This is a genomic window from Streptomyces sp. NPDC002032 (assembly GCF_042890765.1).
Classification (GTDB): Bacteria; Actinomycetota; Actinomycetes; order Streptomycetales; family Streptomycetaceae; genus Streptomyces.
In genome coordinates this window covers 1-56,667 of sequence record NZ_JBIASM010000005.1, presented here as the reverse complement: position 1 = coordinate 56,667, position 56,667 = coordinate 1, and the positions used below count along the sequence as shown (strand labels likewise).

The 56,667-nt window shown below is 74.0% G+C and carries 49 protein-coding genes, 1 tRNA gene and 2 pseudogenes (1 of these 52 only partly in view); 25 read left to right on the top strand and 27 right to left on the bottom strand.

The window, feature by feature from the left end:
• The 4 genes and pseudogenes from ACFYYT_RS14350 to ACFYYT_RS14335 all read right to left on the bottom strand — a co-directional run.
• Positions 1-699 carry the 5' portion of a DUF692 domain-containing protein gene (locus ACFYYT_RS14350; RefSeq protein WP_351826456.1) on the bottom strand. 639 nt of this gene lie to the left of the window's left edge, so only the first 699 of its 1,338 coding nucleotides appear in the window; it begins with the start codon at positions 697-699; its stop codon lies beyond the left edge, outside the window.
• A 175-nt stretch (positions 700-874) separates the two neighbouring features.
• Complete coding sequence (locus tag ACFYYT_RS14345; RefSeq protein WP_351826455.1) at positions 875-1,627, bottom strand: aminoacyl-tRNA hydrolase; 753 nt, start codon at positions 1,625-1,627, stop codon at positions 875-877.
• A gap of 152 nt (positions 1,628-1,779) precedes the next feature.
• Positions 1,780-2,649: a glycosyltransferase family 2 protein gene (locus ACFYYT_RS14340; RefSeq protein WP_351826454.1), complete on the bottom strand. Its 870-nt coding sequence runs from the start codon at positions 2,647-2,649 to the stop codon at positions 1,780-1,782.
• Between the two features lie 17 nt (positions 2,650-2,666).
• Positions 2,667-4,045 (bottom strand): annotated as a pseudogene (locus ACFYYT_RS14335) (tetratricopeptide repeat protein).
• 242 nt (positions 4,046-4,287) lie between these two features.
• Here ACFYYT_RS14335 and ACFYYT_RS14330 point away from each other — a divergent pair.
• The 5 genes from ACFYYT_RS14330 to ACFYYT_RS14310 all read left to right on the top strand — a co-directional run bounded on the left by ACFYYT_RS14330 (position 4,288) and on the right by ACFYYT_RS14310 (position 8,528).
• Positions 4,288-5,340, top strand: coding sequence for an NAD-dependent epimerase/dehydratase family protein (locus tag ACFYYT_RS14330; protein ID WP_351826453.1), 1,053 nt, complete (start codon positions 4,288-4,290; stop codon positions 5,338-5,340).
• A gap of 35 nt (positions 5,341-5,375) precedes the next feature.
• Entirely contained in the window at positions 5,376-6,068 is a 693-nt protein-coding gene (locus tag ACFYYT_RS14325; protein ID WP_351826452.1) for a transferase, read from the top strand.
• A gap of 386 nt (positions 6,069-6,454) precedes the next feature.
• Entirely contained in the window at positions 6,455-7,072 is a 618-nt protein-coding gene (locus tag ACFYYT_RS14320; protein WP_388608159.1) for an AIM24 family protein, read from the top strand.
• Entirely contained in the window at positions 7,069-7,881 is an 813-nt protein-coding gene (locus tag ACFYYT_RS14315; RefSeq protein ID WP_351826465.1) for an ATP-binding cassette domain-containing protein, read from the top strand. Before ACFYYT_RS14320 ends, ACFYYT_RS14315 begins: the two co-directional genes overlap by 4 nt.
• Positions 7,878-8,528, top strand: coding sequence for an ABC transporter (locus ACFYYT_RS14310; RefSeq protein WP_351826450.1), 651 nt, complete (start codon positions 7,878-7,880; stop codon positions 8,526-8,528). The genes ACFYYT_RS14315 and ACFYYT_RS14310 overlap by 4 nt, the downstream gene beginning before the upstream one ends.
• A 269-nt stretch (positions 8,529-8,797) precedes the next feature.
• Here the strand turns inward: ACFYYT_RS14310 and ACFYYT_RS14305 are convergent, their stop codons facing one another.
• Positions 8,798-10,204, bottom strand: a complete 1,407-nt coding sequence (locus tag ACFYYT_RS14305) for a DUF2252 domain-containing protein (RefSeq protein WP_351826449.1) — start codon at positions 10,202-10,204, stop codon at positions 8,798-8,800.
• A gap of 519 nt (positions 10,205-10,723) precedes the next feature.
• Between ACFYYT_RS14305 and ACFYYT_RS14300 the strand changes: the two genes are divergently transcribed.
• Both ACFYYT_RS14300 and ACFYYT_RS14295 read left to right on the top strand, forming a co-directional pair.
• Positions 10,724-11,071 carry an amphi-Trp domain-containing protein gene (locus ACFYYT_RS14300; RefSeq protein WP_351826448.1) on the top strand — a complete coding sequence of 116 codons (348 nt, stop codon included), beginning with the start codon at positions 10,724-10,726 and terminating at the stop codon, positions 11,069-11,071.
• A 213-nt stretch (positions 11,072-11,284) separates the two neighbouring features.
• Entirely contained in the window at positions 11,285-11,476 is a 192-nt protein-coding gene (locus tag ACFYYT_RS14295) for a hypothetical protein (protein ID WP_351826447.1), read from the top strand.
• A gap of 111 nt (positions 11,477-11,587) precedes the next feature.
• On the opposite strand, the gene ACFYYT_RS14290 is transcribed toward ACFYYT_RS14295, so the two are convergent.
• The 4 genes from ACFYYT_RS14290 to zapE all read right to left on the bottom strand — a co-directional run bounded on the left by ACFYYT_RS14290 (position 11,588) and on the right by zapE (position 15,215).
• Positions 11,588-12,490, bottom strand: coding sequence for a polysaccharide deacetylase family protein (locus ACFYYT_RS14290; RefSeq protein WP_351826446.1), 903 nt, complete (start codon positions 12,488-12,490; stop codon positions 11,588-11,590).
• Positions 12,491-12,507: 17 nt separating this feature from the next.
• A complete protein-coding gene (locus ACFYYT_RS14285; protein WP_388607976.1) occupies positions 12,508-13,419 on the bottom strand; it encodes a PPK2 family polyphosphate kinase in 912 nt (303 codons plus the stop codon).
• A 199-nt stretch (positions 13,420-13,618) separates the two neighbouring features.
• Complete coding sequence (locus ACFYYT_RS14280; RefSeq protein WP_351826445.1) at positions 13,619-14,044, bottom strand: OsmC family peroxiredoxin; 426 nt, start codon at positions 14,042-14,044, stop codon at positions 13,619-13,621.
• A gap of 61 nt (positions 14,045-14,105) precedes the next feature.
• A complete protein-coding gene (zapE, locus tag ACFYYT_RS14275) occupies positions 14,106-15,215 on the bottom strand; it encodes a cell division protein ZapE (RefSeq protein WP_351826444.1) in 1,110 nt (369 codons plus the stop codon).
• 36 nt (positions 15,216-15,251) lie between these two features.
• Here zapE and ACFYYT_RS14270 point away from each other — a divergent pair, with 36 nt between their 5' ends.
• The 4 genes from ACFYYT_RS14270 (at position 15,252) to msrB (ending at position 18,522) form a co-directional block, all read left to right on the top strand.
• Complete coding sequence (locus ACFYYT_RS14270) at positions 15,252-16,034, top strand: pyrimidine reductase family protein (RefSeq protein WP_351826443.1); 783 nt, start codon at positions 15,252-15,254, stop codon at positions 16,032-16,034.
• Between the two features lie 149 nt (positions 16,035-16,183).
• The gene (locus ACFYYT_RS14265) at positions 16,184-16,651 is read left to right on the top strand and encodes an indole-3-glycerol phosphate synthase (protein ID WP_351826442.1); all 468 of its coding nucleotides are present in this window, start codon (positions 16,184-16,186) and stop codon (positions 16,649-16,651) included.
• A 53-nt stretch (positions 16,652-16,704) separates the two neighbouring features.
• Complete coding sequence (gene murC, locus ACFYYT_RS14260) at positions 16,705-18,099, top strand: UDP-N-acetylmuramate--L-alanine ligase (RefSeq protein ID WP_351826441.1); 1,395 nt, start codon at positions 16,705-16,707, stop codon at positions 18,097-18,099.
• Positions 18,100-18,114: 15 nt separating this feature from the next.
• Positions 18,115-18,522: a peptide-methionine (R)-S-oxide reductase MsrB gene (msrB, locus tag ACFYYT_RS14255; protein WP_351826440.1), complete on the top strand. Its 408-nt coding sequence runs from the start codon at positions 18,115-18,117 to the stop codon at positions 18,520-18,522.
• A 336-nt stretch (positions 18,523-18,858) separates the two neighbouring features.
• Here msrB and ACFYYT_RS14250 read toward each other — a convergent pair whose 3' ends face one another.
• A complete protein-coding gene (locus ACFYYT_RS14250; RefSeq protein WP_351826439.1) occupies positions 18,859-19,287 on the bottom strand; it encodes a GTPase-associated protein 1-related protein in 429 nt (142 codons plus the stop codon).
• On the bottom strand, positions 19,173-22,178 hold the full coding sequence (locus tag ACFYYT_RS14245) for a GTPase-associated protein 1-related protein (RefSeq protein ID WP_351826438.1): 3,006 nt from the start codon (positions 22,176-22,178) through the stop codon (positions 19,173-19,175). The genes ACFYYT_RS14250 and ACFYYT_RS14245 overlap by 115 nt, the downstream gene beginning before the upstream one ends.
• 432 nt (positions 22,179-22,610) lie before the next feature.
• Here ACFYYT_RS14245 and ACFYYT_RS14240 point away from each other — a divergent pair, with 432 nt between their 5' ends.
• The gene (locus ACFYYT_RS14240; protein WP_351826437.1) at positions 22,611-24,671 is read left to right on the top strand and encodes a phosphocholine-specific phospholipase C; all 2,061 of its coding nucleotides are present in this window, start codon (positions 22,611-22,613) and stop codon (positions 24,669-24,671) included.
• Here ACFYYT_RS14240 and ACFYYT_RS14235 read toward each other — a convergent pair.
• Positions 24,658-25,386 (bottom strand): hypothetical protein, encoded by a 729-nt coding sequence (locus tag ACFYYT_RS14235; protein ID WP_351826436.1) that lies wholly within the window; start codon positions 25,384-25,386, stop codon positions 24,658-24,660. The genes ACFYYT_RS14240 and ACFYYT_RS14235 overlap by 14 nt on opposite strands.
• Positions 25,387-25,457: 71 nt before the next feature.
• Between ACFYYT_RS14235 and ACFYYT_RS14230 the strand changes: the two genes are divergently transcribed.
• Entirely contained in the window at positions 25,458-26,213 is a 756-nt protein-coding gene (locus tag ACFYYT_RS14230) for an alpha/beta hydrolase (protein ID WP_351826435.1), read from the top strand.
• Positions 26,214-26,364: 151 nt separating this feature from the next.
• Here the strand turns inward: ACFYYT_RS14230 and ACFYYT_RS14225 are convergent.
• Both ACFYYT_RS14225 and ACFYYT_RS14220 read right to left on the bottom strand, forming a co-directional pair.
• Positions 26,365-26,437: transfer RNA gene (locus ACFYYT_RS14225), tRNA-His, on the bottom strand.
• 73 nt (positions 26,438-26,510) lie between these two features.
• The gene (locus ACFYYT_RS14220; protein WP_351826434.1) at positions 26,511-27,365 is read right to left on the bottom strand and encodes a hypothetical protein; all 855 of its coding nucleotides are present in this window, start codon (positions 27,363-27,365) and stop codon (positions 26,511-26,513) included.
• A gap of 87 nt (positions 27,366-27,452) precedes the next feature.
• Here ACFYYT_RS14220 and ACFYYT_RS14215 point away from each other — a divergent pair, with 87 nt between their 5' ends.
• Positions 27,453-28,304 carry a LysR family transcriptional regulator gene (locus tag ACFYYT_RS14215; protein WP_351826433.1) on the top strand — a complete coding sequence of 284 codons (852 nt, stop codon included), beginning with the start codon at positions 27,453-27,455 and terminating at the stop codon, positions 28,302-28,304.
• On the top strand, positions 28,294-29,430 hold the full coding sequence (locus tag ACFYYT_RS14210) for an aminopeptidase P family protein (RefSeq protein ID WP_351826432.1): 1,137 nt from the start codon (positions 28,294-28,296) through the stop codon (positions 29,428-29,430). Before ACFYYT_RS14215 ends, ACFYYT_RS14210 begins: the two co-directional genes overlap by 11 nt.
• Before the next feature lie 91 nt (positions 29,431-29,521).
• On the opposite strand, the gene treZ is transcribed toward ACFYYT_RS14210, so the two are convergent.
• Positions 29,522-31,273, bottom strand: a complete 1,752-nt coding sequence (treZ, locus tag ACFYYT_RS14205; RefSeq protein WP_388607965.1) for a malto-oligosyltrehalose trehalohydrolase — start codon at positions 31,271-31,273, stop codon at positions 29,522-29,524.
• Between the two features lie 110 nt (positions 31,274-31,383).
• Between treZ and ACFYYT_RS14200 the strand changes: the two genes are divergently transcribed.
• On the top strand, positions 31,384-31,947 hold the full coding sequence (locus tag ACFYYT_RS14200) for a DUF1707 and FHA domain-containing protein (protein ID WP_351826430.1): 564 nt from the start codon (positions 31,384-31,386) through the stop codon (positions 31,945-31,947).
• 272 nt (positions 31,948-32,219) lie between these two features.
• Positions 32,220-32,663 (top strand): GNAT family N-acetyltransferase, encoded by a 444-nt coding sequence (locus ACFYYT_RS14195; protein ID WP_351826429.1) that lies wholly within the window; start codon positions 32,220-32,222, stop codon positions 32,661-32,663.
• 28 nt (positions 32,664-32,691) lie between these two features.
• Here ACFYYT_RS14195 and ACFYYT_RS14190 read toward each other — a convergent pair whose 3' ends face one another.
• A complete protein-coding gene (locus ACFYYT_RS14190) occupies positions 32,692-33,924 on the bottom strand; it encodes a M14 family zinc carboxypeptidase (protein ID WP_351826463.1) in 1,233 nt (410 codons plus the stop codon).
• Positions 33,925-34,671: 747 nt separating this feature from the next.
• Between ACFYYT_RS14190 and ACFYYT_RS14185 the strand changes: the two genes are divergently transcribed.
• Both ACFYYT_RS14185 and ACFYYT_RS14180 read left to right on the top strand, forming a co-directional pair.
• A complete protein-coding gene (locus ACFYYT_RS14185) occupies positions 34,672-35,442 on the top strand; it encodes a class I SAM-dependent methyltransferase (RefSeq protein ID WP_351831867.1) in 771 nt (256 codons plus the stop codon).
• On the top strand, positions 35,439-36,011 hold the full coding sequence (locus tag ACFYYT_RS14180) for a hypothetical protein (RefSeq protein ID WP_388607960.1): 573 nt from the start codon (positions 35,439-35,441) through the stop codon (positions 36,009-36,011). Before ACFYYT_RS14185 ends, ACFYYT_RS14180 begins: the two co-directional genes overlap by 4 nt.
• Before the next feature lie 395 nt (positions 36,012-36,406).
• Here the strand turns inward: ACFYYT_RS14180 and treY are convergent, their stop codons facing one another.
• Positions 36,407-38,662, bottom strand: a complete 2,256-nt coding sequence (gene treY, locus ACFYYT_RS14175) for a malto-oligosyltrehalose synthase (RefSeq protein WP_351831288.1) — start codon at positions 38,660-38,662, stop codon at positions 36,407-36,409.
• Between the two features lie 82 nt (positions 38,663-38,744).
• Between treY and ACFYYT_RS14170 the strand changes: the two genes are divergently transcribed.
• Positions 38,745-40,052, top strand: a complete 1,308-nt coding sequence (locus ACFYYT_RS14170; RefSeq protein ID WP_351831291.1) for an MFS transporter — start codon at positions 38,745-38,747, stop codon at positions 40,050-40,052.
• Here ACFYYT_RS14170 and glgX read toward each other — a convergent pair.
• Complete coding sequence (gene glgX, locus ACFYYT_RS14165; protein ID WP_351831294.1) at positions 40,037-42,151, bottom strand: glycogen debranching protein GlgX; 2,115 nt, start codon at positions 42,149-42,151, stop codon at positions 40,037-40,039. The genes ACFYYT_RS14170 and glgX overlap by 16 nt on opposite strands.
• A gap of 296 nt (positions 42,152-42,447) precedes the next feature.
• Between glgX and ACFYYT_RS14160 the strand changes: the two genes are divergently transcribed.
• Positions 42,448-43,707, top strand: coding sequence for an SAV2148 family HEPN domain-containing protein (locus tag ACFYYT_RS14160; RefSeq protein WP_351831297.1), 1,260 nt, complete (start codon positions 42,448-42,450; stop codon positions 43,705-43,707).
• 199 nt (positions 43,708-43,906) lie between these two features.
• Complete coding sequence (locus ACFYYT_RS14155) at positions 43,907-44,620, top strand: 3'-5' exonuclease (RefSeq protein ID WP_351831580.1); 714 nt, start codon at positions 43,907-43,909, stop codon at positions 44,618-44,620.
• Positions 44,621-44,651: 31 nt separating this feature from the next.
• Here the strand turns inward: ACFYYT_RS14155 and ACFYYT_RS14150 are convergent, their stop codons facing one another.
• Positions 44,652-45,503, bottom strand: a complete 852-nt coding sequence (locus tag ACFYYT_RS14150; RefSeq protein ID WP_351831582.1) for an aminoglycoside phosphotransferase family protein — start codon at positions 45,501-45,503, stop codon at positions 44,652-44,654.
• Between the two features lie 116 nt (positions 45,504-45,619).
• Between ACFYYT_RS14150 and mgt the strand changes: the two are divergent.
• Both mgt and ACFYYT_RS14140 read left to right on the top strand, forming a co-directional pair.
• Positions 45,620-46,884 (top strand): annotated as a pseudogene (mgt, locus tag ACFYYT_RS14145) (macrolide-inactivating glycosyltransferase).
• Positions 46,881-47,447, top strand: a complete 567-nt coding sequence (locus ACFYYT_RS14140) for a DUF1697 domain-containing protein (protein ID WP_351831588.1) — start codon at positions 46,881-46,883, stop codon at positions 47,445-47,447. The pseudogene mgt and the gene ACFYYT_RS14140 overlap by 4 nt, the downstream one beginning before the upstream one ends.
• A gap of 8 nt (positions 47,448-47,455) precedes the next feature.
• On the opposite strand, the gene ACFYYT_RS14135 is transcribed toward ACFYYT_RS14140, so the two are convergent.
• Complete coding sequence (locus ACFYYT_RS14135) at positions 47,456-49,114, bottom strand: amidohydrolase family protein (protein WP_388607953.1); 1,659 nt, start codon at positions 49,112-49,114, stop codon at positions 47,456-47,458.
• Between the two features lie 60 nt (positions 49,115-49,174).
• On the bottom strand, positions 49,175-50,023 hold the full coding sequence (locus ACFYYT_RS14130; RefSeq protein ID WP_351831367.1) for an aldo/keto reductase: 849 nt from the start codon (positions 50,021-50,023) through the stop codon (positions 49,175-49,177).
• A 44-nt stretch (positions 50,024-50,067) separates the two neighbouring features.
• On the opposite strand from ACFYYT_RS14130, the gene ACFYYT_RS14125 reads away from it, so the two are divergent.
• A complete protein-coding gene (locus ACFYYT_RS14125; protein WP_351831369.1) occupies positions 50,068-51,069 on the top strand; it encodes a 2-dehydropantoate 2-reductase N-terminal domain-containing protein in 1,002 nt (333 codons plus the stop codon).
• Positions 51,070-51,105: 36 nt separating this feature from the next.
• Here the strand turns inward: ACFYYT_RS14125 and ACFYYT_RS14120 are convergent, their stop codons facing one another.
• The 6 genes from ACFYYT_RS14120 to ACFYYT_RS14095 all read right to left on the bottom strand — a co-directional run.
• Positions 51,106-51,879, bottom strand: coding sequence for a sirohydrochlorin chelatase (locus tag ACFYYT_RS14120; RefSeq protein ID WP_351831371.1), 774 nt, complete (start codon positions 51,877-51,879; stop codon positions 51,106-51,108).
• A gap of 9 nt (positions 51,880-51,888) precedes the next feature.
• The gene (locus tag ACFYYT_RS14115; protein WP_351831374.1) at positions 51,889-52,785 is read right to left on the bottom strand and encodes an ABC transporter permease; all 897 of its coding nucleotides are present in this window, start codon (positions 52,783-52,785) and stop codon (positions 51,889-51,891) included.
• On the bottom strand, positions 52,772-53,566 hold the full coding sequence (locus ACFYYT_RS14110) for an ABC transporter ATP-binding protein (RefSeq protein WP_351831377.1): 795 nt from the start codon (positions 53,564-53,566) through the stop codon (positions 52,772-52,774). Before ACFYYT_RS14110 ends, ACFYYT_RS14115 begins: the two co-directional genes overlap by 14 nt.
• A gap of 34 nt (positions 53,567-53,600) precedes the next feature.
• Positions 53,601-54,734 carry an aliphatic sulfonate ABC transporter substrate-binding protein gene (locus ACFYYT_RS14105; protein ID WP_351831379.1) on the bottom strand — a complete coding sequence of 378 codons (1,134 nt, stop codon included), beginning with the start codon at positions 54,732-54,734 and terminating at the stop codon, positions 53,601-53,603.
• 215 nt (positions 54,735-54,949) lie between these two features.
• Positions 54,950-56,299, bottom strand: a complete 1,350-nt coding sequence (locus ACFYYT_RS14100; RefSeq protein WP_388607948.1) for a sulfate adenylyltransferase subunit 1 — start codon at positions 56,297-56,299, stop codon at positions 54,950-54,952.
• Positions 56,300-56,301: 2 nt separating this feature from the next.
• Positions 56,302-56,667: phosphoadenosine phosphosulfate reductase family protein (locus ACFYYT_RS14095; protein ID WP_388607945.1), on the bottom strand; the 366-nt coding region annotated here is incomplete at its 5' end.

Here is a 56,667-nt window from a genome sequence, read left to right as displayed (position 1 = left end):
CGCCAGCACGTCGAGCACGACCGGCGGCACCGGGTGCGCGTGCGTGTCGTGCCAGACACCGTCGCGCTCCACGCCCCCGGCCACGTGCACGTACGCGAGGGCCTCCAGCGGGATCGCCTCCAGCACCGCGACCGGGTCCTCGCCCCGGTTCACCCGGTTCGTGTGCAGGTTGGCCACGTCGATGAGCAGCCGTACGCCCGTCCGCTCCACCAGCTCGGTCAGGAACCGGGCCTCCGTCAGCTCCTCGCCGGGCCAGGAGACCAGCGCGGCGATGTTCTCCAGGGCCAGCGGCACCGGCAGCGCGTCCTGCGCGATCCGCACGTTCTCGCACAGCACGTCCAGCGCGTCCCGGGTCCGGGGCACCGGCAGCAGGTGACCGGCCTCCAGCGCGGGCGAGGAGGTGCGTACGAAGGCGATGTGCTCGGTGACCAGCGGCGCCCCCAGCGCCACCGCCCGCTCCCCGAGCGCGGCCAGCTTCTCCGGGGCGGGACGGTCCGCGCCGCCGAGGCCCAGCGAGACGCCGTGCGGGACGACCCGCACCCCGCGCTCGCGCAGCCGCACCAGGGAAGCGGGCAGGTGCCCGGGGCAGACGTTCTCCGCGACCACCTCGACCCAGTCCAGGCGCTCCAGGCGCTCGACGGCGTCCGCGATCTCCGGCCGCCAGCCGATGCCCACCCCCAGGCGTGCCATGGGCTTCATGTCCCCCCGCCCCCCTTCCACCGGCCCCCGCCGGTGCTCGCTCCGGGCCGCGTGCGTGCGCATCGGTCCGTATGCCGATGTGATGGCCCCGGCGCCACCGGGTCAACCGCGAGGGGGAGACGTTCAGAGCAACATTTGAGGTTCCCGCCGGGGCCCGGCCCTCAGCGCCGGGTCCTCAGAGCCGGGCCCTCAGCGCCGGGTGGTCCGCGACGACCGTGCAGGAGCCGGGGGCGATCTCCGTGAACCCCGCGTCCCGCACCACCGGCAGCCCGCTCCCGCTGAGCCGCTCCCACCGCTCGCGCGGCGCGGTCCGCACCGACAGCCGGAATCCGGACTCCCGCCACTGCGCGCGCTCCGCCGGGTCCAGCTCCCACCAGGCCAGCTGCGCCGCGTGCCCGGCCTGGGCCATCGCCTTGCCCGCCGACATGTCCAGGTCCGGGTTCAGCCACAGCACGGGCGCCGCGGCCCCGGCCGGAGCCGCCGGCGGCTCCGGATCATCCAGATCGGTGCCCGACACCTGGAGCTTGGCCAGCTCCTTGGGCCAGCCGTCGAGCGGCACCGGCGGGAAGACCCGCACCTCGGCGCGCTCGCCGTGCACCGTGATCCCCGGCAGGGTCCCCGCCTTGCGCCATTCCGCCCCGCGGGCCCGCCGGACCACCTTGCGGATCCGGGCGTCCTGCCAGTCGCGCACGGCCCCGGCCCATTCGCCCTCGCCGTCCGAGCGCTCGTCCGTCAGCAGCACCAGGACCGCGCGGGCCGCCGTCTCCAGCGCGTCGGTCCGGGCCGGCGGGTCCGTCTTCTCGATCCGCACGACCAGCGGCAGCACGAACTGCGGTGCCTCGTCGCGCGGTGCGTGCCCCTCCCGGAACGGGCTCTCCGAGCCGACGGCGGGTACGGCTGGGGTATCGGTCGTGTCCTCGGTGCTCATCCGCCCAAGGATGCCAGCCTCCGCCTTCAGGATGATGTCCCGGGTACGCGCTCCGGGTGAGGATCGAGCCCATGCAGAGTGAGCTTGTCGACGCACTCGCCGTGTCCCCCGCAAGTGGTGGCGTACCAGATCCCGGCCGTCGTCGGCGGTGATCAGATGACCGGGGGCCGGCCCAGCTGGGCCATCCGCCACACGGTCCGCCAGCGCATGGGTCGCCTTGGCGGGCAGGGCACCCGAACGCCTTCGAAGAATCCGGCCCACCAGGCGGCCAGGCCGGACAGCGGGGGTCGCTGCGCGAGCGTGTACGCGGCCCAGGTCGCGAGGTAGACCGGGATCAGGGCGGCGGGCAGGTGCCGCTTGGCCAGCCAGACGCGGTTCCGGCCGGTGTTGCGGTAGTAGACCGCGTGCCGGGACGCCTCGGTGCGGGGGTGCTGGAGCACCATGTCCGCCCGGTAGTCGATATCCCAGCCGGCGTCGAGCGCCCGCCAGGCGAAATCGGTCTCCTCGTGGGCGTAGAAGAACTGGGTGGGGAAGTCGCCTGTTTGGTCGATCACGGTCATGCGGATGGCGTGGCCGCCGCCGAGGAACGTGGTCACCGGCCCGGACACCATGGGGTTCTTGCCGCCCAGACGGGGGACGTGCCTGCGCTGGCTTGCCCCGGTCTCGTCCGCGATGCGGAAGCCCGCGATGCCCAGGCGTGGCCTGCTGGCGAACGCTTCCCGGACCAGGCGGAAGGTGTCGGTGCGGGGCAACAGGCCGTCGTCGTCCAGGACCACGACGACGTCCACGCCGCCGCGCTCGCGCAGCCAGGCCACCCCGGCGTTCCGGCCGCCGGGGATGCCCAGGTTGTGCGGCAGTTCCACGCCGTCCACGCCGTCCGGGAGGGGTGGGAGTTTCACGCCCTGGCCGAGGACGACAATGGTTGCCGGATCGCCTTCCTGGGCGCCCACGGAGGCCAGCAGGGCCCCCAGTTCTGCGGGCCGGTCGCCCATGGTCAGGACCACAACCCCGATCTTCGGCATTCTGGTGTTCGTTCCTTTCACGCCTGGTTGTTGAGCAGTTCGGTGGCGCGCTGGTTCAGGCCGGCCGCGCCGGCCACACCGCGCTTGCGGTACCGGGTCGCCGCCGCCTGGATCTCCCTGACCGCCTGCCTGTTGCGGTCGGAGACCACGCCGCCCATGAAGTCCAGGGACCTGGTCCACAGGCCCACGGCTTCCTCGTGCCGGTGCTGCCCGGCCACCGATCGCCCCAGGTTGGCCATGGTCAGCCCGTGCTTGAGCTGGTAGGTGCCCGGGGTTCGGCCCGCCAGGGCCCGCCGGTAGTGCCGTTCGGCTGCGGTGTGGTCCTTCATCGCGGTCAGGGTCCTTCCCATGTGGGAGGCGACCGTGGCCGCCACCGGGCCCGAGGCGGCGGCGTAGGCGGTGACTGGGTCGCGGGTGTCCGTCACGGCGTCCTCGGCGGCCAGAAGCGCCCGTGCCGCCCTGGCGCTCTGGCCGCCGGCCCCGTACGCGCGGGCGCACGTGACCAGGAGCAGGGCCTCGGTCTGCCGGTCGACCTTCCCCGCCGCCCTGCCCAGGGCGGCTTCGGCCAGCTCGGGACATGAGCGGGGGTGGCCCAGGTCAAGGGCCTGATGGGTCAGGGCCCGCATCATCCACGCGGCGTGATCATCCACGCGGCGTGGCCGTTCGGGTCGGCCTCGCAGGCGAGCTGGTAGCCCAGCAGGTAGTACTGCTGGGCGGCGCCCTCCCGGCCGAGGTCGTGGTGTTTCCAGCCGACCAGGCAAGCCAGCTGGGCCGCCGCCGCGAACGCTTCGGAGCGGACCGTGGCGGAGGGGAACCGGGCGGTGAGCATCGGGGCGACGGTGTCGGTGAGGTAGGCGGTAACGGTGGTCAGGCCGTGGCCGCCGCCCATGCGTTCGTCCACGCTGCGGAACGTCTCGGTCAGCTGCCGGACCGCGGTCACCTCGGTCGGGCCGACGCTGCCGCCGGTCCCGGCCGCTCGGAGCGTCGCGGCGACCGCTTCGTGGTCGTAGGCCAGAGGCAGGCCGACGGCGGCGGCGGTGAACGCGGCGCCGAGGAAGTCGCGGCGACGTTGCATGACGGACCTCCCGAGATCGGCGATGGCGGCCAGTGGATCGGCTTCCAGGACGCCACCGATGACAGCGGAGCCTAGACCGATCTCGGCGACCGTCACCCGCCGCTTCGTCCGTCTCGTCAGGGCCTCGGCCATGTAGAACGGCGTCTGGCCGGAGGGCGTACCCCCTGCAACCCAATAGGCGACGGCCGACGGCCCGGTACTCAACCGTTGGCCGGCCTCGGCCGCCACAGAGCGGATCTCCCTGGCCAGCGCGTAGTACGTGGCCCCGGACTCGGCGATCACGTCCGCTAACGCGTTGTTCGGTGTCCGGTCGCCTGCCAATGTCGGCCCCCTCGGAAGCGATCTTGAACGAGTTGAACGGGTTGCCACTTCGCCCACGGTACTCACTTTCCGTGCTGGGGCGTTCACTGTTCATCAGCCCGCCCGGGGCTGCACCACCGCTCCTTCCGGTGGAGCCCACCCCTGCCCCGGGCGGTGCTCGCCGGGGTGGTGGGGAGGCGGTCCCAAGCCGGCCGGTCGCAACCTCCCCGTCGCTCCCTTCCGCTGAATCCGAGGAGATCACCGTGACGTTGACCGACGCCGACCTGTCCGCCGCCCTCGCCGGCTCAACCGTGATGGTCACCGGGGGCGGGGGCCTGGTCGGCTCCCGCATCACCGCCCGACTTCGCGCGGCCGGGGCCCGCGTGATCGCCGTGGGCAAGCTCGACGCCTACCCCGCCGCCGTCTACGCCGACCTGTTCGGCGTGCACGCCACCGACCGGGACACCATCGTGGGCGACGTCGCGGACGCGACCCTGATGGACCACGTCGTCCGGGAAGCGGACTACGTGATCCATGCCGCGGCCGTCGCCGATGTGGCCGCCTGCACCCGCAATCCCATGGCCGCGATCCAGACCAACGTCACCGGCACGCAGGTCCTCCTGGACGCGGTCCGCCGCTGCAACGCCCGCGTACGCCGTTTCGTGTTCGTCTCCTCCGCGGCCGTCTACGGCAACGGCGACCCCAAGCGCCACGACGTGCAGACCTGGCACGAGGACCAGCCCCTGGCCCCGCTCTCCGTCTACGCGAACACGAAGGCCTGGGGTGAGGCGCAGACCGCGCTGGTGCTGGGCAAGGCCAACGTCTCCCACACCTCGGTCCGGTACTTCTCCGTCTACGGCGAGCCCCAGACCGTCAAGGAGGGATCGCACTCCTGGGTGGTCGCCTGGATGGCGATGCGCGCGAAGCTCGGCCTCCCTCTGCACCTGAACGGCGGCGGCCGGCAGGTCCGCGACTTCGTCCACGTCGAAGACATCGCCGAAGCCACCATCAGGGCCATGCTCGCCCCCGGCGCCGACCGGCAGATCCTGAACGTCGGCACCGGCCAGGCCACGTCCATCGCCGACGTGGCCCACCTCATCCGCCGCCACTACCCCGAAGCCGAGTTCCAGGACCGGCCGCTGCCCGAGGGCGACCCGCTCGGCGGGACGGCCGGCACGGCCCGCGTGACCGCCGCCCTGGACTGGGAGCCCCGGATCGCGGTGGCCGAGGGCGTGGCCCGCTACGTCGCCTGGCTCGACAACACCCCCGCCGCCCTGCCCGACTTCCTGCGCCGTGAGGCCGCCGAAGCCGCCTGAACCTCCCGCCCCGACGACGACCAGGAGCAAGCCAGGTGCCCGAGTCCATCCGTATCGGTGACTACGTCCGCCCCCCGGCCGTGTCCGGCCTGGACGCCACCGGATACGCCAAGATCGGCGAGTTCGAGCTGTCCGGCTTCCTCACCCGCTGGGACGCCCTCCACGACGACGCCTTACAGGTTGTGCCCGAGCGGATCCACCCCACCGCGCAGATCCACCCCACCGCGATCATCGGCGAAGACGTCATCATCGGGCCGGGGGTCCGCGTCCACGAGTTCTCGACCGTCCGCAAGCGGTCCGTCCTCGCCGCCGGTGTGTCGGTGGGCTTCGGGTGCGAAGTGACCCACTCCTTCGTGGGGGAGAACACCGTTCTCGGCCACCAGGTGGGCGTCGGGCACTCCATCATCGGGACGGACGCCCACCTGTCCGCGAACCTCGTGATCGCGGCGATCAGCTTGTGGAACTACGACATGCGCGTACCCCTCAAGGAGATCGCCCTGCACGGCCCCGGCGACGAACCGCCCTACCGGTGCACCACGTCCCGGTTCGGCGGCCTGATCGGCGACCACGTCCAGACCGGCAGCATGATCACCCTCGGCCCCGGCATCGCCGTGGGCCGGCACTCGACCATCGCCGCGAGCGTCTGCGTGGGCAGCACCATCGTTCCCCCGGCCAGCGTCGTACGGTCGTCTTCACCCGAAGTGATCATCGAGCCCCGCCGGATCTGACCGCCGTCCCCTCCGACTCCCGCCCCGAGCTCCCGCGCGGCGGCGGGCCCGCCTGTGGGCCTCGATCCAGCGGGGCCGTGCCCACTCTGCCCGCACCGCGGCGAAGGATCCCGAGACCGGCGCCCGGGTCCGGGAGATCCTCGCGCAGCAGCCCGGCGCGGCCTGACCGCCCGCGTACGCGCCTCCCTGCTGTAGCGACTCCCAGCCGTCCCGGGTGAAGCAGGTCGGCAGCACGCCGACACCATGGGCAATGAGACGCACTCAAGTAGAGTGAACAGAAAGCTAGTTGCCCTCCTTTTCCGTCTAAAGAGAGACAAGGTTGAAACGCATTGATAAGTGAGCTTTTCGCGTCCGAGAACCTGGCCAAGCCGTCATCCGCGGCGGGCATGACCCTCCAGAACGCCAAGTCCGTCAAATACACCGTCAACGGGGAGATGCTGGCCCGCCAGGGCGCGATGGTCGCCTTCCGCGGCAACCTCCAGTTCGAGCGCAAGGGCCAGGGCATAGGCGGCATGCTCAAGCGGGCCGTCACCGGCGAGGGGCTCGCGCTGATGTCCGTACGCGGGCAGGGCGAGGCCTGGTTCGCCCACCAGGGCGGCAACTGCTTCATCGTCGACTTCGAGCCGGGCGACGCCCTGACCATCAACGGGCGCAACGTCCTGTGCTTCGACCCGACCCTGTCCTACGAGATCAAGATGGTGAAGGGCGCCGGGATGACCGGCGGCGGCCTCTTCAACAGCCTCTTCACCGGCACCGGCAAGCTCGCCGTCGTCTGCGACGGCAACCCGATCGTCATCCCCGTCACCGCGCAGGCGCCGGTGTACGTGGACACGGACGCGGTCGTCGGCTGGAGCGCCGCGCTGGAGACCGGGCTGCACCGCTCCCAGTCGGTCGGCTCGATGATCCGCGGCGGCTCCGGCGAGGCCGTCCAGCTCAAGCTGAGCGGCGAGGGCTTCGTCATCGTCCGGCCCAGCGAGGTCACCGAAACGGCGGCCGCGCACTGAACCTCACCGCCGTGGGCCGCCGTTACGGCCGGCGGCGGCCCTGGGTGCTGCGCGGCGTCGGCCTGGAGCTGCCCGCGGGGGCCCTGGTACGGATCGAGGGCGGCAACGGCGGCGGGAAGTCCACCCTGCTGCGGATCCTCGCCGGGATCGACCTGCCGACCGAGGGCCGGGTCGTGGGCCGCCCGCCCCGCACCGCCTACGTACCCGAACGCTTCCCGGCGGCCCTGCCCCTGACGGCCGGCGCCTACCTGACCCACCTCGGCCGGGTGCAGGGACTCCCGGGCGCGCGGGCGGCCCGCCGGGCGGCCGAGGAGCTCGAACGGTTCGGCGCCGCCGCGTACGCCCGCACCCCGATGGCCGAACTGTCCAAGGGAACCGCCCAGAAGGTGGCCGTCGCCCAGGCCCTGCTCGCCCGGCCCGGGCTGCTCGTCCTCGACGAGGCGTGGACCGGGCTGGACGGCCCGGCCCGCGCCGAACTGGACCGGGCCGTCACCGAACGCACCGCCGCCGGGGGCACGGTGGTCTTCGTCGATCACGACCCGGACCGCCTCGCCGGACTCCCCGACGCCCACCACCGCGTCGAGGACGGCACGCTGGTGCCCGCGGGGGCCCGGACGCCCGCGCGGTCCGTACGGATCCACGCGGTGGGACCGCCCGGCGCGGCCCCGCCCCCGGGCGCCTCCGCCGCGCCCGGCCCCGGCGGCGGGGTGCTGCTGACCGTGGACGCCGCCCGCTCCGACGCCCTGCTGCGCGCACTGCTCACCGCCCGGCCGCCCTGGCACATCCGGGCCGTCGAGGAGGCGACGTGAGGGCCCTGCTGCGCTACCGGGCGGCGCTGCTGCTGCGCTCCCAGCGCTGGATCGCCCCGTTGCTCCTCTACGCCGCCTTCGTGGCCGTCGGGGTCCGGCCGGGCGACCCGGCGCTGGACTCCCTCGGCTACGCCGCCGCCGGGCTGGTCCCGTCGACGGCCTGGCTGGTCCGCGTCTGCGTCACCGCCGAGCCCCCGGCCGCCCGCGCCGTCACCGCCGCCGCGGCGGGCTCCTCCCGGGTGCACGCGGCGGCCCTGCTGACCGCCCTGGCCGGCGCCCTGACGGCGGGCGCCGGGGGAGCCGCGTACGCCCTGCTCGGCGGGGACCTCGCCGGCCGGTCCCCGGCCCGCGCCGCCCTGGCCGGGGCGGTGGCCGTCCTGGTGTGCGCGCTCACGGGGGCGGCCGTCGGCGCTGTGTGCGGCCCCCCGCTGGTGCGCGGGCGGGGGCTCGCGCCGGTGGCGGCCGGGCTGGGCTCCCTGCTGGCCTGGACCGCGGCGCCCTCCCCGGCCCGCCGCGCGGTGACCGCCCTGGTCGAGGCCGCCCGCTCCGGCCCCGTACCGCTCCCGCTGGGCGCCCTGGCCGGGGCGGCCCTGCTCGCGGCGGCGGCGGGCGGAGCCGCCTGCCTGCTCAGCGCGCGGCGCGGCTAGGCCGTCTCTTTCGGATCTTGCCGGGCCCGCGCTGCCCGGCACCGCACCTCGCCGCGTTGTCGGGGCACCCGAGTACGTCCAGTACCCGGGCGCCCCTCCGCCTTGCGACGCGCGGCACCGGACAACGCGGGCCGGCCGACAAGATCCGAAAGAGACGTCCTGGCCCGACGACTCCGCTGGTCCTGGTCACGCCCGCCAGCCGAGGGGACGGCGGTCGCCCCACTCCGCCGTTCGGCGCGCCCGGCACCGAGGCGGGCGCCCGCTCGCGGTCAGGCCGCCGGCAGTTCCCGAGCCGGCAACCGGCCCGACCGCACCGCCTCGACGAGGGCCTGGTAGTCGCGTTCGTTCTGGTCGGCATAGGCCTCCGCGAAGCCGACCAGCGCCCGGTCGAAGGCTTCACCACGGCCCAGGTAGGAGGCGATCGCGATCCGGTCGCCCGACCGCGCGTGGGCACGGGCAAGGGTGATGCCGCACACCTCCCCGAAGGCCCTCAGCTGCCCCGGCGGCATCGTTTCCGGCATGGCGATCCCCTTCCAGTCGCGCAACTGGCGGATGTAGAAGTCGCGCTGCTTGCCGTCCATGCCCTCCAGCTTCTCCCAGCCGAGGAAGGTGTCGCTGGTCGCCTGCATCAGCCGCTGTCCCGCCACCACCCGCTCGCCCTGGTTGCGGTACCGGCTCGCCCCGACGTGCTCGGCGAGGACGGACGCATCGGCCTCCTTGGCCTGGAGGAAGAGCGGATCGCGACTGTCGCGGCCGAGCAGCAGCAGGATCCAGCAGCGGGTACCGACACTGCCGACACCGACCACCTTGCGGGCCGTGTCCGCCAGCCGGTAGTCCTCCAGGAGGGCCCGCCGGTCGCTTGACATCGTCTGCCCGTAGCGGGACAGCAGTCCGCGCAGGTGCTCCTCCAGCGTGCTGCGCTCGACATCGGGCAGGAGGTCCGCGATCGGCACCAGCAGCGGGGGGTCCGCCTTGATCTTCGGCTGTCCGTCAACCAGCTCCGTGAGTTTCCCGAAGGCCTGCAAGGTGTCACGCGAGCGCGCCCTCGCCATCGCGCCGGCCAGCTTCTGCCGTCCGCGCTGATTGAGCTGACTCGAAGTCAGGTTCTGTAGGGCCTCCGCGTCGATCCTCGCGTACCAGACGTCGAGGTTGCCCATGCCGGCGAAGCCGCGCATCGCCTCGCGGTAGGCGCGCACGCCGGAACCCACGATGCGTGCCCGTTCGGAGTCGTCGAAGCCGTTCGCCCGCCCGGCGATGACCAGGCTTGCCGCGAGCCGTTTGACATCCCACTCCCAGGGACCGGGCAGGGTCTCGTCGAAGTCGTTGATGTCGAACATCAGCCGCCGTTCAGGAGAGGCCAGCAGTCGGAAGTTCAGCAGGTGCGCGTCCCCGCACAACTGGGCCGTGATCCCCGAGTCGGGGGTGCCGGCCAGGTCGGACGCCATGATCGCGGCGGCTCCCCGGTAGAACCGGAAGGGAGACTCCGACATCCTGCTGTAGCGGATCGGCACCAGCTCGGCCACCCGCGCCGAGGACTGCGCCTCAAGGATCGTCAGGGGGTCCGGCCTGTCCGGGGGCGGCTGGTACGCGGCGTGCTGCGACCGCGGCGCACGACGCCGGGCCCGCCTGCCCTGGGCCGCGCGCTCCTCGGGCGTGCTGTCGGGTACTGCGCGCATCGCAGTGGTGGAGATGTGGGACACCGGTGCACTCCTGCCTGGCCGCACGGTCCCGAGACAAGAACGGCGCCCTGCTCTGCCTCCACGGGCCGGGAGCGGTACGAGGCCGGGGGACGAACCGCCGGGGCGGTCGCGCTCGGAAGGACGCCCCTCCCGAGCACCGGAGGGCGGAGCACGGGGAGCCAGGGCCCGTGATTGCTGCGCCGGCCTGCCGTCGCTCCCACCCTAGAACCGCATCGGGCGCCGCGCACGGGGGGTTGCCGGCCCGTCGGTGACGTCCCGTGCGGACGAGGCCGGCCACTGGCCCGCGGCGGCCCTCGCCGTGCTCCTCCGGCCCCGGGGCATGTGGCTCGCCGGCAGGAGCCTCCACCAGCTCACCGGCCGGCCCGGCCCGGCGCGCACCGCGCTCCACGCCGAACACCGGCGCCGCCGGACGGCCCCGGCCGTGAAGATGTCCCATCCCGTGTTTGGCCTCAGAATTGATCGTGCTGCGCTGTATACGCCAGATCGGAGACCCGCATGAGGGACCTCAAGTTCGAGCAGAAGCGGTCGCTGTCACGCCTTGAAGCGGCCGACCAGCTCACGGCGATCGCCAACGCGCTGAGGGAGGGCGGCGACACCGAACTGAAACTCGGCGCCGGGACGCTGAGCGTGCGGATCCCCGACAGCCTCCGCAGCGAGGTGGAGATCGAGATCGGCGACGGGCAGATCGAACTGGAAATCGAGTTCAAGTGGCCGACTTCCGCAAGCCGGAAAGCACCCCCGCGGACGGACGCGGGCACAGCGACTGCCGCGACGCGAAAGAGCGTGGCGTCCAAACCCAGCCGGAAGACCGCCGCCAAGAAGACGGCCGCCCGTGGGAGCTGAGCGACCCGCCGCACAAGGGACGTGAGCCGGCCGGCAGCAGAGTTCCGGGCCGGCCACCACGCCTCCTCCGGCGCGCGGATGCGGTACTGCGCGAGGAACCGGCGCCAGGCCGGGGTCCGCTGCTTCGGATCTTGCCGAGCCTGGCCCGCCCGGCACGGCACCTCCAAGATCCGAAAGAGACGACCCCAAGGGGGGCCGGGTAGGCTCATACGCATGGACCAGCCGCAGGAGTCCCCGTCCTACTGCCCCGCACCGGCCGCGCCCGCCGGGCGGGTGCCCGGGCCGCCGTACGCGGACTGCCTGGAGTGCGGCAAGCCCACCGAGTACGGGGTCGCGACCCCGGGCGTGGTGCTGTGCCCGGTGTGCGAGTGGCAGGACGCGCAGCGCAGCGCCTGCTCCGGCTGAAACGTTTCCGCCGCGCCGCGCCGCGCCGCGCCGCGCCGCCGCCCCGCCCCGCCGCCCCGCCGCGCCCCGCCGCCCCGCCGCGCCGCGCCGCGCCGCCGCCCCGCCCCGCCGCTACTTCCCCATCAGCTCCGACACCTTGACGAAGCGGTAACCGCGCTTGCGCAGCTCCGGGACGATCTTCAAGACCGCCTCCTCGGTGACCGGGGCCGCGCTGCGCGTGCAGTGCATGACCACCACCGAGCCGGGCTTGACCCCGTTCAGGACGTCCTCCGCCACCGGGCCGGGGTCCTTGGCGAAGGCGTCCCCGCTGACCACGTCCCACTGCACCGCGGTCACCTTGGCGGGGGCCAGCGCCCGCAGCGCCTGGTCGTCGTAGCAGCCGCCGGGGAAGCGGAAGTAGGGCACGGTGTTGACCGCGCCCGCCTTCCTGAACGCCGCGAAGGCCCGCTCCACGTCCGCCCGGGCGGCTTCGCCGTCGAGGGCGGGGAGCCCGTAGCAGGGCGACTTGAAGGCGTGGTGGCTGTAGGAGTGGTTCGCGATCTCGAAGTTCGGATCGCTGCCGATGGCCTTCGCCTGATCGGGGTACTCCTCCGCCCAGCGGCCCGTCATGAAGACCGTGGACGGGACCTGGAGCCGGCGCAGCGTGGCGATGAGCCCGGGGTTGTCGAACTCCTCCCCGGACGCCGCGCGCGGGCCCTGGTCCGAGGTCATGTCGGCGTCGAAGGTGAGGGCCACCGTCTTGTCGGCCCGCTGGCGCGTGCGTTCGAAGACGGGGGTCAGGCCGTTCGGGCCGGGGGCCAGGACGGGCACCTTGTTCGGCGCACCGGGCAGCGGGGAGGCGGCCGGGGACGCGGGGGCGGAGGGGGACGAGGTGGAGGCCGGGCCGGAGGCCGCGGGGGTGCCCATGCGGGCCTGTCCGCCGCCCTGCGGAGTGCCGGAGCCGCCGCCCCCGCATCCCACCAGGACGGTACCGAGCGCGGCCAGGGCCGCCACTTTGCGTACAGATAGGGTCACGTACGCAAAATATATGACTATGTGGCCATCAGACGTTCACGGCACTCCTGGACGTCGAAGTCGGCCGGCGGATAGGCCGGAGCCATCTCCTCCAGATGCTCCAGCAGCAGCTTGCCGACCGCCCAGTTCCGGTACCACTTGCGGTCGGCGGGGACCACGTACCAGGGCGCCGGCCCGGTGGAGCAGCGCTCCAGCGCCAGCTCGTAGGCCCTCTGGTACGCGGGCCACGCGGCGCGCTCGGTGATGTCCCCGGGATTGAACTTCCAGTGCTTGTCCGGGTTGTCGAGCCGCGCCAGGAGCCGCTCGCGCTGCTCCTCGTAGCTGATGTGGAGGAAGACCTTGACGATCGTGACGCCCTGGTCCGCGAGGGACCTCTCGAACCGGTTGATCTGGTCGTAGCGGCGCCCGAGCTGACTGCGCGGCACCAGCTTGCGGACCCGGGCGATGAGGACGTCCTCGTAGTGCGAGCGGTCGAAGATGCCGATCTCGCCCGGCCGGGGGAGCGCCTTGACGATCCGCCAGAGGAAGGGGTGGTTCAGCTCCTCCGGAGTGGGCGCCTTGAAGGCCTGGATCCGGCAGCCCGCAGGGTTGAACAGACCGATCACGTGCTTGACGGTGCCGCCCTTGCCGCTGGTGTCCATGCCCTGGAGCACGAGCAGCAGCCGGCGCCGGTCCCCGGCCGTGCTGGCGGCGTACAGCCGCTCTTGGAGGGAGGCCAGCGGCTCGGCCATCCGCGCCATGGCCGCGACCCCGGCCGCCTTGTCGCGGGGACCGGCCGGGATGGCGGCGGGGTGGATGGCGGCGAGGTCGACCCGCTCGCCGGGCGGTACGCGCAGCACCGGCCCGAGCGGGGCGTCCCGCCCGCCCTTGCCCGCCTTGCCGCCCTTGGCCGCCTTGCCTGCCTTGCCGCGCTTGTCCCTGTCGGCCACCGCTGCCCACCTCGCTCCCGTCGCCCCCGTCCGATCTTCCGGCACACCGGACGCGGTCGCGACGCGGCGGAGGGGCGCAGGGGCGCAGGGGAGGAGGGGCGGAGGGGCGGAGGGTACGGGCAGCAGGGCCGGGCGCCGCCGCGGCCGGCCGCACCACAGGGCCCCCGCGCCGTGTGCGTGGGGGCCTCGCGGGTGCGGATCAGACGAGCTCGGCGCTCAGGGTGATCGTCGTGCCGGTCAGCGCCTGGCTGACGGGGCAGTTCTTCTTCGCGTCCTCGGCCGCCGCGGCGAAGGCCTCGGCGTCCAGGCCGGGGACCTCGGCACGCACGGTCAGGTGGATGCCGGTGATGCCCTCACCGGGCTGGAACGTCACATCGGCCTTGGTCTCCACCCGGGTGGGAGGCGTACCGGCGCCGTCGAGGCCGTGCGAGAGCGCCATCGAGTAGCAGCTGGAGTGCGCGGCGGCGATCAGCTCTTCGGGGCTGGTCTTGCCGTTCGCGGCCTCGGCGCGCGAGGGCCAGGAGACGTCGAAGGAGCCCTGCCCCGAGGAGTCGAGGGAGACGACGCCGGAACCCTTGAGGAGGTTGCCTTCCCAGACGGTGTGGGACGAGCGCGTGGTGGCCATGGTGGATCCCTTCGCAGAAGTGGTAACGGCCGGGTCGCAGAAGCGCCCGGCCGTGCCAAACCTACTGCGACACCAGGGGTTTCGCGTCGCGGGCGAGCGCGGTGAGCCGCGATATGGCCCGGAAGTACTTCTTCCGATATCCCCCGTTGAGCATTTCTTCACTGAACAGCCGGTCGAAGGGGACCCCGGAGGCCAGGACCGGCACTTCCCGGTCGTACAGCCGGTCGGCGAGGACCACCAGCCGCAGGGCGGTGGACTGGTCGGGGACCGGGACGACGTCGGTGAGGCAGACGGCCGCTATGCCGTCGGTGAGCGCCCCGTACCGGCTCGGGTGGACCTTCGCCAGGTGCTCCAGCAGGTTCGGGAAGTCGTCGAGGCTCGCGCCCGGGGTCCCGTACGCGGCCTTCGCGACCTGTTCGTCGGTGAAGGGCGCCGGGGCCTCGGGCAGGCCGCGGTGGCGGTAGTCCTGGCCGTCGATGCGCAGCGGCCGGAAGTGCGCCGACAGCCCCTGGATCTCCCGCAGGAAGTCGGCGGCGGCGAAGCGGCCCTCGCCGAGCTTGCCGGGCAGCGTGTTGGAGGTGGCGGCCAGCGCCACGCCCTGCTCGACGAGCCGGCTGAGCAGGGAGGAGACGAGCACGGTGTCGCCCGGGTCGTCGAGCTCGAACTCGTCGATGCACAGCAGCCGGTGGCCGCCCAGGGTCTGGACGGTCTGCTGGAAGCCCAGCGCGCCGACCAGGTTGGTCAGTTCCACGAAGGTGCCGAACGCCTTGAGCGCGGGCTCGGCGGGCGTGGCGTGCCACAGGGAGGCCAGCAGGTGGGTCTTGCCGACGCCGTAGCCGCCGTCGAGGTAGACCCCGCGCGGTCCGGCGGCCGGCGCGGCGGGCTTCTTCGCGAACCAGCGCCGCTTGCCGGAGCCGCTGGCGTGCGCGCCGCCCAGGCCGGCGGCGAAGCCGCTGAGCACGGCGACGGCCTCGGTCTGGCTGGGCTGGGCCGGGTCCGGGTCGTAGGTGTCGAAGCGCACCGAGTCGAAACGCGGGGGCGGCACCATCTCGGCCACGAGCCGTTCGGCGGCCACGCGGGGTTCGCGGGCGCACAGGGCCAGCGGGCCCGCATCGGCTATCGGGGGCTGCCCGGAGGGGGCAGGACCGGAGGTCGAGAGTGAAGTTGACACAGCCCTTAACTCTACGCGGCGTGTCAGACTGCACCGATGCGACGCCTGCTCCCTGTGACCGATCAGACATCCCCCCCGCCGCCCGGTCCGGCCGACCGCGAGTGGACGCTGGACGAGCTGGCGGACGCCTACGCCTACCCGGCGCTCGCCCCCGGCGCGCACTGGCTGCGGGCCAACATGGTGTCCACCCTGGACGGGGCCGCCCAGCACGACGGGCGTTCGCAGCCGATCTCCGGCGAGACCGACATGCGGATCTTCGGCACCCTGCGGGCCCTGGCCGATGTGGTGGTCGTGGGCGCGGAAACGGTTCGCCAGGAGGGCTACCGCCCGGCCCGCGCCCGGGAGGCCTTCGCGGCCCGCCGCGCGGCCGCCGGCCAGGGCCCCGCCCCCGCCGTCGCGGTGGTCACGGCGAGCCTGGACCTGGACTTCACGCTGCCGCTCTTCACCTCGCCCCTCGTGCCCACCCTGGTGGTCACCGGGGCCGCCGCTCCGGTCGACCGGGTGGCGGCCGCCACCGCCGCCGGGGCCGAGGTCGTGGTGGCGGGCGAGGGCGCGGGCGCCGACCCGGCCCGGACCGTACGGGAGCTGGCCGCGCGCGGTCTGTGCCGCCAGCTGACCGAGGGCGGGCCCCGGCTGCTGGGCCAGTTCGTGGCCGCCGACGTACTGGACGAGCTGTGCCTGACGATCTCCCCGACGCTCACCGCCGGTGACGCCCAGCGGATCGCCGGCGGGCCTTCCGTCACCGTTCCGCACCGGCTCGCGGCGGCGTGCGTACTGGAAGAGGCCGGGTTCCTCTTCACGAGCTACCGTCGGATCTGAACAAGAAGCGGAATTTGGCGTTCCGCTTTGCTTCCTCTGGGCACATAACTGGGCACATATATCTGCGCAACGCTCCGCGTGACAGCGGGGCAGGATGGTTTCCGCGGGGGTCGGCCGACCGGCCCCCGCGAACGAAGGAGAGGGCGTCCGTGTTCACGAGCGTATTGATGATCGAGCAGCCGCTGACCACGGTGGACGTGGACTTCGTCACCACCCTCCACGGAGACGACCAGGTCTCCTTCGTCGTCCTGATGCAACCCAGGGGTGACCAGGACCGACTGCTCCGCGCCATCGACGACGTCGCGCTCGGCGAGCTCCCCGAAGCCCTCCACGAGTCCGACGAACCCGAGGGCGACGCCGCCCGCGGCCCCGCCGCACTGGCACTCGAACACTCCCTGGCCGCCCTGCGGCACAAGGGGGCCAAGGCGGTCGGGCAGATCGTCGAGGACCACCCCCTCGACAAGCTCAAGGCCGTCGTCGACGAAACCGGCGCCGACGAGGTGATCGTCCTGACCGCCCCGCACTTCGTGGAGGAGTTCTTCCACCGGGACTGGGCCTCCCGGGCGCGGCACAAGGTCGGGGTTCCGGTGCTCAAGCTCTTCGCCCACAACGAATAGGCTGGGGCGGCACAGCCCCCCGCACCCGCACCCTCGATCCTGGAGCGACCTGAATGAAGCCCGGCCTGCCGACCGCGATGGAACGGCCCCACTTCATCGGCATCGGCGGCGCCGGCATGTCCGGCATCGCGAAGATCCTCGCGCAGCGCGGCGCGCAGGTGGCCGGCAGCGACTCCCGTGACTCCGAGACCGCCCAGGCGCTGCGCGCCCACGGCGCCACGGTGCACATCGGGCACGCCGCCGGCCACCTCGCGGACGACACCACCTGCGTGGTCGTCTCCAGCGCGATCCGCGCCGACAACCCCGAGCTCGCCCGCGCGGCCGAGCTGGGCGTACCCGTCGTGCACCGCTCCGACGCCCTCGCCTCTCTCATGGACGGGCTGCGCCCGATCGCCGTCGCCGGTACGCACGGCAAGACCACCACCACCTCGATGCTGGCGGTCTCCCTCTCGGCGCTGGGTCTCGACCCCTCGTACGCCGTCGGCGGCGACCTGGACGCCCCCGGCTCCAACGCCCACCACGGCGAGGGCGAGATCTTCGTGGCGGAGGCGGATGAAAGCGACCGCAGCTTCCACAAGTACGCGCCCGAGGTCGCGATCATCCTCAACGCCGAGCTCGACCACCACGCGAACTACGCGTCGATGGAGGAGATCTACGAGTCCTTCGAGACCTTCGTCTCCAAGATCGTCCCCGGTGGCACCCTCGTCGTCGCGCACGGCCAGGACGGCGCCGCCGAGATCGCCCGCCGGGTCGCGGGCACCCAGGGCCTGAATGTCGTCACGTACGGCGAGGAGGACGGCGCCGACGTCCGGATCACCAAGATCACCCCGCGCGGTCTGACCAGCGAGGTCACCGTCGTGCTGGCCGGCCGGATGCTCACCTTCAGCGTCTCCGTGCCCGGCCGCCACTACGCGCACAACGCCGTGGCCGCCCTCGCCGCCGGTGTCGCCCTCGGCATCCCGGCGCACAACCTCGCCTCCGCCCTCGGCAAGTACACCGGCGTCAAGCGCCGCCTCCAGCTCAAGGGCGAGGCGTCCGGCGTTCAGGTCATCGACTCCTACGCGCACCACCCCACCGAGATGACCGCAGACCTGGAGGCCATCCGCGGGGCTGCCGGCGACTCCCGCATCCTGGTCGTCTTCCAGCCCCACCTCTTCTCCCGCACCCAGGAGCTGGGCACGCAGATGGGCGCCGCCCTCGCGCTGGCCGACGCCTCGGTGGTCCTCGACATCTACCCGGCCCGCGAGGACCCGATCCCCGGCATCACCAGCGAGATCATCATCGCCGCGGCCCGCTCCGCGGGCGCCGACGTCACCGCCGAGCACGCCAAGGAGGCGGTCGCCGACGTGATCGCGGGAATGGCCAAGCCCGGTGATCTCGTTCTCACCATGGGCGCGGGCGACGTCACGGATCTGGGACCGCAGATCCTCGCCCGCCTGTCGAGCTGAGGGAGCGGGAACGTCATGGCGTACGAGGTCCAGAAGACGGACGAGCAGTGGCAGGCCGAGCTGACCCCGTCCGAGTACCAGGTGCTGCGCCTGGCGGGCACCGAACCGGCCTTCCGCGGTGAGTACACCGACACCAAGACCGAGGGCGTCTACTCCTGCCGCGGCTGCGGCGCGGAGCTGTTCCGCTCCTCGGAGAAGTTCGAGTCGCACTGCGGCTGGCCGTCGTTCTTCGACCCGAAGGACACCGAGGCCGTCGAGCTGATCGCCGACACCTCGCACGGGATGGTCCGCACCGAGGTCCGCTGCGCGAGTTGCGGCTCCCACCTCGGTCACGTGTTCGAGGGTGAGGGGTATCCGACCCCCACCGACCAGCGGTACTGCATCAACAGCATCTCCCTGCGGCTCACCCCCACGGAGAGCTGAGGCCGGCCCCCAGGGCCCGCTCCCGGGCTCCAGCCCCGGGGGCGGGCCCTGTCCGCGTCCCGGCGGGGGCGACCGGTCCTCCCGCCCAGCGCCCGAGGCCCGGCCCCGCTCAGCCCCCCCACCGGGCCCGGGTCCGCCCCGGCCGCAGCACCCGCCACCGGGACCGGGCTCAGCCGCACCTCCGGACCGGACGGCAGCGGGGCCCCGCGCTCGCCCGCGCGATGACGGGGCTGCTGCCCGGCCGACGCGGATCGGGGTGGTGGGTGTGGCCCCTGGCCCCGCCCGGGGCGGACGAGCCGGGAGTGGCGGGGCCGGGGGCTGATCCCGGGGGCCGCCTCATTCGGCGGGGCGGCGGGTCAGGAGGGTACGCAGCCGGGTGCGCAGGTTCGGGCGCTGCCAGGCGCGGAACTCCTCCGCCCGGCTGCGGCCGAGCCCGGCCAGCTCCCGCTCGGCTTCCGCGAGCCGCTCGGGCGGCAGACCCCGTACGACCGGGCGGAGCACTTCCTCCAGCAGATCGGTACGGGTCTCCTGCCACAAGGGCCCCGCCTGCGGGTGCGCGGACCAGACGGCGAAGCACTCGGCGAGGTAGCGCGGCGAGTCCCGCAGCAGCTCCCGCACCCGGTCGTCCCGCGCGGCCTGCCGGTACGCGGTCAGCAGCCGCGCGTCCTCGCTCTCGAACAGCACGCGTACCCCCGCACCCCCGCCCAGCGGCCCTCCGACGACCGACGCCACGGGGTCCGCCGCCCCGCCGCGGCCGGCCGGCACCGGCTCCGCGCCGAGCACCGGCGCGGGGAGGGGAGCGCCCGCGGGGGCCGCCTCCGCATCCGGCTGCCGTCGCCCGTCGGGGCCGGGGGCCGTCGGTTCCCCCGGCCCCTGCCGGTCAGGGCGGGCGGTGGGGCGTCCGGAACCGGCAACGGGCCGGCCGCCGGCGTACGGGGCGCGGCGGCGCCGGGTTCCGTCGGCTCGTCCCGGCGGTGCCGACCGGGGAGCGCCGTCGGAGGGACCGGCTCCGGGCGGTGCCGGGGAGCGGCGTCGGGAGACCGGCGCAGGGTCAGGGCCGCGTGGAGGCCGGCCGGGAGGTCCGGGGCGAGGTGCCGCAGCAACTCCGCCGCGAGGTGCGCCGCCGCCGGGTCCCCGGCCGGGGCCCGGACCGCCGCGTCCGCGAGCAGTTCCCACGTCCCGGCGTCACGGTGCACCGCCGCCCCCGTCGTGGCCAGCACCAGCCCGGCCTCGCCCGGCTCCGGCGGGTCCCCGCCCCACACGAGCCGCATCGCGGTCCTCAGCACCAGCGGCTCCGCGTACGGGGAAACCCCCGACGCCCGCAGCAGCCCGTCCAGCGCCATGACCCTGTCCGGGGCGGCCGCCGGGGCCGCCGCCGCCCGCGCGCACATCCGCAGGTGCGGCAGAGCCTCCGCCGCGCCCAGCCGCAGCCCGGTCCGCGCGAACATCCGTACTCCGGCGGGCGGATCACCCGCCGCCAGGGCGTCCAGCCGGTCCAGTACGAGGGCCCGCAGCACCGGCAGCTCCGTGAGCCCGGCGCGCGTCTGCTCCCCGTACGAGGTGTCGGGATCGGCGAACAGGGCGAACGCCAGCTTGCGGGCCGCCAGGGGCAGCTGGCCGGTGGTGTCGACCCCCTGCCGCGCGGCCTCCCGCAACTGCCCGACCAGCAGCTCGGCTTCGCGCGCCGGATCCGGGCCGACGGGCGGTCGCTCCGCCGCGAGGGGCCCCCCGGGCGCGGGCGGGGGAGCGGCCCCGGAGGCCGGAAGCGCCCCATCGCCCCCCGCCCCGGGCTCACGCCGCACCACGCCCCCGCCGCCCACCCCCCGACCGGGCCCCGGCCCGGTGGCGGGAGTCGCCTGCGGCTCGGGCTCCGCCCGGGGGTCGGGTTGGGCAGATGCCCTGGGCCGGGGCTGGGCGAGGGGTTCGGTGTCCGCCGGGACACCCAGGCGCCGGGTGGGGTCCGACCCGGTGGCGGGGGCCGTCTGCGGCTCGGTCCGGGCCCCTGGCACAGGCTCAGGCCTCGGCCCCGACTGCGGCTCCGGTTGTGCCCGCAGTTCGGGTTGGGTCTCCGCCCTTGGCCGGGGCTCGGCCAGGGATTCGGTGTCCGCCGGGACGCCCGGCGGCCGGATGGGCTCCGGGCCGGTGGCGGGGCTGGCCTCCGGCTCCGGCTCCGGCACCGGTATCGGCTCAGGCCAGGAGGACGTCCCCGGCACCCGCTGTGCCCCCTGTTCGGGCTGTATGAGGAATCCCGTGTCCTTCGGGGGGCCCGGCCGCCGAGCGGGTTCCGGCCCGGTGGCGGGGTTCGCCTGCGACTCGGGCTGCCTCTGCGGCAACGGCTTCGCCCGGAGTTCGGGCTCCCCGCGCGGCACCGGCTGCGCCACCGGTACCGGCCGTGCCTCCGGGTCGGGCTGCGCTACCGGCGTGGTGGCGGGGTTCGTCTGCGGAGGGGGCTCCGGCCACGGCTCCGGCTGCGCGCCCGGCTCCGGCTGTGCCTCGGGGTCGGGCTGCGCCGCCGGCCCGGTGGCCCGGGGTGTCCCGGAGGGCGTGCCCGTCGGATGCTGCGCCTTCGGCGTGGCGGCGGGGTTCGCCTGTGGCCGGGGCTCCGGCCACGGCTCCGGCTGCGCGCCCGGCGTCGGCCGTATCTCCGGGTCGGGCTGGGCCTCCGGCGCGGTGGAGGGCCTCCCCGGCGGAGGGGGCGCCGGCGAGTCCTGGGGTGGGTCCAGTGGGGGGTGGGCCGATGTCCAGGCCGCCGCGGCCGTTCGGGCCGCTTCGTCCAGGGGGATGCCCGCCCGGGCCGCCAGGGCGCTCAGGGGTCCCGGGGCGTACGGGGGGCCGGGGAGGCGGCGGACCTCCGCGAGGAGTTCCGGCCGGCCCGCGCGCCAGACCCGCGCGGCCGTGCGCGCCCACATGTCCTCCGGGTCCCCCGGCGCCGGCCCGCGCCCCGGCTCGTACACCCGGAAGCCCTGCGACTCCGCGACCCCCGCCGCCCCGCCCGGCAGCACCCCGATGAGGCCCTGCGGGGCGAGCAGCGGCCGGCGCGTGTAGGTGGTGAAGGTCAGCCACTGCCCCCGCTGGTGCGGCAGCACACTGCACGCGAGCATCACCCAGCGGGCCACGTCCGCGCTATCCGGCTCCACCAGCACGATCCGCGCCGCGCCCCGCTCCTCCGCCAGCCGCCGCACGTCCGCGAAGAACGGCGCCAGCCACGGCCCCCGCGCCGCCACGAACTCCGCGAGCGCGGCCCGGTCGTGCCGCCCCGGCGCGGGCACCTCGGCGAGCGGCGGGGGAGGAGCCCCGCCCGGCGGGGTCCGCACCGCCCACTGCGGCGAACCCCAGGAGGTGATCGGCAACGCCCCCCGGACCGGCCCGGTCCCGGCGCGCTGCGGCAGGTGCACGGCGTGGGCGTGGAAGAGCCCGGGGGCCGCCGCGCCGCCGGTGCACACCGAGCGGGCCAGCAGCCGGCTGCCGTCGGAGAGCAGGCTCAGGCTGAGCGCCTCCGGGAACACGCCGGTCCGCTCCGGCGGCTCGTACGCCACGAGCCGTTCCGCCTCCCGCAGCAGCGCGCCGGACACGCCCGCGCCGACCGCGGTGAACCGGAACCCGGAACCCCCGGGCCCGGGCGGGGCCCAGGTGTAGTGGAGCTGCGGAAGGTTCACGCGTCCGTCCCCGCCCGTAAGGTCCCCGCCCGTAAGTTCCCTGCCCGTAAGTGATGTGGCTCCCGGGTCTGTCGCACGGCCCGGGGTTGCCCGTACCGTGCCAGTGCCCACCGGGGCGCCGGCCGACGGTCCGGCGGCGGCGCGGCGCCCGACGGGCCGAGGGCACGGCCGAACTCGGTCCCCGCCATACGCTCCGCGCCCCCCCGTGCAGTGTGCAGTGTGCAGGAGGTCATTCCACCAGACGAACAAGACGTCCGGCAGGCCTTCCGCCCACCTTTCCCGCCCCCCCCACCGCCCTCCCGGGCCGCTCCCCGGCCCTGCCGTTCGTCCGTTGTACGGCCCCCCGACAGACGGGGATCTCCGTGCGGTACCCCGGGGCCGCTGTCCTTGGGGCGCCCCTCGGCTCCCCCTTCCCCCCAGAGGTCGTCACCCATGGCTGAGCTCAACCGACGCAGGTTCCTCCAGATCGCGGGCGGCAGCGCCGCGGCCGCGATGCTCAACGAGAGCATCGCCCGGGCCGCCGCCATCCCCGCGCAGGGCACCACCGGAACGATCCAGGACATCGAGCACGTCGTCGTACTGATGCAGGAGAACCGGTCCTTCGACCAGTACTTCGGCACGATGAAGGGCGTCCGGGGCTTCGGGGACCCGCGCCCGGTGCTCCAGGACAACGGCAAGCCGGTCTTCTACCAGTCCAACGGGACGAAGGACATCCTCCCCTTCCACCCCCAGGTCAACGACCTGGGCATGCAGTTCGTCGAGGGCCTGAACCACGACTGGGCCGGCGGCCACCAGGCCTACAACAACGGCAAGTACGACAAGTGGGTTCCCGCCAAGACCACCACGACCATGTCGTACATGACCCGGAACGACATCCCGTTCCACTACGCCCTCGCCGACGCCTTCACCGTCTGCGACGCCTACCACTGCTCCTTCATCGGAGCCACCGACCCCAACCGCTACTACCTGTGGACGGGCCACACGGGCAACGACGGCACCGGCGGCGGGCCCGTCCTCGGCAACCAGGAAGCCGGGTACGGCTGGAAGACGTACCCCGAGCGCCTGGAGGCGGCCGGGGTCTCCTGGAAGATCTACCAGGACGTCGGCGACGGCCTGAACGCCGCCGGCGGCTGGGGCTGGATCGGCGACGCCTTCCGCGGCAACTACGGCGACAACTCGCTCCTCTACTTCAACAGCTACCGCTCCGCCCAGCCGGGCAGCGCCCTGTACGAGAAGGCCCGTACGGGCACCAACGCCAAGGCGGGCGAGGGCTACTTCGACAAGCTGCGCGCGGACGTCGTGGGCGGTACGCTGCCCCAGGTGTCCTGGATCGCCGCGCCGGAGGCCTTCAGCGAGCACCCGAACTGGCCGGTCAACTTCGGCGCCTGGTACATCTCCCAGGTCCTGGACGCGCTGACCGCGAACCCGGCGGTGTGGGCGAAGACGGCCTTCTTCATCACCTACGACGAGAACGACGGCTTCTTCGACCACGTCGTGCCGCCGTACCCGCCCGCCTCCGCCTCCTGGGGCCTGTCCACGGCGGACGTCACCCGCGACCTCTACGCCGGGGGCGGCGGCTACGCGGCCGGCCCCTACGGGCTCGGCCCGCGCGTCCCGATGATCGTCGTCTCCCCCTGGAGCAAGGGCGGTTACGTCTGCTCCGAGACCTTCGACCACACCTCCGTGATCCGCTTCATGGAGAAGCGCTTCGGCGTGCAGGAGCCCAACATCTCGCCCTGGCGCCGCGCCGTCTGTGGCGACCTGACCTCCGCGTTCGACTTCAGCCGCGCCGACGCCTCCCCGGCCGCGCTGCCCTCCACGGCCGGCTACGTACCGCCGGACCGCAACGCGCACCCGTCCTACCACCCCGTCCCGCCGGCCACCGGCACCCTGCCCAAGCAGGAGACGGGCGGCAAGCCGACGCGCGCACTGGGCTACTCCCCGTACGTGGACGGCAAGGCCACGGCGTCCACCGCCAAGTTCACCCTGACCTTCTCCTCCGGCCCCTCCCTCGGCGCCCATTTCCACAGCACCTCGGGCAACCGCACGGACGGCCCCTGGCCCTACACCGTCGAGGCGGGCAAGACCCTCTCGGACACCTGGAGCACCAGCACCTCGACGGGCAACCTGATCGACCTCACGGTCTGGGGCCCCAACGGCTTCCTGCGCACCTGGAAGGGCCCGACGAAGAAGGCCGGCCCCGAGGTCACGGCCCGCCACGCGGACGCCACCGGCAACCTGGCGCTCACCCTGACCAACGGCGGGACGGCCGCGGTCAACCTCACCGTGACCAACGACTACGGCGGCGCCCCCCAGACCTTCAAGGTCAACCCCGGTGCCACCGTCTCCACCACGGTCGACCTGCGCGGCACGGGCCGCTGGTACGACGTCAAGGTGGTCTCCGACGCCGACTCCACCTTCCTGCGCCGCTTCGCCGGCCATGTGGAGACGGGCGCGCCGGGCGTCTCCGACCCGGCGCTCAAGACCGTCTGATCCGGTCCTGCGCCACCCGCAGCAACCGCCGCTCCAGCACCGCGAGGTCGCCGGGGCGGCGGTCGCGCGCGTGCCTCAGGAGCAGGTCCCGGGCGGTGTCGGGGACCCGGCGCCGCTTGGGGTGGCGGGTGGTGAACTCCTCGCCCGCGAAGAACCGTACGGCGCCGTCCAGCCCGGTCCGGTCGGTCTCCCGCACCGCCCAGGCCAGGTCCTCGGTGGACGCGGCGGCCAGCAGCCGCAGGGGCGCCCGCTCCGCGATGAGCCGGGCCGCGTCGTACGGTTCCTCCCGTACGGTGCCCAGCCAGTGGAACACCACCGCCGCAGGCGCCCCGGCGGGCCCCGCCGAGGGCTCCTCGCCCCGGGCCCAGGCCCAGGCGTACTCCCGCAGCCCCGCCGGAGCTGCTGCCGCCCACCGGGCCCGGTGGCGGGCGGGGAGCCCCGCCGGGTCGAGCGGATCGCACAACGGCCCCAGCGGGCCGACCGGTTCGGCGCTCGCGATCGACTGCCCGCCCGCCTCGTACAGGGTGATCCGGGCGCCCGGGCAGCAGTCGCAGACGACCTCCCCGGGCGGCCGCCGGGCGGGCCAGGCCGCCCGCAGCCGCGCCAGCTCCGCCGGGTCGCGGACCTCGTACTCCTCGGGGTGGAAGGCGTGTCCCCTTCCGGGCCGGGGGAGGAGGTGGACGGTGGCGCGGACCGCCCGTGATATCGGCTTCACGGTGTGATGGTAGGCCCGGTGGGCAGTACTGACGGGTCCGCATCCCCGCCCCCGTCACCGAGGGAGAACACATGGCCATCGCCCACCGCAGGATCGGCACCGGACCCGTACGCGTCATCGTGCTGCACGACTGGTTCGGGACCTCCGCGAACTGGGGCTCCGTACTGGAGTACCTGGACCCGGAGGGGTTCTCGTACGTCTTCCTCGACTACCGGGGCTACGGCGAACGGCGGGACGTCACCGGCCGCTACAGCCTCCCCGAGATCGCCGACGACGTGCTCGAACTCGCCGACCAGCTCGGCTGGGACACCTTCTCCCTGCTCGGACACTCCATGGGCGGCAAGGCCGTCCAGCAGGTGCTGGTGCGCGCCCCGGAGCGGATCGAGAAGCTGATCGGGCTCGCCCCGGTCCCGGCCGCGCCGTACGCGATGGACGACCAGACCCACGCCCTCTTCCACGGGGCCGCCGAGGACCCCGAGAAGCGGCGGACCATCCTCGACCTGGTCACCGGCAACCGCGCGAGCCGCCACTGGCTGGACCGGATGGTGGCGCACTCCCTGGCCGTCTCCCGCCCCGAGGCCTTCGCGGGCTACCTGGAGAGCTGGCAGCCGCTGGACCTGTCCTCCGCCGTCAAGGGCAACACCGTGCCGGTGCTGGTCCTGGTGGGGGAGTACGACCTGGCGCTCACCGCCGAGGTGATGCGGGAGACCTGGCGGGCCTGGTACCCGAACTGCAGGATCGTCACGATCCCGGGCTCCGGCCACTACCCCCCGCACGAGACCCCGGTGGCCTTCGCGACGGCAGTGGAGTCCTTCCTCCGCGCCTGACGAGCCGCTCCCGGCGGCGCGGCCCGGCCCTGCGCTACCCGGCGGCCCGGCGGCGGCGTACCTGCCTGCCCGGCCATGATCACGATTTCGGCGTCGTGCGGAAACGCCCGTGGGGCCACGAGGAGAACCTCGTGGCCCCACGGGACCGAAGGGTGAGTGACGGGACTTGAACCCGCGGCCACCTGGACCACAACCAGGTGCTCTACCAACTGAGCTACACCCACCACGAAGGGTGGCGGACCACCCGTCGTCGTGCACGCACAGCATAGCCGATCGGGCGGGTGCTCCTGCGACGGGTTATCCGGCGGACCGGGTGCCGGCCAGGGTGGCGGCGAGCCTGGTCAGGATCCCGTCCGCACGCCGGGCGGCCCGCGCCGCGGCCGCCGCGGCCAGCGCCCGGATCACCGGGTGCGGCCGGGATCCGTCCCCGGCGAGCTCCGGCTGGAACAGGGTGGCCAGGAAGAAGGGGTGCCCGGGCAGCTCCACGATCCGCACCTGCCCGTCCTCGTCGTGCCCCGACAGCCGCAGCCCGTGCGCGGTGAGCGCCGGCAGGTGCTCGGGCGCCGGTCCGTAGTTGCAGTGATAGCGCTCCAGCGACCGCTCGGCGCCCAGCACGGACTCGGCCAGCGAGCCCGGCTCGGCCAGTACGAGGCCCTCGTGCCCGACCAGCGAGCAGGACAGCGGCGCGATCAGCGGGTCCGCCGCCCCGGGGTCGTTCTCGGCGTGCGCCGCCCCCTCCAGCCCGCAGACGCCCCGCGCGAACTCCAGCAGGGCGTGCTGGAAACCGCCGCAGGTGCCGAGGAAGGGGATGGACTCCTCCCGGGCCACCCGGACCGCGGCGAGCGCCCCGGCCTCACTCGCGTACGGGCTGCCGGGCAGCACCCACACGGCGTCGAAGCGGGCCAGCGTCCCGGCGTCCGCCTCGGCCGCGGCGTCCGCCGTCGCGATCCAGCAGGCGTCGAGGACGAGTCCCTCGCGCACCTCCAGCGCCTCCAGCAGGAGCGGGATCCGGGTGTGGGACTTCACGTGCGGGGAACGGTCGCCGACCAGGGCGATCCGGGCGACGGCGGCACCCGGCTGGGGCCCGCGGCCGGACGGGGACTGCGGTGCGGTGGTGGGTGAGCTGGGGGTGCTGGGGGAGGTGGTGGTCATGTGGATCATCCTGCGGGCCCGCCCCACTTCAGCGCCAACGATTGTTCCTGCATCCGCGATAAGCAATCCTGATGCGACCCTGGAGTCATGGACCCCCACCTCCTGCGCACCTTCGTCGCCGTCGCCCGCCTCTCCTCCTTCTCCGCCGCCGCCCGCGAGCTCGGCTACACCCAGTCCGCCGTCTCGCAGCACATCGCCGCCCTGGAGGCCGACCTGCGCGCCGAGCTGCTGACCCGGCGGCCCGTCGCCCCCACCCCCGCCGGCACCCGGCTGCTCGAACACGCCGGCCCGCTGCTGCTGCGCCTCGACGCCGCCCGCGCCGACGTGCTCCGGCTGGCCGCCGCACCGCCCGGCCGGGTCACCCTCGCCGCCTCCCCGCTCGCCGTCGGCCCCCGCCTGCTCGCCGCGCTCCCCGCCACCGGCGTCACCCTGCGCGTCCTGCCCCCCGACGCGGTGCCCGCCGCCGTCGCCACCGGGCACTGCGACCTCGGCCTCGTCGACGGCCCGGCCGCCCCCAGCGACCCGCTCCGGCTGCCCGACGTGGCCCCGCTGCGGGTGACCGGCATCGGCGAGGAGGAACTGGCCGTCCTGCTCCCCGCCGATCACCCCTTCGCCGGCCGGAACTCCGTCCGGCTCGACGACCTCGCCGACGCCCGCTGGCTCGACGCCCCCGACCTGGGCCTGCCGCTCACCACCGGCCGGCGCGCCCTGCGCTACGAAGGCACCGACCTGCGGGCCCTGTGTGCCCTCGCGGCCGCGGGCCACGGCCTGGTCCTGCTGCCCCGCAGCGTCGCCGAAGCCGCCGGCGCGGGTGCCTGCGTACCGCTCGCCGCCCCGCGCCTGGTGCACCGTACGGAACTCCTCGCGCCCGGGTCCCTGTCCGGCGCGGCCGCTGCGCTCGCCACCCGCCTCGCGGCAGGATCCCCGTATGACTCCTGACCCGGAACACCCCGCCCCCGCCCCCTTCACCACCGCCGACTACGCCGCCCGCATGGCCGCCGCCGCGAACGCCGCCGCCGATGCCGGACTCGCCGGGCTGCTCATCGCCCCCGGCCCCGACCTCGCCCACCTCACCGGATACCGGCCCGTCGACACCGAGCGGCTCACCCTGCTCTTCCTCGCCGCCGGCCAGGACCCCGTCCTCGTCGTCCCCGCCCTGGAAGCCCCCGACGCGGCCAAGGCCCCCGGCGCGGGCGCGCTGACCCTGCGCGACTGGACCGACGGCACCGACCCGTACGGGGTCACCGCCCCCCTCCTCGACGCCGACGGCCGCTTCGGCGTCAGCGACAACACCTGGGCCCTCCACCTGCTGGGCCTGCAGAAGAAGTCGCCCACCACCTCCTACGCCCCCCTCACCGACGCCCTGCCCATGCTGCGCGCCGTCAAGGACGAGCGGGAACTGGCCCGCCTCGCGGCCGCCGGGGAGGCCGCCGACGCCGCGTACGCCCAGATCCTGCACGTCCCCTTCGCCGACCGCCGCGAGAGCGACGTGGCCGCCGACCTGGCGGCGCTGCTGCGCGTCCACGGCCACTCCCAGGTCGATTTCACCGTCGTGGGCTCCGGTCCCAACGGGGCCAACCCCCACCACGAGGCCGGCGAACGCGTCATCCGCAACGGCGACATGGTCGTCCTCGACTTCGGCGGCCTCAAGCACGGATACGGATCCGACATCTCCCGCACCGTCCACGTCGGCGAGCCCACCCCCGAGGAACAGCGCGTCCACGACATCGTCCGCGAGGCCCAGCAGGCCGGCTTCGCCGCCGTCCGCCCCGGCGCCGCCTGCCAGGAGGTGGACCGGGCCGCCCGCGCGGTGATCACCGAATTCGGCTACGGCGAGCGCTTCATCCACCGCACCGGCCACGGCATCGGCGTCACCACCCACGAGCCGCCGTACATGATCGAGGGCGAGGAGCAGCCCCTCGTCCCCGGCATGTGCTTCTCCGTCGAGCCGGGCATCTACCTGCCCGGCCGCTTCGGGGTCCGCATCGAAGACATCGTCACCGTCACCGAGGACGGCGGGCGCCGCCTGAACAACGCCCCGCGCGAGCTCGCGATCGTCAGCTAGGCACACCGGTCGCCAGCGGCAACGACGCCGCCCGTGATCCCGTGACCGACGCACCCGGCCCCTACGCACACCGCCCCTACGCGCCCCGTCCCTACGGCCCCAGCACCACCGCGGACTCGCCCGGCACGTGGATCCGGCCATCCGGACCCGGATGCTCCACCGGCTCCCACGCGGCCAGCACCCGCACCCCGTTGCGGCCCAGCGCGATGGTCACCGGCTCCGCCGACAGGTTCACCGCCACCCGCACCTCGCCCCGCCGGAACGTCACCCAGCGACGCTCCTCGTCGTGCGCGACCCGGACCGCCGCCAGGTCCGGGTCGCGCAGGTCCGGCTGCGCCCGGCGCAGCGCGACCAGCGTCCGGTACCAGTCCAGCAGCCGGGCCGGCGCGGCCTTCTCCGGCTCCGACCAGTCCAGACAGGACCGGTCCCGCGTCGCCGGATCCTGCGGGTCCGGCACCTCCTCGGCCTTCCAGCCGTGCGCCGCGAACTCCCGGCGCCGCCCCGTGCGCACCGCCTCCGCGAGCTCCGGGTCCTGGTGGTCGGTGAAGTACTGCCAGGGCGTCCCGGCCCCCCACTCCTCACCCATGAACAGCATCGGCACGAACGGCCCGGTCAGCACCAGCGTCGCCGCGCAGGCCAGCAGCCCGGGGGAGAGGGAGGCGGAGAGCCGGTCACCCAGTGCCCGGTTGCCGATCTGGTCGTGGGTCTGGGAGTAGCCGAGGAAACGGTGCGCGGGCGTGCGGCGCCGGTCCACCGGACGGCCGTGGGTGCGGCCCCGGAAGGAGGACCACGTGCCGTCGTGGAAGAACGCCCGGGTCAGGGTCTTGGCCAGGGCCCCGAGTGGCGCCTCGGCGAAGTCCGCGTAGTACGCCTGCGATTCGCCCGTCAGCACGCAGTGCAGCGCATGGTGGAAGTCGTCGTTCCACTGCGCGTGCAGCCCCAGCCCGCCCGTCGTACGGGGCGTGGTCAGCCGGGGATCGCATTGGTCGGACTCGGCGATCAGGAACAGCGGCCGCGCCGTCTCCACCGACAGCTCGTCCACCGCCGCCGCCAGTTCCTCCAGGAAGGTCAGCGCCCGCCCGTCGGCCAGCGCGTGCACCGCGTCCAGCCGCAGCCCGTCGATGCGGTAGTCCCGCAGCCAGGCCAGCGCGCTGCCCACGAGGTACGCGCGGACCTCGTCGGAACCGGGCGCGTCCAGGTTCACCGCCGCTCCCCACGGGGTGTGGTGGGTCTCGGTGAAGTACGGGCCGAAGGCCGGGAGGTGGTTGCCGGAGGGGCCCAGATGGTTGTGGACCACGTCCAGCACCACCCCCAGCCCGGCGGCGTGCGCCGCCGCCACGAACCGGGCGAGCCCCGCCGGACCCCCGTACGGCTCGTGCACCGCCCACGGCGCGACCCCGTCGTACCCCCAGCCGTGGTGCCCCGGGAAGGGACAGACCGGCATCAGCTCCACGTGCGTGACCCCGAGCGCGGTGAGGTGGCCCAGCCGGGCGGCAGCCGCGTCGAAGGTGCCCTCGGGGGTGAAGGTGCCGATGTGCAGCTCGTACAGGACCGCGTCCTGCAACGGGGTGCGCGGCCCGGACCCCTCGGGCGTGAGCGGCCCGAAGTCGACCACCGCCGACGGGCCGTCGGGCCCGTCCGGCAGCCGCCGGCCGCGCGGATCCGGGCGCAGCACCGGGACGTCGCCCAGCAGGAACCCGTACCGGTCGCCGTCACCCGCCGGCGCCTCCACGGTCCACCAGCCCGCGCGCTCCGGATCCGGATCGGGTGTCATCTCGTAGTCGGTGTCGTTCAGTCGCATGGCGACCCGACCTGTCAGCGGTGCCCACACCTCGAACTGCACGGACGGTCCCCTCGTCTCAGCCGGAGTCCAGCATGCGTATCGTGCCCATCATTCCGGGCCCGCCGCGGGAGTTCTGGACACTCCGCACCCGACGGGCCGACAATCACCCTGTGACGTCGAGTTTCGAGTTCCCCGCCTTCCCCGCCCCGCGCCTCTCCGACGCGGAGCGCGACCAGGCGCTGGGCCAGCTACGGGAGGGCGCGGCCCTCGGAAAGCTGTCGCATGACACCTTCCTGCGCCGGATGGAACTCGCCCTCGTCGCCCGGCGCGCCGAAGACCTCGCCGTCCTCACCGCCGATCTGGACGCCCGCGCCGGCACCGAAAGCCCCTGGACGCACCGGCTGTTCGGCTGGGTCGGCCGGGCCTCCGCCGTGTCCGCCGGCGTACGGCGGGCCTGGCAGGCCGAACGGCTGCCCCGGCTGCTGTTCCCGCACCCCGACGCCGGCCCGCTGCGGATCGGCCGCGACCCCGGCAACGGGCTGCGGCTCAGCCACGAAACCGTCTCGCGGGCGCACGCCGAGCTGAGCATGCGGCACGGCACGTGGATCCTGCGGGACCTCGGCTCCACCAACGGCACCACCGTCAACGGCCGCCGGGTCACCGGCTCGGCCGCGGTGCGCGACGGCGACCAGATCGGCTTTGGCCACGTGACCTTCCGCTTGTCGAGGGACTGAGGGGGCGGGGACGAGGGGACGAGGGGCGAGGGGACGAGGGGCGAGGGGCGAGGGGGCGAGGGGGCGAGGGGGCGAGGGGGCGTGGCCGGGGCCGCCCCGTGCTGGTTCCGGGTGGGGGGTGGGCGCAGGATGGGCCCATGAATGCTTTGCCGCCGCTTCCGTCGTCGTCGCCGCTGCCGTCCTCGCTTCCGCTCCCGTCGTCGTCGCAGCTTCCGTCGTCGTCGCTTCCGTCGCCGCTTCCGTCGTCGTCGCTTCCGCCGTCGGCGGCCGTCGTGCGGCCCTTGCGGGCCGACGATCTGCCCCGGCTCGTCGAGCTCATCCACGAGCACGTCGCGTACGAGAAGTCGGCCCCGCGTCCGCCCGGCCTCGCCGACCGCCTCGGCCCGCTCCTGTTCGCCGCCGATGCCCGGCTGTGGGTGCTGCTGGCCGAGACCCCGGCCGGGGAGGTCGCCGGATATGCCGCCTGCTCGGAGGAGTTCGCCTTCTGGGACGCCCGCTCCTACCTGCACATGGACTGCCTCTACCTCGCCGAGGAAGCCCGCGGCCACGGACTGGGCGCCGCGCTGATGTCCGGCGTGGCGGACCTCGCCCGCGCACGCGGCCTCGCCCGCGTCGAATGGCAGACCCCCGAGTGGAACGAAGGGGCGATCCGGTTCTACGACCGCCTCGGCGCGGACGCCCACCCGAAGCGCCGGTACGGCTGGCCGGTGGGGTAGGGGCGGATCCCGGGGGTGGTGGCGGGGCTCACAGGCGCTCGTACGCCGCCAGGACCGTCCGGGCCTGGTGCTCCACCTGCGTGGCCACCGGCACCCAGCGGGCCTGGTACCGGGCCGCGAACTCCTCGCACCACCCCGTCACCAGCCGGTCCAGCCCCGGCGCCGCCGGATGGCCCTGGGCCCGCAGCACCCGCAGCAGCATCGCGGCGGCGCGCAGCGACAGCCGGCGCCCGAACGCGTCGATGCTGCCGACCGCCGCCGCCGTGGCCTCGGCGGGCGCGCCGGCCCCCGTCCACTCGGCGGCGATGCGGGGGATCAGCCCGAGGGTCCAGTCCACCGCCCGCAGCAGCGCGGCCGACCCGGCGTCCGTGCCCCGGGCCCCGCCGCGCAGCGCGGCCACCAGCCCCGAGTCCTCGGTGAGCCGCCGGGCCAGCATCCGAAGCGCGCCCCGGGGGTCCGGATGCGGGGCCGGGTCGTCCACCAGGTCCGAGGCCCACATGGGAACCTCGACGATGGCCGTCGTCCCCGCGTGGCACCAGGTGCTGAGCCGGGTGTCCTCCGGATGGAACGCCCCCGCCGGCCCGGCCCCCGCCTCGGGCATCACGAAGATCCCGGGCCCGGGGGAGGCCCAGCCGGCCGCGTCGGAGGCGCCGGTCTCCACCGGGATCCGCAGTTCGGCCGCCGACTTCACGAACGGCTCGGCCAGCCCCGGGACGTCCCGGGTCAGCTGTACCCAGGACCCGCCTAGGTCCGTTCCGTGCAGGGAGACCTGGAGGACGGGCCGCAGTTCGGCTATCAGCGCCGTCAGCGCCCGGGTCTCGGGCGGGAGCCGGTCCGGTGCGAGTAAAGACGGCGCCCACTCCGGCTGTTCGGGACCGGGCGGCCGGAAGAAGTTGCGGTGGTAGTCCAGCAGTGAATGCGGGCGCGGCGTGCGGTGCAGGTCGGCGCCGTCCGGATCGGCGCAGAGCAGGAAGTGCCAGCCCGCCCCGCCACCGCCGTCCCGTACGACCCGCCGCGCGAGCTCCAGGGCGGTGGCCCCGCCGACGGGCTCGTTCGCGTGGGCCCCGGCGACGACGAGCACCTGGCGCCGCCCGCCCCCGGGGTCCGGCTCGCCGACGGAGAGCAGCCACAGCGGCCGCCCGGCCCGCGAGACGCCGGCCTGACGCAGCCCGGCCCGGGCGGGGTGCTCGTCCACCAGCGCGCGGGCGGCCAGGGAGAGCTCGTGAGGGGTGGGGTAGCGCATGTCACGGAGGAGGGTCACAAGTGATGCCATGCCCGCCCCGCACGCCCCCTACTGCTCCCCCCGCCCCGAATCTCCACCAAAAACCCCTGGCCAACGCCTTGCGGAGCGGGGGCGGGTCGGGGGTGGGGGCGGGGTCCGGGGGGCGGGGTTTCAGCTGGGCGGTGTCAGGGAGGGTTTGGGGGTCTCCCGTCAGTCTCATCGTCCTTCCGTGTCGGGCCGGTCCCTCAAGGGCGCTCCTTCGTCGCGTCGCTTCGCGATGGCCTTCGGCCACCCTTGACCGACCGTCCCGCCACGGAAAAACGAAGACTGCCGGGAAACCCCCAAAAGAACGTTCACGGGGCAGTGAGCCTGTCCTGTCCTCGTCAGGGACGCCAAACCCCTTCCCATAAGGCCTGGGTGGGCCCGCCATCCGGCCCTCCCAGAACACATTCGGGGCCTGGGGCGGGCAGACCACACCAGACAGCGACCAGGACAACCAACCGGGACTTTCGGCGCATCGGATCGCTACGCGCTTCTCTCGGTATGGCGTCCGCCGGCCGTCTGGGGCTGGTGCTGCGGCGGGCTCGTCCGATGGGGTGGTTTGGGGAGCGGTTAGGGTTCTCGATCGTGCCCCACCTAGAGATATCCGACCTGATCACCGCCACGGACCCGCGCAGCGGTGCGCGTCTGCCCGTGCGGCGGGGCGAGGTGGTGCGCCGGCTCCGGGAGGCTGGGGATGGGCGGGGCGCCCGTATCGTTGCCGGGCTGCCCGCTGACCGGCAAGACGTGCTCGATCCGCACGCCGTGGACCGGCTCATGATCAGCGTGCACACCGAGCTTCAGCGGCTCAGCGAAGAGCTGCGGATCGGGGAACGGCTCGTCCATGTGCTCGGTCCGCTCTTCGAGGCCGTGCGTGCGACGGCTCCCGGACGGTTGCGGCTGGTCGACGTCGGTTCCGGGCTCGGGTACGCCGTGCGCTGGCTCGCGGCCCACGGCTCGCTCGGGCCGGACGTCGAGCTCGTCGGGGTGGACCTGGACGGGGCACTGGTCGGCGAAGCCGACCGGCTGGCCCGGGCCGAGGGCCTGGACTGCCGTTTCGTCCACGGGAACGCCTTCGACCTCCCGGAGGCGGCCACCGTGTACATCTCCACGGGGGTCCTGCACCACTTCCGGGGGGCCGACCTCGCCGAGTTCTTCCGGGCCCAGGCCGCCTCGCCCGCGCTCGCCTTCTGCCACTTCGACATCGCCGCCACCCGGCTGGCACCCGTCGGGGCCTGGGTCTTCCACCGGGCGCGGATGCGCCATCCGCTCGGCCGTCACGACGGGGTCGCCTCGGCCCGCCGGGCGCACACGGACGAAACCCTGCTGGACGCGGCGGCCGCCCCGGGGATACGCCCACTGCTCTACGAACCCAAGGGACTGGCCAACCCCTTCTGCACCACCCTGCGCCCGGTCATCGGCATCCGGCCCGAGCTGGAGGCCCCGCTGCGCCGGGCGATGGGCCGGGCCGCGCGCCGGCTCGTCGGCCCCGAGCAGCTCTCCGGAGCCGCACGGTGACCCCGCAGACCCTCGCCGTCGTGCTCTGCGCCCTGGGCCTGGTGGACTCGGCGTTCAGCGGCTTCCGCGCCTTCGCCGGCCGTGACGCCAGGATCCGTAAGCACCGTGCCGTCGTACGGGCCTCCCTGCGCGGCCTGGCCGTCGGCGGCGCACTCCTGCTCGCCCCCGCGGTCACCGCCGGGGCCGTCCTGCTGGCCGCCTCCGACCGCGACCGGACGTACGCGGCCCTTGCCGACGGCGGCACCGGGTTCCTGCTCCCCCTCGCCTGCTACGCCACGGCCGTGTTGCTGTCGCTCGCCGCGTACTTCGTACTGCCGTTCCGCGCCAGCACCCTGGCCATGGTGGCCGGGCTGGGCCCCCTGACCCTGCTGCGGCCCCTCGTCGTCGCCGTCGCCTGCGCCGGCACCCTCGCCCACGGCGGCGGCCTGCCCGCCCTCCTGGTGGGCGTGGCCGCAGGCATCGCCGTGCTGTGCGTCGAACCCCTCGTACACCGCCGCTGGTACGCCACCCCCGAGGGCAGGGACCAGCCCCAGACGGCCGGCGGACGCCATACCGAGAGAAGCGCGTAGCGATCCGATGCGCCGAAAGTCCCGGTTGGTTGTCCTGGTCGCTGTCTGGTGTGGTCTGCCCGCCCCAGGCCCCGAATGTGTTCTGGGAGGGCCGGATGGCGGGCCCACCCAGGCCTTATGGGAAGGGGTTTGGCGTCCCTGACGAGGACAGGACAGGCTCACTGCCCCGTGAACGTTCTTTTGGGGGTTTCCCGGCAGTCTTCGTTTTTCCGTGGCGGGACGGTCGGTCAAGGGTGGCCGAAGGCCATCGCGAAGCGACGCGACGAAGGAGCGCCCTTGAGGGACCGGCCCGACGCGGAAGGACGATGAGACTGACGGGAGACCACCAAACCCTCCCTGATCCCGCCCAGCGAAGACCCCGTCCCCCCCACCCCCCGACCCACCCCCCCACCCCCCTACTCCCCCCGCACCAGCGCCACCGCCGGTCCCGCCGTCAGCAGTTCCGCCAAGGGCACCCGTCCCTCGTACGGGGTGTCGCGTGACGCGCCCGCCCCCCACGCCGGGTGCCAGTGCCCCGGGGGGAGGTGCAGGGCGGTGTCCCGCCAGCCGCCCGAGAGGTGCAGGCGGTGGGACAGGCGGGTGGCGACCGCCAGCAGGCCGGGGGACCGGGTGAAGGCCACGCAGTGGGCGGCCGCCGGGCCGTGGGCCGTCAGGGGGGCGTAGCCGGTGAACAGCGCGGGCCGGGAGCGGCGCAGCCGGAGCAGGGCGGCCGTCAGGGCGAGCTTCTCCGCCGCGAGGCCGTGCGGGGCGGCGCCCGCGTCGAGGGCGGCCAGGGCCTCGCGCGGGAACTGCGCCGGGCGGCGGTTGTCCGGGTCCACCAGCGCCCGGTACTCGGTCTCCGAGCCCTGGTAGACCTCCGGAACCCCCGGCATCGTCAGGTGCAGCAGGGTCATGCCGAGGATGTTGGCCCGGGCCGCCTGCGCCAGGTCCGGCGGCAGTGCGACCGCCTCGTCGGGCACCAGCTTCGTGATCCCGGCCTCGTACTCCTCGTCGGGGTCGGTCCACGAGGTGCTCAGTCCCGCCTCCCGGGCGGCCTTCAGCAAGGCCGCCGCCAGCCGGGACTCCCGCTCGGGGACGTCTCCGAGGCCGAGGGCGCTCTGCCGTGCCGTCCACCCCAGCCGGGGGTCGTCGCCCGGCACCGGGCCCATCGCCTCCGGGGCCTGCGAGAGCACCGCGATCCGCGCCCGTACGTCCGCGCTGCGCTTGGTGTCGTGCGTGGACAGCACCGTCCCCGAGGCGGGCCAGTCCCGCTCCAGGGCGGTGCAGTAGGCGTGGAACTCCGTGACCGGCACCGCCGGGTCCTGCGGCGCTCCGCCGACCTCGGTGGCCGACAGCAGCGGGGCCCAGCGGTAGAAGGCGCGGTCCTCCAGGGACTTGGCGCGCAGCGCGGCCGAGGTCTGGGCGAAGCGGGCTCCGAAGGCCGGGTCCCGCAGCACGAGTTCGCGTACGGCGTCCACCCCGGGGGTGCCCGTCGCGGCTTCGGCCACCTCGCCTCCCGGGTAGGGCCGGTAGACGGGGTAGTCGATGAGCAACTCACGTACAGCGGTGCCCAGTTCAGGTCCCGCCATCCGTTCCAGGATGGCCAGTTCGGCGGCCAGGTCGACGGTCAGCACCTCCCGGGCGGCCGTTTCGGCCGTCTCCTCCCAGGGGGGCATGCCGGTGGCGGCCGCGTGGGTGCGGGCGAGCTCGGCCGCACCCGCCGGGTCGGTGAACAGTCCGTCGACGCGGTGCAGCGCGTCGTACCCGGTGGTGCCGGCCACCGGCCAGGCGGGGGAGAGCCGTTCCTGGCGGTCGAGGATCTTCTCCACCACCACCCAGCAGCGCCCGCCCACGGCCGACCGCAGCCGCCGCAGGTACCCCTCGGGGTCCGCGAGCCCGTCGACGTGGTCGATCCGCAGTCCCGCCAGCACCCCGTCCCGTACCAGCTCCAGCACCTTCGCGTGGGTGGCTTCGAAGACGGCCGGGTCCTCCACCCGGACCCCGATGAGGTCCGAAATGGTGAAGAAGCGGCGGTAGTTGAGGGAGGTCCTGGCCTCGCGCCAGCAGGCCGGCCGGTACCACTGGGCGGCCAGCAGCTCCGGCAGCGGCAGTCCGGCCGTCCCGGCCCGCAGCGGGAACTCCCGCTCCTCGTACCGCAGCACCTCCCCGTCGACGCGGTATCCGGCGGGGTCGGGCGGCTCGCCGAGGACCGGGAGCAGCAGTTGTCCGCCGCCCGCCTCCCAGTCGATGTCGAACCAGCGGGCGTACGCGGAGCGGGGCCCCTCCCGCAGCACCTCCCACAGGGGCCGGTTGAGCCGCAGCGGGTCGGGCACCGCCATGTGGTTCGGCACGATGTCGAGGACGAGCCCGAGTCCGTGCGCCGCCGCGGTGGCGGCCAGGTCGCGCAGTCCGGCCTCGCCGCCCAGCTCGGCGCGGACCCGGGCGTGGTCGGTGACGTCGTAGCCGTGCGTCGAGCCCGGCACCGCCTCCAGGGCGGGGGAGAGGTGCAGGTGTGAGACGCCGAGCGAGGCGAGGTAGGGTACGGCGGCCCGGGCCGCGGCGAACGGGAACTCGGGCCGCAGCTGGAGCCGGTAGGTCGACGTGGGGACGACGGGCTCCGGAACCTCGGGTTCCGGGGGTTCCGGGTGACTGCTTGAATACTGCAGGGTCATGAGAACGTACGTACCCAGCCCACGCGATTCCGTGCCATTACCCAATGCATCCGGGTGACTCCGCAGGGTTAGTGTCGATCAAGTGGTTGGAACCGTCAACACCTATCGCAAAGTCATCGCCCTGACCGGGCCCCTACTCCCGCTCGTCTCCTTCCTCGCCCGACTGCCCGTCGCCATGTCCCAGTTCGGCAGCGTTCTGCTGGTCGCCGAGACCAGTGGCTCCCTCGCCACCGCGGGCATCGTCGGCGGCACCCTCTCGGCGGGCCAGGTGCTCTTCGGGCCCGTCCTCGGCCGGCTCGCCGACCGGCACGGGCAACGGCCCGTCGTCCTGGCCGCGGCGGCCGTCAACGCCGTAGCCACCGCCGCCCTCGTCGCCGGCGCCCTCGGGGGCCTGGCGACCTTCCCGCTCGCCGCGATCGGGGCCGTGACCGGTGCGTCCGTCCCGCTGATCGGGCCGCTCGCCCGGACCCGCTCCGTCGCGCTCGCGCACCGCGCGAAGTCCGACGAGGGCGTCGTGGGGGCCGTCCACTCGCTGGAGGGCACCCTCGACGAGATCTCGTTCGTCTTCGGTCCGGCCCTCGTGGGCCTCGCCGCTCTCATCGCCCATCCGGCCGTCGCCCTCGGGGGCGCCGCCGCGCTGGTCGTCGTGTTCGGCACGGCCTTCGCCCTGCACCCGACGGCCGCCGTCACCGCCCGCTCGCCCGCCCGGGCGCGCGGCGCCGGGCCGCGGGCCCGCCATCCCCGGGTGGTGCACGCCGTCCGCGGCTCCCTCGCCCTCCAGGGCGCCATGTTCGGCGCCTGCCAGGCCGGGATCGCCTCGCTCACCGCGCACTTGGGGGTGCCGGGCCAGGCCGGGATCGTGTACGCGGCGATGGGCGTGGTCAGCGCCGCCGTGGGGCTGGCGCTCGGCGCGCTGCCCGCCCGCTTCGGGCTGCGGCTGCGCTGGCGGGTGGCCACCGGCGCGGCCCTGGTGCTCTCGGTGCCCCTGCTGTTCACGGAGACCCTGTGGCCGCTGTACGCCGTCGTCACCGTCCTCGGCGCCGCCTACGCCCCACACCTGATCACCGCCTTCGCGCTGACCGAGCGCGTCGTGGAGCCCGCCCGGCTCGCCGAGGCGATGGCCTTCGCGGCGAGCTCCCTGGTGGCCGGCCAGGCCGTCGCGCTGGCCGTCTCGGGGCGGCTCGCGGAGGCCCACGGTCCGGCGGGCGCCTTCGCGGTGGCGGTGGGGGCGGCGGCGCTGAGCCTGACCCTGGCGCTGGTCACCCGGGTACCGGCGGGCCGTACGCCGGTCAAGCCCTTCATCCCGGCCCAGCAGACCGCCGCCCAGCAAGCCGCCGCCCAGCAGACCGCCGCCCAGCAGGCCCCCACCAGCCCCTACGCGGGCCGCTGAAGCACCACCAGACACCGTCCCGTCAGCGCCACCCGGTCCCCGGCCGCGAACTGCGGTCCGGTGCCGGGTGGCAGTACGTCCGCCCGCGCGGTGTCCACGACCAGCCGCCAGCGCGCCCCGTGCCCCGCCGGGATGGTGAAGTCCTGCGGTTCGGCGCCCGCGTTGAACATCAGCAGGAACGAGTCGTCCGTGATCCGCTCCCCCCGCGCGCCCGGCTCGGAGATCGCCTCGCCGTTGAGGAACACGGTCAGCGCCCGCGCGTGCTGCGCCTGCCAGTCCCGGGCCCGCATCTCCTCCCCGTGCGGGGTGAACCAGGCGATGTCCGACAGCTCGTCGTGCGTGCCCTCCACCGGCCGGCCGTGGAAGAACCGGCGCCGCCGGAACACCGGGTGGTCACGGCGCAGCCAGACCATCCGCCGGGTGAACTCCAGCAGCCCGGGCGCGGGTTTGCCGGGTTCCGGCCAGGTCACCCACGACAGCTCGTTGTCCTGGCAGTACGCGTTGTTGTTGCCGCCCTGCGAGCGCGCGAACTCGTCGCCGTGACTGAGCATCGGCACCCCCTGCGACAGCATCAGGGTGGCGATGAAGTTGCGCATCTGGCGCTCGCGCAGCTCCTGGATCTCCGGGTCCTCGGTGGGTCCCTCGATCCCGCAGTTCCAGGAGCGGTTGTGGGTCTCGCCGTCCCGGTTGCCCTCCCGGTTGGCCTCGTTGTGCTTCTCGTCGTAGGAGACGAGGTCGTTGAGGGTGAATCCGTCGTGGCAGGTGGTGAAGTTGATGGAGGCCAGCGGACGCCGTCCGTCGTCCTGGTACAGGTCGGAGGAGCCCGTCAGCCGGCCCGCGAACTCCGCGAGCGTGCGCGGCTGGCCGCGCCACAGGTCCCGTACGGTGTCGCGGTACTTGCCGTTCCACTCGGTCCACAGCGGCGGGAAGTTGCCCACCTGGTAGCCGCCCTCGCCCAGGTCCCAGGGCTCCGCGATCAGCTTCACCTGGCTGACCACCGGGTCCTGCTGCACCAGGTCGAAGAACGAGGACAGCCGGTCGACCTCGTGGAACTGCCGGGCCAGGGTGGCCGCGAGGTCGAAGCGGAAGCCGTCCACGTGCATCTCGGTGACCCAGTAGCGCAGCGAGTCCATGATCAGCTGGAGGACGTGCGGGGACCGCATGAGCAGCGAGTTCCCGGTGCCGGTGGTGTCCATGTAGTGCCGGGGGTCGTCGGCGAGCCGGTAGTACGAGGCGTTGTCCAGCCCGCGGAAGGACAGGGTCGGCCCCAGGTGGTTGCCCTCGGCGGTGTGGTTGTAGACCACGTCCAGGATCACCTCGATCCCGGCTTCGTGCAGGGCCCGCACCGCCGACTTGAACTCCAGCACCTGCTCTCCCCGGTCTCCCGAGGCGTAGCCGTTGTGCGGGGCGAAGAAGCCGATGGTGTTGTAGCCCCAGTAGTTGCTCAGCCCGTCGTTGACCAGGCGGTGGTCGTTCACGAACTGGTGCACCGGCATCAGCTCCAGCGCCGTCACCCCGAGCTTGGTGAGGTGCCCGATCACCGCCGGGTGCGCGAGCGCCCCGTAGGTGCCCCGCAGTTCCTCGGGGAGCTCCGGATGACGCATGGTCAGGCCCTTGACGTGGGCCTCGTAGAGCACGGTGTGGTGGTACTCGTGCCGCGGCGGGCGGTCGTTGGCCCAGTCGAAGTACGGATTGACGACGACCGAACTCATCGTGTGCGGAGCCGAGTCGAGGTCGTTGCGCGAGTCGGGCCGGCCGAAGTGGTAGCCGTAGACCTGCTCGCCCCAGTCGACCTTGCCGCTGATGGCCCGGGCGTACGGGTCCAGCAACAGCTTCGCCGCGTTGCAGCGCAGCCCGCGCTCGGGCTCGTAGGGGCCGTGCACGCGGAATCCGTAGCGCTGGCCCGGCATCACCCCGGGCAGGTAGGCGTGGCGCACGAAGGCGTCCGTCTCGCGCAGTTCGACGGCGGTCTCCGAGCCGTCGTCGTGCAGGAGGCACAGCTCGATGCGCCGCGCGGCCTCGGAGTACACCGCGAAGTTGGTTCCGGCGCCGTCGTACGTGGCACCCAGGGGATACGCCTGTCCCGGCCAGACCTGCATAGCTAACGACTCTTCCCATCCTGGTCCGGCTGATCCGGTGTCGAACGCGTCACTGCCAGATCTTCCCCGAAAGAGGGTCCGCACGCGTGGACTTGGGATGAGCCTGACGGGTGACCCGCAAACCGGACGGTCGGGTCAACCGACTGTCGGGGCATCACATAATGGGTCGGCGGACGGCCGGACCTGGGGCCACGGGGTCACCAGGGGGCCGCTTCGGGCTGCGTCGGGCCGTGTGCGCGGAGTACCCTTCCGTGATCACTGGAGACGGGCGTCCAGACGCAGAAGGCGGTGCACGGGTGAGCTCGGGAGGTCTGGAGCTGCCCCCTGGTGACAGCGGTCACGAGGGTGGCCCGGCGGACGGCCCAGGGGGCGGCGCGGGTGCGATGGCCGCCGGGGCGGTGTCTCTGGCCCCGCCGGCGGCCGGGGACGCGCGGGCCGGTGCCGAGCTGGACTGGGGCGCGGACGCGTGGAGCGAGGTCCGTACGCGGGCCCAGCGCGCGGGCCGCGCGTACATCTGGCTGAACCTCATCGAGCAGCGGCTGCGGTCGGTCGTCGGGGCGGTGCTGCGGCCCGTCTACGAGCCGGTGCACGGCGGCGACGACTGGGTGGTGGCGGCCGCGGGGCCGGCCGGTCAGGAATGGGTGCAGCGGGCGGTGGCCGTGCGCGAGGTCAGCCGGCGCAAGGGCTACCTCCTGGACCCGGCCGACGACAACGTGCTGAGCTTCCTGACGCTGCCGCAGCTGCGGGAGCTGATGGTCCAGCACTGGCCCTGCTTCGAGCCGTACTTCGACGACCGGCGCGAGATCGAGCTGGCCCTGGACGAACTGGAGGTCACCCGCAACGTGGTCTCCCGCAACCGGGCGCTGTCGCGGCCGGTGCTGGAGCAGGCCGAGCGGGCCTCGGCGCGGCTGCTGGAGGTGCTGGGCGCCGGGGCGGGCAGTCCCGCCGCGGACCGGCTGCCGATCGACGCGGTGGAGGACCTGGTCGGGGACCGGTACGCGGACGTGATCTCGGTGCACCCGGACCGGGTGCGGCTCCAGCGGATGCTGCCGGCCGAGGACCTGTTCGGGGGGGCGCGCCGGCTCGACGCCATCGGCATAGGCCTGAACCTGCTGGTGCAGAACTTCTCGGGGCGAAGACTGGTCCGGCTGACGGAGTCGGGCTGCCGGGTGCGGCTGCTGTTCCTGAACCCGGCGAGCAGTGCGGTCAAGCGGCGCGAGCGCGAGCTGGGGCTGCGCAAGGGCGAGCTGAGCCGGTCGGTGGAGATGAACATCCTGCACGTGCGGCGGGTACGGGCGGGGCTGAGGGACCCTTCGCGGTTCGACATCCACGTCTTCGACGAGACCCCGCGCTTCACCGCCTACCTGGTGGAGGGGGAGACGTCGGGGATCGCGGTGGTGCAGTCCTACCTGCGGCGGGCCCGCGGGATGGAGGCGCCGGTGCTGGTCCTGCGCGGGGGCGGCCGGGGGGTGGCGAAGGACGCCGACCACGGGCTGTTCCCGACGTACCGGGAGGAGTTCGAGTCGGTGTGGGAGGACTCCCGGCCGGTGTCGTGAGGGTCCCGGGGCGGGGCCCCGGACCCGTCGGGCGCGGCCGCCGGGCGGCCGCGCGGGCCCCGGCGGCGGGTGTGTCAGTGGCGCGTGGCAGGCTGAAACGCGTTGACCGATACACGGGGGAGGGGCGCGTCATGGAGGCGTGGCAGGGGGGAACGCGGGCCCGCTCGGGTCCGGGGGCGCCGGGCGCGGGGGGTTCGCGATGAGCTGGATCAGCGGACCGCTGGCCGCGTTCGACCTGGAGACCACGGGTACGGATGTCGAGACGGACCGCATCGTCACGGCGGCGGTCGTCCGGCTGGATCCGGACGGCGCGGTCTCGCGCGAGCGGACCTGGCTGCTCGATCCCGGGGTGGAGATACCGGAACAGGCCTCGGCGATCCACGGCATCTCGACGGAGCACGCCCGGGCGCACGGGGTGCCGGCCGCCGAGGCCGTCGACGAGATCGCCCGGGCCGTGGCGGACGGGCTGGGCGCCGGCCGGCCGCTGGTGGTGATGAACGCGCGCTACGACCTGTCGCTGCTCGACCGCGAGTGCCGGCGCCACGGGGTGGCGTCGCTCAGCGAGCGGCTGGGCGGGGTGCCGTCGCCGGTCATCGATCCGCTGGTGATCGACAAGCACGTGGACAAGTACCGCAAGGGCAAGCGGGCCCTGCACGCCCTGTGCGCCCACTACGGGGTCTCCCTCGACGACGCGCACGACGCCCGGGCGGACGCCGTGGCCGCCGCCCGGGTGGTGCGCAGCCTGGGGGAGCGGCACCGGCCCGTCGCCCGGATGCCGCTGGCGGAGCTGCACGCCCTCCAGGTCCGCGCGGCGGCCGAGCAGTCGGTCTCCCTCCAGGCCTACCTGCGGCGCACCACCGACCCGGCGGCGGTCGTGGAGCCGTCCTGGCCCCTCATACCCCGCCCCCGCTGACCGGCGGCGGGGGCAGTGGCGGGGAGCCGCCCTAGAACGGGTGCCAGCGGGTCTCGGTGTCCCCTTCGCGCAGGGAGGTGACGCGGCGGCGGAACTCGGCCAGGGCCTTGGGGTTGGCGGGGGCGTGCTGGGAGACCCAGGCGCAGCTGGCCGTCTCGCGGGCGCCGCGCAGTACGGCGCAGCCCTGCCACTCCCGTACGTCCCATCCGTACGCGGCGGTGAAGGAGTCGTAGGCCTCGGCGGGGAGCCCGTAGCGGTCGCGGGACAGGGCCATCACGACCAGGTCGTGCTCCCGCAGGTCCGCCGATACGGTCTCCAGGTCGACCAGCACCGGCCCGTCCGGGCCGACGTGGACGTTGCGGGGCAGGGCGTCGCCGTGGATGGCGCCCGGGGGCAGGTGCGGGGTGAGGGCGGCGACCTCGTCGGCGTAGGCGTCGCGCCGGGCCCGCAGATAGGCCGCGTCCTCGGGGTCGACGGCCCCGCCGGCCAGCCGGAGCCAGCGCTCGACCCCGCCGAGGAGGTCCCGGGCGGGCAGCGCGAACGGCGGTGCGGGCAGGGCGTGCAGCGGGCGGAGCAGGGCGGCGAGGTCGGCGGGGCCCGCGGGGCGGACCGCTTCGGGCAGCCGGTGCCACAGGGTCAGCGGGTGGCCGTCCACCAGCCGGGCCTGCGGTTCGGCCGCGCGCACCGCGGGGATCCCGGCCGCGGAGAGCCAGCCGGCGACGGCCAGTTCCCGCTCGGCCCGCTCCAGCAGCCCGGCCTCGCGGCCCACCTTGGCGACCAGGCCGGCGACGGCGAAGACGGCGTTCTCGCCGAAGGAGAGCAGCTCGGCCGGCCCGGTGAGCCCCGCCCGCGTCAGTACGTCCCTGGCCCGTGCCTCGTCCATGCCCGTCGTCCCGCCCTCTCGTGCGCCGGCCGCCGTGCGCCGTGCGCGTGCGACCGCCCGGGAGCCCGTTCTCCCGCGCGTTGCCGGAAAGTCTCGCATTCCCGGAGGCGGCCGGAATTCCGTTGCACGAGACGTATCGTCTCGTTATGGTGGCGCCATGACACCGCACCGGCCCGCCCACATCGCCATGTTCTCGATCGCCGCCGCAGGCCATGTGAACCCGAGCATCGAAGTGATCCGGGAACTCGTCGCCCGAGGGCACCGCGTGAGCTACGCCATCCCGGCCGGCTACGCCGGGAAGGTCGCCGAGACCGGCGCCACCCCGGTGATCTGGAACTCCACCCTCCCCACCGACGACGACCCCGACGCCTGGGGCACCGAACTCATCGACCACATCGAGCCCTTCCTCGCCGACGCGATCCAGGCGCTGCCCCAGCTCGCGGCCGCCTTCGAGGGGAACGAGCCCGACCTGGTGCTGCACGACATCACCGCCTACCCGGCGATCGTCCTCGCCCGCCGCTGGGGAGTCCCGGCGATCTCCCTTTCGCCCAACTACGTCGCCTGGACCGGCTACGAGGAGGAGGTCGCAGCCCCCATGACCGCCGCACTGCACGCCTGCGAACGCGGCAGGGCGTACTACGCCCGCTTCCGGGCCTGGCTGCGGGACAACGGCATCGACGAAGACCCCGACGCCTTCGTCGGGCGCCCGCCGCGCAGCCTCGCCTTGATCCCGCGCGCCCTCCAGCCCCACGCCGACCGGGTCGACGAGTCGGTGTACACCTTCGTCGGAACCTGCCGGGACGCCGGCGCCGCCCCCGGGACCTGGCGCAGGCCCGGGGCCGCCGAGGGCAGGAAGCTCCTGCTCGTCTCCCTCGGCTCCACCTTCACCAAACAGCCCGCCTTCTACCGGGCCTGCGTCGAGGCCTTCGGGAACCTCCCCGACTGGTACGTGGTCCTGCAGATCGGCAAGTTCACCGACGAGGCCGCACTGGGGGAGGTGCCCGACAACATCGAGGTCCACCGCTGGGTCCCGCAGCTGGACATCCTGCGCGAGGCGGACGCCTTCGTCACCCACGCGGGCGCGGGAGGCAGCGCCGAGGGTCTCGCCACCGCCACCCCCATGGTCGCCGTCCCCCAGGCCGTCGACCAGTTCGCCAACGCCGACGTACTGGCCTCCCTCGGCGTGGCCCGCCACCTCCCGATGGAGCGGGCCGACGCCACGGCCCTGCGCGAAGCCGTCCTCGCCCTGCTGGCCGACCCCGGCGTCGCCGAACGCGCCGAGGCCCTGCGCGCCCGGTCGGCAGCCGAGGGCGGCACGCGCCGGGCCGCCGACCTCATCGAGGCGGCACTGTCAGAGCCTCCCCTTAAGGTGCGCCCATGACGAAGAAGCCCCCTGTGAAGAAATACGCGGCGCTGCTGCGCGGCATCAACGTCGGCGGGAACAAGAAGGTCCCGATGGCGGAGCTGCGCACGCTGATGGAAGGCCTGGGGTACGGGGACGTCCGGACCCATCTGCAGAGCGGCAATGCCGTCTTCGCCTCCGGCGAGGGCGACCCGGACGTCCTCGCCCGGGCGCTGGAGGCCGCCATCGAGGCGCACTTCGGCTTCCGGGTGCCCTGCCTGGTCGTCGACGGGGACCACCTGAGGGCCGTCGCCGAGGCCTGCCCCTTCCCGGCCGCCGAACTGGAGGGCAGGCAGCTCCACGCGACCTTCTTCTCCGCGCAGCCGGGCCCGGAGCGCTTCGCCGCCCTCGACGCCGCCGCGTTCCTCCCGGAGGAGTACCGGCTGGGCGACCGCGTCCTCTACCTGTACGCGCCCGACGGCCTGGGCCGCTCCAAACTGGCCGAAGCGCTCGCCCGGCCGGCCGTGGTCAAGGGTCTGGACGTCACCACCCGCAACTGGAACACCGTCGTCAAGCTGGTCGAGCTGACCGCCACCCCGTAGCGCACCGCTCACCGCTCCCCGTAGTAGCCCGGCAGCTCCCGCAGATAGGGCGGGAGGTTCGGGTTGGCCAGCAGACGGGCGGTCCAGTCGGGGTCCTCTGCCGTGGTCAGGGGGCTCAGCGGGGTCCTTTCGAAGGGCAGGCCCAGCCGGCAGCGCAGGACGCGCGCCACGTCCTGCGGCGTCAGCGCGCCCGCCGGGGCGCCGCCCGGACAGCTCGACAGCTCGGCGCGGATGCGCTCCACCGAGGCCGGTTTCGCCCGCACCCGCTCCAGCAGGAACCGCGGGTCCATGTCCAGCGCGCGCTGGAGGCGGTCCCGGGTCTCGGCCAGGGACATGGGCGGCAGGGCCGTGCCGGGACAGTCCGTCGCGATCACCTTGGTGCGGCCGGAGGCGAACCGGGCCGCCGCTTCGGTGCCGGCGGCGGGACGGGCCCGCGCCATGAGCGGCCCGTCCCCGTAGAGCATCTCGCCGCCCACGGACACCAGCCGCACGTTCTCCTCGGTCGCCCCGATCAGATTGCGGTACGGGTCGCCGCCACGGTCGTCCACGACCACCAGGTCGGAGACGTAGCCCGGCGCGATCCGGCCCGCCCGGCGCTCCCAGCCCATCGCCCGGGCCGGGTTCCGCGTCACCGACTCCACCAGCTCGCGGTCGCTGAACAGCCCTTTCAGCGCGTGCCGGTTGACCAGATCGGCCACCTTCAGCTCCCCCAGGACGGACTTGCTCCCCGAGGGGGCCCAGTCGGCGCCCAGGCTGATGCCGAGTCCGGCCGCCTTCGCGGCGGCCACGTCGGCGGTCCTCCCGTAGAGGAGGAGGTTCGACAGCGGCGACCAGACGAGCGAGGCACCGCGCCGGGCCATGTCCGCCAGCTGGTCCGGGGTGAGCGCCACCCCGTGCACGGCGACGAAATGGGGGCCCACGAGCCCGCTGCGCCGGACGGCCTCGTACTCCTGCGACATCCGCGGACCCGTCCCCTCGGCCAGGTGCAGGATCAGCACGCCGCTGCGACCCGCCCGCGCCAGCTCCGCCCATTCGGGCGCGTCCCGGCCGAGGTCCACACGGCTGACGGCCCGGCGCGGACCGACCCGCGAGGTCTCCACGTTGCGGACCAGGCAGCCGGGGGCGCTGCTCGGCAGCGCCGGATCGGCGCCCTGTACGGAAGTGGTGCCGCCCGCCAGCGCCTTGTACTCGCCGTACCGGCTCATCTCCGTACCGAGGTCGTAGAAGCCGGGATCGCCCAGGACGAACGCGGAGCGGGTGATGCGCCGGTCCTGCTCGTCGTCGTAGTACCGCCAGGCGTACCGGTCGGCGTAGGCCCCGCGGACCGGCATCAGGGGGTAGACGGAGTGACCGGGATGATTGTGCAGGTCGATCATCCCGGGATAGATGACGCCACCGGTCTCGACGACCCGGGCGGACCTCGCGCCCGCCGGCAGCGGCCGGCCCGCCTCCGCCACCGCCTCGATGCGGCCCGAGCGGATCCACAGCCGGGCGCCCGGCCACACGTGGCCCGCGTCGTCCATCGTCACCACCGTGCCGGAGAGCACCACTCCGGGGCCCCTCCCGGCGGACGGCGCGGCGGCCGGCGCCGAGGCCGGGCCGAGGGCGGCCGCGGCGCACACGGCGCCCGCGGCGAGCAGGACGGCAAGGGCACTGCTGCGGCTCACGGCGCCTCCGGTTCCGCCTCGGACGTCCCACGGGGGCGAAGGCCCCGCAGGCCCGGCAGCCTAATGGGCCAGCGCGTCCAGCAGGGCCAGTTCCGGACCGGTCAGCCGCAGCGAGGCCGCCGCCAGGTTCTGCGCCAGATGCGCGGGGGAGCCGGTGCCCGGCGTCGGGCACAGCACCGGGGAGTGGTGCAGCAGCCAGGCCAGCGCGACCTGCCCCGGGCTCGCGCCGTGCGCCGCCGCCACCGCGGCCACCGCGCCCGCGCCCTCCCGGGCCAGCGCCCCGCTGCCCAGCGGGTAGTACGGCAGGAAGGCGATCCCGCGCGCCTCGCAGAGGGCCAGCACCTCGGCGGAGGACCGATCCAGCAGGTTGTACGGGTTCTGCACCGAGGCCACCGGCACCGACTCCAGTGCCCGCAGCAGCTGGGCCGCGCTCACCGTGTCCAGACCGATGTGCCGGATCTTGCCCTCCTCCCGCAACCGCGCCAGCTCGCCCAGCTGTTCGGCCTCCGGGACCGCCGGATCGAAACGGTGCAGCTGGTAGAGACCGATCCGCTCCACGCGCAGCCGCCGCAGGCTCGCCTCGCACATCCGGCGCAGGTCCTCGGGCCGGCCCGCCGCGTGCCACTCGTCCGGCCCGGTGCGCACCACCCCGCCCTTGGTCGCCACCACGAGCCGCTCCCCGTACGGGTGGAGGGCCTCGGCGATCAGCTCCTCGGCCAGGCCGGGCCCGTAGTTGTCGGCGGTGTCGATCAGCGTCACCCCCTGCTCGACGGCCGAGCGCAGCAGGGCCACCGCCTCGGCGCGGCTGCCGCGCGGACCCCAGTAACCCGGTCCGACCAGCCCGCCCGTACCGAATCCGAGGCGGCCCGGCGGCAGGTCCCCGCCCAGCGGGAAAGCGGCGTTCGTCATGGGCCGACGGTACCCCCGGGACCACGGTGTGCCAGGCTCGGGGCATGCGTTACATCATCATCGGCGCCGGAGCGATCGGCGCGACCATCGGCGGACGCCTCGCCGCATCGGGCCGGGAGGCCGTCCTCGTCGCCCGCGGCGCCCACGCCGAGGCGCTGCGGGCGGACGGGCTGCGGCTCACCACCGCCGATGGCACCCACGTCCACCGGCTCCCGGTGGTCACCGGACCGGCGGAACTGGGCGAACTGCGCCCCGACGACGTGCTGCTGCTCACCGTGAAGACCCAGGACGCCATCGCCGCGCTCGACGCGTGGGGCGACGCCGAGGTCGCCGGCGGCGGCACGGCGGCCCAGCGCCTGCCGCTGCTGTGCGCGCAGAACGGCGTGGAGAGCGAACGGCTGGCCCTGCGGCGCTTCGCGCGCGTGTACGGGGTCTGCGTCTGGCTGCCCGCGACCTTCCTGGAGCCCGGCACGGTCTCGGCGCTGTGCGCCCCGCTGACCGGCATCCTGCACCTGGGCAAGGCCGCCGGGGGCACCGACCGGCGGATCGCGGAGGTCGCCGCCGACCTGGAGAAGGCGGGGTTCGGGGCGCCGGTCGTCGACGACGTGATGCGCTGGAAGTACGCGAAGCTGCTCGGGAACCTGGGCAACGCCATCCAGGCGACCACCGGCCCCGACCCGGACCCGGCGAAGGCGGCCCTCCTGCTGAGGGCGGTCCGCGAGGGCGAGGCGGTCCTCGGGGCGGCGGGCACCCCCTACGCCTCGGCCGCGGAACAGTCGGCGGCCCGCGACGGCAAGGTCGTCCAGCCGGAGGGCGTACGCGGCGGCTCCTCGTGGCAGAGCCTGGCGCGCGGCACGGGATCGGTGGAGGCCGACTACCTCAACGGGGAGGTCTGCCTGCTGGGCCGGCTGCACGGGGTCGCGACCCCCGTCAACGACGTACTGCGGCAGGCGGCGAACATCTTCGCCCGCGAGGGCCTGCCGCCGGGCGCGATGTCGATCGCCGACCTGACGGCCCTGGCCGACGAGGCGGCCGCCCGAAGCTGAGCCGTCGGGCCGTCGGGCCGTCGGACCGTCGGGCCGTCAGGCCGTCAGGGCCGGGAGGGTCGGGGCCGCGGCGGCGGCCGTGTCGTAGCGGCGCAGCAGCAGCCGGGCGAGTTCCGGGGCGGCGCCGAGGACTTCGGCGACCACGTCCGCGCCGGACTCGGCGGCGCCGGCGGCGATGCGGTCCGGGAGCCGGCCGGGGGCGATGACGTACGGGGCCACCGCCACCCGCCGGACGCCCTCGGCGCGCAGGGCCCGTACGGCGTCCTCCGTACGGGAGAACCCCGTGGGCGAGGTGCCGGAGGCGAACGCGGGCCGCACGGCGCACCAACCGGTGTGCCGCCACTCCCGCGCGATTTCAGCGATCACCGCGATCGCCTCCGGGTCGGAGGATCCGGCGGACGCGAGCACCACACCGGTGCGCGCGCGGTCCGCCGGGGTGAGGCCGAGACCGGCCTCACCGAGGCGCCGCTCCAGGGCGGTCACCAGCAGCGGTGACGGGCCGAGGACGGCGGCCACCCGCACCGAGAGTCCGCTCAGGCGGCCGGTGGCCTCGGAGAGCACCGCCGGGATGTCCGCCTTGGCGTGGAAGGCGCGGGTCAGGAGCAGCGGCAGGGCCACCACCTCCCGTACGCCGGACAGGTACAGGGAGGCCAGGGCCTGCGAGACGGTCGGCCCGTTGAAGTCGAGGAAGGCGGTCTCGGCCCGCAGTCCGGGCCGCAGCGACCGGGCCCGCCCGACGAGGGCGTGCACGGTCGCCGCGTGCCGCGGATCGCGGCTGCCGTGGGCGATGACGAGGAGTGCGCGGGACACGGAACCGGCTCAGCTCTTGACCAGCAGGCCGCGGCTGCGCAGCACCCACCGCTCGACCGGGCTGAAGACCAGCAGGTCGATGGCGATGCCGACCACGAGGATCAGCAGGATCGCGAGGAACACGCCGGGCAGGTCGATGTTGTTGCGGCCGTTCTCCAGCAGCTGGCCGAGGCCCAGGCCCAGGTCGGGGGAGCTGGCGATGATCTCGGCGGCCATCAGGGAGCGCCAGGAGAAGGCCCAGCCCTGCTTGAGGCCGGCCAGGTAGCCGGGGAGGGCGGCGGGCATGACCACGTGCCGGGCGCCGCTCAGTCCGGTGGCGCCGAGGGTACGGCCGGCCCGCAGGAACAGCGGCGGGATCTGGTCGATGCCGGAGACGAGGCCGTTGGCGATCGAGGGGACGGCGCCCAGCAGGATCACCGTGTACATCATGGCGTCGTTGAGCCCGAACCACAGGACCGCCGGGGGCACCCAGGCCACCGAGGGCAGGGACTGGAGGCCCTGGAGGATGGGGCCGATCGCGGCGCGGACGAACTTGACGCGGGCGACGAGCAGGCCGAGCGGGGTGCCGATGGCCAGGGCCAGCAGGAAGCCCAGCAGGCCCCGGGAGACGCTGGTCCAGATCACGTCGAGCAGGGTGCCCTTGAGCCACATGCCGGTCAGGCTGTCCCACACCGCGGACGGTGCGGGCAGCTTCGTCTCGTCGGTGACCTTCGCTGCGACCAGTACCTGCCAGACCACCAGCACGAGGCCGACGGCGAGCAGCGGGGGCAGCACCTTCTTGGTGAAGACCTCGCGGAACGGGGTGCGGTGGGTCTGGACCGCGTCGAGGGCGTCGAGGCCCGCCTCCAGGCCGGCCAGGTCCTCGTGCTTGGCTCCGGCCTTCGTGGTGGTGTCAGTGCTGGCCATGGCGGCGGATCTCCCCACGCAGGTGTTCAGTGATCTCCAGGGACAGCTCCGCGACGTCCGCGTCCTCGATGCGGCGCGGCTGCGGGATGCCCACGGTCCATTCCTTCGCGACCCGGCCGGGGCGGGAGGAGAGCAGGACCACGCGCTGGGCGAGGCGGACGGCCTCGCGGACGTTGTGCGTGACGAAGAGGACCGACAGGCCGGTCTCCGCCCAGATGCGGGTGAGTTCGCCGTGCAGGACGTCGCGGGTGATGGCGTCGAGCGCCGCGAAGGGCTCGTCCATCAGCAGCAGGCGGCTGTCCTGGGCGAGGGCGCGGGCGAGGGCGACGCGCTGGCGCATGCCGCCGGACAGCTCGTGGACCCGCTTGCCGTAGGCGCCGCCGAGCCGGACCAGCTCCAGCAGCCGCTCGGCCTCGGGCCGGCGCTCCGCCTTGGCCACCCCGCGCAGGCGCAGGGCGAGTTCGATGTTCTTGCCCGCGGTCAGCCACGGGAACAGGGCGTGCTCCTGGAACATCAGGGCGGGGCGGCCGCCGGGGGTCTCGATGGACCCCGCGGACGGCTCGTCCAGTCCCGCGACCAGGTTCAGCAGCGTGGACTTCCCACACCCTGAGGCGCCCAGGATGGTGACGAACTCGCCGGGGGCGACATCGAGACTGATGTCGTCCAGGACGAGCTGCGATCCGGCCGGGCCGGAGAAGGACTTCGAGACGTGCTCGATGCGGGCTGCGTACGCGTGCTCCGCTACGGCGCCCTCGGCAGCCTCGGCGAACGTGGTGGCCATGGTCGTCACCTCCTGGGGTCGCTGAACTACGGGCTTACTTGGCGCCGAGACCGGCGTCGGAGACCTCGGGCTTGCCGGCGGCCTTCAGCACCTTGTTCAGGAGCGTCAGGTCGTAGATGCCGGCCAGGTCGGGCTGCTCGATGAGCTTGGCCTTGACCGCCCAGTCGGACTCCGTCTTCAGCGTGGAGGCCAGCGGGTCGTCGGTGACGAGGATCGACGGCCAGGCCGGGTCGATGACCTTCGCGTCGAGCGCCTTGCCGCTGTCCGCCGCCAGCTTGGCGTTGGCGGAGGCCTTCGCCTTGTCCGGGTTGGCGTTGATCCAGTCGTTGGTCTTCACCGTGCCCTTGAGCACGGCCTCGACCACGTCCGGGTGCTCCTTGAGGAACTTCTGCGACACGATGACGTTCGTGATCACGAACTTCTTGTCGGGCCACAGGGAGGTCTCGTCGAGGAGGACGGAGCCGCCGTCGGACACGAGCTTGGAGGCCGTGGGCTCCGGCACCCAGGCGCCGTCGATCGAGCCCTGCTTGAAGGCGTCCGGGGTGACCTTGTTGTCCGTACGGACGACGGAGACGTCACCCTTGCCGGACTCCGGGTCGACCTTCCAGCCCTTCTCGGCGATCCAGTTGAGGAACGCGACGTCCTGCGTGTTCCCCTTCTGCGGGGTGGCGATCTTCTTGCCCTTGAGGTCGTCCAGGGTCTTGATCTTGTCCGGGTTCACGACGAGCTTGACGCCGCCCGAGGCCGAGCCGGAGATGATCCGCAGGTTCTGGCCCTTGGACTTCACGTAGCCGTTGATCGAGGGGGAGGGACCGATGAAACCGATGTCGAGAGAGCCGCCGTTGAGGGCTTCGATCTCGGACGGACCGGCGTTGAAGGACTGCGGCTTGATCTTGGTGCCGTTCAGTTCCTTCTCGATCAGGCCCTCTTGCAGGCCGACCAGCGCGGTGGCGTGCGTCAGGTTCGGGAAGTACCCGATGCGGACCTCGGAGGCGGAGAGCTTCTTGGCGTCGGCGGCGGCGCCGGTCGCCGCGGTGTCCTTGGGCTCGTCCTTCTTGGCGTCGGAGCCGTAGCCGCAGGAGGCGAGGGCGCCGATCAGCAGCGGGAGCGCGGCGGCGGCGACGATGCCGCGGCGCAGGGTGGTGCGAGTGGTACCGGTGGCAGGCACGGGAGGACTTCCTCTCGTAGCGTCATGGGGTCATGACGCACGTCTTCGTCTGTGGAGCGGGGACAGGTACGGCGGGTGGGGGGTGAGGGCGCGCATGCGGTGCGCGTACGTCATCGCGCACATCGCGCCACCCCTCCCTGGCCGCTGCCGAGGGCGCCGCTGCCGACGCGGCCGCCCTCCTTCGCGAAGGTGGAGTAGATGTCGTGGACCATGGTCTAGAAGTCCCACCCTTCTTCATCTGCCTGGACGGAGCCCGCCGGGGGGCGGCCCTGCGAAACGAACGATTCGCCCGCCATGCCCGCCGCCAGGGTGGTGCCGTCTGCCGGGTCGATCAGCAGGAAGGACCCGGTGCGGCGCGAGTCGGCGTAGGCGTCGAGCGCGAGCGGCTCGGCGGTCCGTACGAGGACCCGGCCGATGTCGTTGGCGACCAGCTGCCCGGGGGCCGGGTGCTGGGAGAGGTCGTCCAGGGTCAGCCGCGAGGGGATCTCCTTGACGATCGCCTTGACCGTGCGGGTGGTGTGCTTGAGCAGCACCCGCGCGCCCACGGCCAGCGGCTGGTCGGCCACGTGGCAGACCGTCGCGACGACGTCCTGGGTGGTGGCCGGGGCGCTCGCGGACGGCGCGATCAGGTCGCCGCGCGAGATGTCGATGTCGTCCTTCAGGCGCAGCGTCACCGACTGCGGGGCCCAGGCGATGTCGACGCTCTCGCCGAGCGCGTCGATGCCCTCGATGACCGAGGTGCGGCCGGACGGCAGGACGGTGACGGCTTCGCCGACGCGCAGGACGCCGGAGGCGATCTGGCCGGCGTAGCCGCGGTAGTCGGGGTGCTCGGCGGTCTGCGGGCGGATCACGTACTGGACGGGGAAGCGCGCGGGGCAGGCCGTCAGGTCGTGGCTGACCGGGACCGTCTCCAGGTGCTCCAGCACCGTCGGGCCGCCGTACCAGTCCATGTTCGCGGAGGGCTCGACCACGTTGTCCCCGGCCAGGGCCGAGATCGGGATCGCGGTGATCTCCGGGACGCCGAGGTCCGAGGCGTAGGCGGTGAACTTCTGCGCGATCTTCGCGAAGACCTTCTCCTCGTAGCCGACGAGGTCCATCTTGTTGACGGCGAGGACGACGTGGGGGACGCGCAGGAGGGCGGCGACGGCGGCGTGGCGGCGGGTCTGTTCGATGACGCCGTTGCGGGCGTCGACGAGGACCACGGCGAGGTCGGCGGTGGAGGCGCCGGTGACCATGTTGCGGGTGTACTGCACGTGCCCGGGGGTGTCGGCCAGGATGAACCGGCGGCGGGCGGTGGCGAAGTAGCGGTAGGCCACGTCGATGGTGATGCCCTGTTCGCGCTCGGCGCGCAGGCCGTCGGTGAGGAGGGCGAGGTCGGGGGTGTCCTGGCCGCGCCGGGCGGAGACGGCCTCGACGGCTTCCAGCTGGTCCGTGAGGATCGACTTGGAGTCGTGCAGGAGCCGCCCGACGAGCGTGGACTTGCCGTCGTCGACGGAGCCGGCGGTCGCGAAGCGCAGCAGCGTGGTCGCCGACAGGTCGGCGAACTGCTCGGTGGTGGAGGTCATGGCTAGAAGTACCCTTCGCGCTTGCGGTCTTCCATCGCGGCCTCGGACATCTTGTCGTCGGCGCGGGTCGCGCCCCGCTCGGTGAGCCGGGAGGCGGCGATCTCGGTGATGACGGCGTCCAGCGTGGTGGCGTCGGAGTCGACGGCGCCGGTGCAGGACATGTCACCGACGGTGCGGTAGCGGATGAGACGCGTCTGCGTGGTCTCGTCCTTCTTCGGACCGCCCCATTCGCCGGCCGTCAGCCACATGCCGTTGCGCTGGAAGACCTCGCGCTCGTGGGCGAAGTAGATCTCCGGCAGTTCGATGTTCTCGCGGGCGATGTACTGCCACACGTCGAGCTCGGTCCAGTTGGAGAGCGGGAAGACGCG

Coding starts and splice junctions, on each gene's coding strand:
- ACFYYT_RS14345 (WP_351826455.1), bottom strand. CDS start 1,627: ATGAGCACCGAGGACACGACCGATACCCCAGCCGTACCCGCCGTCGGC.
- ACFYYT_RS14340 (WP_351826454.1), bottom strand. CDS start 2,649: ATGCCGAAGATCGGGGTTGTGGTCCTGACCATGGGCGACCGGCCCGCA.
- ACFYYT_RS14320 (WP_388608159.1), top strand. CDS start 6,455: ATGACCCTCCAGAACGCCAAGTCCGTCAAATACACCGTCAACGGGGAG.
- ACFYYT_RS14305 (WP_351826449.1), bottom strand. CDS start 10,204: ATGCGCGCAGTACCCGACAGCACGCCCGAGGAGCGCGCGGCCCAGGGC.
- ACFYYT_RS14300 (WP_351826448.1), top strand. CDS start 10,724: ATGAGGGACCTCAAGTTCGAGCAGAAGCGGTCGCTGTCACGCCTTGAA.
- ACFYYT_RS14295 (WP_351826447.1), top strand. CDS start 11,285: ATGGACCAGCCGCAGGAGTCCCCGTCCTACTGCCCCGCACCGGCCGCG.
- ACFYYT_RS14280 (WP_351826445.1), bottom strand. CDS start 14,044: ATGGCCACCACGCGCTCGTCCCACACCGTCTGGGAAGGCAACCTCCTC.
- ACFYYT_RS14270 (WP_351826443.1), top strand. CDS start 15,252: ATGCGACGCCTGCTCCCTGTGACCGATCAGACATCCCCCCCGCCGCCC.
- murC (WP_351826441.1), top strand. CDS start 16,705: ATGAAGCCCGGCCTGCCGACCGCGATGGAACGGCCCCACTTCATCGGC.
- msrB (WP_351826440.1), top strand. CDS start 18,115: ATGGCGTACGAGGTCCAGAAGACGGACGAGCAGTGGCAGGCCGAGCTG.
- ACFYYT_RS14240 (WP_351826437.1), top strand. CDS start 22,611: ATGGCTGAGCTCAACCGACGCAGGTTCCTCCAGATCGCGGGCGGCAGC.
- ACFYYT_RS14230 (WP_351826435.1), top strand. CDS start 25,458: ATGGCCATCGCCCACCGCAGGATCGGCACCGGACCCGTACGCGTCATC.
- ACFYYT_RS14220 (WP_351826434.1), bottom strand. CDS start 27,365: ATGACCACCACCTCCCCCAGCACCCCCAGCTCACCCACCACCGCACCG.
- ACFYYT_RS14215 (WP_351826433.1), top strand. CDS start 27,453: ATGGACCCCCACCTCCTGCGCACCTTCGTCGCCGTCGCCCGCCTCTCC.
- ACFYYT_RS14210 (WP_351826432.1), top strand. CDS start 28,294: ATGACTCCTGACCCGGAACACCCCGCCCCCGCCCCCTTCACCACCGCC.
- treY (WP_351831288.1), bottom strand. CDS start 38,662: ATGACCCTGCAGTATTCAAGCAGTCACCCGGAACCCCCGGAACCCGAG.
- glgX (WP_351831294.1), bottom strand. CDS start 42,151: ATGCAGGTCTGGCCGGGACAGGCGTATCCCCTGGGTGCCACGTACGAC.
- ACFYYT_RS14155 (WP_351831580.1), top strand. CDS start 43,907: ATGAGCTGGATCAGCGGACCGCTGGCCGCGTTCGACCTGGAGACCACG.
- ACFYYT_RS14150 (WP_351831582.1), bottom strand. CDS start 45,503: ATGGACGAGGCACGGGCCAGGGACGTACTGACGCGGGCGGGGCTCACC.
- ACFYYT_RS14140 (WP_351831588.1), top strand. CDS start 46,881: ATGACGAAGAAGCCCCCTGTGAAGAAATACGCGGCGCTGCTGCGCGGC.
- ACFYYT_RS14130 (WP_351831367.1), bottom strand. CDS start 50,023: ATGACGAACGCCGCTTTCCCGCTGGGCGGGGACCTGCCGCCGGGCCGC.
- ACFYYT_RS14125 (WP_351831369.1), top strand. CDS start 50,068: ATGCGTTACATCATCATCGGCGCCGGAGCGATCGGCGCGACCATCGGC.
- ACFYYT_RS14115 (WP_351831374.1), bottom strand. CDS start 52,785: ATGGCCAGCACTGACACCACCACGAAGGCCGGAGCCAAGCACGAGGAC.
- ACFYYT_RS14110 (WP_351831377.1), bottom strand. CDS start 53,566: ATGGCCACCACGTTCGCCGAGGCTGCCGAGGGCGCCGTAGCGGAGCAC.
- ACFYYT_RS14100 (WP_388607948.1), bottom strand. CDS start 56,299: ATGACCTCCACCACCGAGCAGTTCGCCGACCTGTCGGCGACCACGCTG.